Source organism: Synechococcus sp. UW179A (assembly GCF_900473965.1).
GTDB lineage: Bacteria > Cyanobacteriota > Cyanobacteriia > PCC-6307 > Cyanobiaceae > Synechococcus_C.
The window spans coordinates 230,687-283,750 of the sequence record NZ_UCNJ01000018.1 but is presented as its reverse complement, the minus strand read 5'-3'; the positions used below and the strand labels follow the sequence as shown (position 1 = coordinate 283,750).

General features: G+C 55.5%; 48 protein-coding genes and 1 riboswitch (1 of these 49 running past the window's edge). Of the genes, 29 read left to right on the top strand and 19 right to left on the bottom strand.

All coding sequences use genetic code 11. The features are described 5' to 3' along the window. Window positions 1-176: sigma factor-like helix-turn-helix DNA-binding protein (locus DXY31_RS10240; protein WP_305791090.1), on the top strand; the 176-nt coding region annotated here is incomplete at its 5' end. Between the two features lie 66 nt (window positions 177-242). Here DXY31_RS10240 and DXY31_RS10235 read toward each other — a convergent pair. From DXY31_RS10235 to DXY31_RS10225, 3 genes are read right to left on the bottom strand one after another with little or no spacing between them, the layout of a single operon-like run. Next, complete coding sequence (locus tag DXY31_RS10235) at window positions 243-1,208, bottom strand: alpha/beta fold hydrolase (protein ID WP_114993685.1); 966 nt, start codon at window positions 1,206-1,208, stop codon at window positions 243-245. Then, window positions 1,183-4,476: an efflux RND transporter permease subunit gene (locus DXY31_RS10230; protein ID WP_114993643.1), complete on the bottom strand. Its 3,294-nt coding sequence runs from the start codon at window positions 4,474-4,476 to the stop codon at window positions 1,183-1,185. Before DXY31_RS10230 ends, DXY31_RS10235 begins: the two co-directional genes overlap by 26 nt. Window positions 4,477-4,482: 6 nt before the next feature. Continuing rightward, window positions 4,483-5,622 carry an efflux RND transporter periplasmic adaptor subunit gene (locus tag DXY31_RS10225; protein ID WP_371639327.1) on the bottom strand — a complete coding sequence of 380 codons (1,140 nt, stop codon included), beginning with the start codon at window positions 5,620-5,622 and terminating at the stop codon, window positions 4,483-4,485. Window positions 5,623-6,353: 731 nt separating this feature from the next. Here DXY31_RS10225 and DXY31_RS10215 point away from each other — a divergent pair. The 3 genes from DXY31_RS10215 to DXY31_RS10205 all read left to right on the top strand — a co-directional run bounded on the left by DXY31_RS10215 (window position 6,354) and on the right by DXY31_RS10205 (window position 9,493). Beyond that, window positions 6,354-7,112 carry a phosphatase PAP2 family protein gene (locus tag DXY31_RS10215; RefSeq protein ID WP_114993641.1) on the top strand — a complete coding sequence of 253 codons (759 nt, stop codon included), beginning with the start codon at window positions 6,354-6,356 and terminating at the stop codon, window positions 7,110-7,112. Further along, complete coding sequence (gene mutT / locus DXY31_RS10210; RefSeq protein ID WP_371639319.1) at window positions 7,099-8,307, top strand: 8-oxo-dGTP diphosphatase MutT; 1,209 nt, start codon at window positions 7,099-7,101, stop codon at window positions 8,305-8,307. The genes DXY31_RS10215 and mutT overlap by 14 nt, the downstream gene beginning before the upstream one ends. 151 nt (window positions 8,308-8,458) lie before the next feature. Further along, window positions 8,459-9,493: a carbohydrate kinase gene (locus DXY31_RS10205; protein WP_114993682.1), complete on the top strand. Its 1,035-nt coding sequence runs from the start codon at window positions 8,459-8,461 to the stop codon at window positions 9,491-9,493. 41 nt (window positions 9,494-9,534) lie between these two features. On the opposite strand, the gene tsaE is transcribed toward DXY31_RS10205, so the two are convergent. Continuing rightward, complete coding sequence (gene tsaE, locus DXY31_RS10200) at window positions 9,535-10,032, bottom strand: tRNA (adenosine(37)-N6)-threonylcarbamoyltransferase complex ATPase subunit type 1 TsaE (protein WP_170953654.1); 498 nt, start codon at window positions 10,030-10,032, stop codon at window positions 9,535-9,537. A gap of 30 nt (window positions 10,033-10,062) precedes the next feature. Between tsaE and ahcY the strand changes: the two genes are divergently transcribed. From ahcY to DXY31_RS10185, 4 genes are all read left to right on the top strand, one after another. Next, window positions 10,063-11,493, top strand: a complete 1,431-nt coding sequence (ahcY, locus tag DXY31_RS10195; RefSeq protein WP_114993640.1) for an adenosylhomocysteinase — start codon at window positions 10,063-10,065, stop codon at window positions 11,491-11,493. A gap of 86 nt (window positions 11,494-11,579) precedes the next feature. Next, window positions 11,580-13,133 carry a glucosyltransferase domain-containing protein gene (locus tag DXY31_RS10190; RefSeq protein WP_114993639.1) on the top strand — a complete coding sequence of 518 codons (1,554 nt, stop codon included), beginning with the start codon at window positions 11,580-11,582 and terminating at the stop codon, window positions 13,131-13,133. Window positions 13,134-13,391: 258 nt separating this feature from the next. Then, the gene (locus DXY31_RS17700; RefSeq protein ID WP_256359624.1) at window positions 13,392-13,526 is read left to right on the top strand and encodes a hypothetical protein; all 135 of its coding nucleotides are present in this window, start codon (window positions 13,392-13,394) and stop codon (window positions 13,524-13,526) included. 73 nt (window positions 13,527-13,599) lie between these two features. After that, window positions 13,600-14,259, top strand: a complete 660-nt coding sequence (locus DXY31_RS10185) for a DedA family protein (RefSeq protein ID WP_114993638.1) — start codon at window positions 13,600-13,602, stop codon at window positions 14,257-14,259. 27 nt (window positions 14,260-14,286) lie between these two features. Here DXY31_RS10185 and DXY31_RS10180 read toward each other — a convergent pair whose 3' ends face one another. After that, on the bottom strand, window positions 14,287-14,667 hold the full coding sequence (locus tag DXY31_RS10180; protein ID WP_114993637.1) for a single-stranded DNA-binding protein: 381 nt from the start codon (window positions 14,665-14,667) through the stop codon (window positions 14,287-14,289). A 152-nt stretch (window positions 14,668-14,819) separates the two neighbouring features. On the opposite strand from DXY31_RS10180, the gene DXY31_RS10175 reads away from it, so the two are divergent. From DXY31_RS10175 to DXY31_RS10145, 7 genes are all read left to right on the top strand, one after another. After that, window positions 14,820-15,872 carry a rod shape-determining protein gene (locus DXY31_RS10175; RefSeq protein ID WP_114993680.1) on the top strand — a complete coding sequence of 351 codons (1,053 nt, stop codon included), beginning with the start codon at window positions 14,820-14,822 and terminating at the stop codon, window positions 15,870-15,872. A 5-nt stretch (window positions 15,873-15,877) separates the two neighbouring features. Then, window positions 15,878-16,621: a rod shape-determining protein MreC gene (gene mreC / locus DXY31_RS10170; protein ID WP_114993636.1), complete on the top strand. Its 744-nt coding sequence runs from the start codon at window positions 15,878-15,880 to the stop codon at window positions 16,619-16,621. 3 nt (window positions 16,622-16,624) lie between these two features. Then, window positions 16,625-17,128, top strand: a complete 504-nt coding sequence (locus DXY31_RS10165; protein WP_114993635.1) for a rod shape-determining protein MreD — start codon at window positions 16,625-16,627, stop codon at window positions 17,126-17,128. Continuing rightward, window positions 17,125-18,432, top strand: a complete 1,308-nt coding sequence (locus DXY31_RS10160; RefSeq protein WP_114993679.1) for a sugar ABC transporter substrate-binding protein — start codon at window positions 17,125-17,127, stop codon at window positions 18,430-18,432. Before DXY31_RS10165 ends, DXY31_RS10160 begins: the two co-directional genes overlap by 4 nt. 122 nt (window positions 18,433-18,554) lie before the next feature. Beyond that, window positions 18,555-19,364, top strand: a complete 810-nt coding sequence (rpaB, locus tag DXY31_RS10155) for a response regulator transcription factor RpaB (RefSeq protein WP_114993634.1) — start codon at window positions 18,555-18,557, stop codon at window positions 19,362-19,364. Between the two features lie 85 nt (window positions 19,365-19,449). Continuing rightward, window positions 19,450-20,919, top strand: a complete 1,470-nt coding sequence (lysS, locus tag DXY31_RS10150) for a lysine--tRNA ligase (protein ID WP_114993633.1) — start codon at window positions 19,450-19,452, stop codon at window positions 20,917-20,919. 68 nt (window positions 20,920-20,987) lie between these two features. Beyond that, window positions 20,988-21,251 carry a hypothetical protein gene (locus tag DXY31_RS10145; protein WP_006042532.1) on the top strand — a complete coding sequence of 88 codons (264 nt, stop codon included), beginning with the start codon at window positions 20,988-20,990 and terminating at the stop codon, window positions 21,249-21,251. Window positions 21,252-21,263: 12 nt separating this feature from the next. Here the strand turns inward: DXY31_RS10145 and DXY31_RS10140 are convergent, their stop codons facing one another. From DXY31_RS10140 to egtB, 3 genes are all read right to left on the bottom strand, one after another. Continuing rightward, complete coding sequence (locus tag DXY31_RS10140; RefSeq protein ID WP_114993632.1) at window positions 21,264-21,749, bottom strand: hercynine metabolism protein; 486 nt, start codon at window positions 21,747-21,749, stop codon at window positions 21,264-21,266. Between the two features lie 98 nt (window positions 21,750-21,847). After that, window positions 21,848-22,819 (bottom strand): L-histidine N(alpha)-methyltransferase, encoded by a 972-nt coding sequence (gene egtD, locus DXY31_RS10135; RefSeq protein WP_114993631.1) that lies wholly within the window; start codon window positions 22,817-22,819, stop codon window positions 21,848-21,850. After that, the gene (gene egtB / locus DXY31_RS10130) at window positions 22,816-24,036 is read right to left on the bottom strand and encodes an ergothioneine biosynthesis protein EgtB (RefSeq protein WP_114993678.1); all 1,221 of its coding nucleotides are present in this window, start codon (window positions 24,034-24,036) and stop codon (window positions 22,816-22,818) included. The genes egtD and egtB overlap by 4 nt, the downstream gene beginning before the upstream one ends. Before the next feature lie 93 nt (window positions 24,037-24,129). On the opposite strand from egtB, the gene DXY31_RS10125 reads away from it, so the two are divergent. Further along, entirely contained in the window at window positions 24,130-26,196 is a 2,067-nt protein-coding gene (locus tag DXY31_RS10125) for a protein kinase (protein WP_114993630.1), read from the top strand. Between the two features lie 27 nt (window positions 26,197-26,223). Here DXY31_RS10125 and smpB read toward each other — a convergent pair whose 3' ends face one another. Then, window positions 26,224-26,718, bottom strand: a complete 495-nt coding sequence (gene smpB / locus DXY31_RS10120) for an SsrA-binding protein SmpB (RefSeq protein ID WP_114993677.1) — start codon at window positions 26,716-26,718, stop codon at window positions 26,224-26,226. 64 nt (window positions 26,719-26,782) lie between these two features. On the opposite strand from smpB, the gene ruvB reads away from it, so the two are divergent. Then, window positions 26,783-27,847: a Holliday junction branch migration DNA helicase RuvB gene (gene ruvB / locus DXY31_RS10115; protein WP_114993629.1), complete on the top strand. Its 1,065-nt coding sequence runs from the start codon at window positions 26,783-26,785 to the stop codon at window positions 27,845-27,847. A 90-nt stretch (window positions 27,848-27,937) separates the two neighbouring features. Here the strand turns inward: ruvB and DXY31_RS10110 are convergent, their stop codons facing one another. The 4 genes from DXY31_RS10110 to DXY31_RS10095 are packed head-to-tail and all read right to left on the bottom strand — an operon-like array spanning window position 27,938 to window position 34,963. After that, entirely contained in the window at window positions 27,938-30,073 is a 2,136-nt protein-coding gene (locus tag DXY31_RS10110; RefSeq protein ID WP_114993628.1) for an ATP-binding cassette domain-containing protein, read from the bottom strand. Further along, on the bottom strand, window positions 30,070-32,175 hold the full coding sequence (locus tag DXY31_RS10105; RefSeq protein WP_114993627.1) for an ATP-binding cassette domain-containing protein: 2,106 nt from the start codon (window positions 32,173-32,175) through the stop codon (window positions 30,070-30,072). The genes DXY31_RS10110 and DXY31_RS10105 overlap by 4 nt, the downstream gene beginning before the upstream one ends. 11 nt (window positions 32,176-32,186) lie before the next feature. After that, window positions 32,187-33,542: a hypothetical protein gene (locus tag DXY31_RS10100; protein ID WP_114993626.1), complete on the bottom strand. Its 1,356-nt coding sequence runs from the start codon at window positions 33,540-33,542 to the stop codon at window positions 32,187-32,189. Continuing rightward, the gene (locus DXY31_RS10095) at window positions 33,539-34,963 is read right to left on the bottom strand and encodes a TolC family protein (RefSeq protein ID WP_170953650.1); all 1,425 of its coding nucleotides are present in this window, start codon (window positions 34,961-34,963) and stop codon (window positions 33,539-33,541) included. Before DXY31_RS10095 ends, DXY31_RS10100 begins: the two co-directional genes overlap by 4 nt. A 349-nt stretch (window positions 34,964-35,312) precedes the next feature. Here DXY31_RS10095 and DXY31_RS10090 point away from each other — a divergent pair, with 349 nt between their 5' ends. The 8 genes from DXY31_RS10090 to DXY31_RS10060 all read left to right on the top strand — a co-directional run bounded on the left by DXY31_RS10090 (window position 35,313) and on the right by DXY31_RS10060 (window position 43,181). Then, complete coding sequence (locus DXY31_RS10090) at window positions 35,313-36,104, top strand: tetratricopeptide repeat protein (RefSeq protein WP_114993676.1); 792 nt, start codon at window positions 35,313-35,315, stop codon at window positions 36,102-36,104. Next, entirely contained in the window at window positions 36,101-37,273 is a 1,173-nt protein-coding gene (locus tag DXY31_RS10085; RefSeq protein ID WP_114993624.1) for an amidohydrolase, read from the top strand. Before DXY31_RS10090 ends, DXY31_RS10085 begins: the two co-directional genes overlap by 4 nt. After that, the gene (locus tag DXY31_RS10080) at window positions 37,270-37,500 is read left to right on the top strand and encodes a DUF3188 domain-containing protein (RefSeq protein ID WP_114993623.1); all 231 of its coding nucleotides are present in this window, start codon (window positions 37,270-37,272) and stop codon (window positions 37,498-37,500) included. The genes DXY31_RS10085 and DXY31_RS10080 overlap by 4 nt, the downstream gene beginning before the upstream one ends. Window positions 37,501-37,504: 4 nt before the next feature. Continuing rightward, window positions 37,505-38,131, top strand: a complete 627-nt coding sequence (locus DXY31_RS10075) for a HEAT repeat domain-containing protein (protein WP_114993622.1) — start codon at window positions 37,505-37,507, stop codon at window positions 38,129-38,131. Between the two features lie 31 nt (window positions 38,132-38,162). After that, window positions 38,163-38,271: riboswitch (TPP riboswitch) on the top strand. A 45-nt stretch (window positions 38,272-38,316) separates the two neighbouring features. After that, window positions 38,317-39,717, top strand: coding sequence for a phosphomethylpyrimidine synthase ThiC (thiC, locus tag DXY31_RS10070; RefSeq protein ID WP_114993621.1), 1,401 nt, complete (start codon window positions 38,317-38,319; stop codon window positions 39,715-39,717). 294 nt (window positions 39,718-40,011) lie between these two features. Beyond that, the gene (locus DXY31_RS16465; protein ID WP_137024956.1) at window positions 40,012-41,634 is read left to right on the top strand and encodes a hypothetical protein; all 1,623 of its coding nucleotides are present in this window, start codon (window positions 40,012-40,014) and stop codon (window positions 41,632-41,634) included. A 3-nt stretch (window positions 41,635-41,637) separates the two neighbouring features. After that, window positions 41,638-42,789 carry a glycosyltransferase family 2 protein gene (locus DXY31_RS10065; RefSeq protein ID WP_114993620.1) on the top strand — a complete coding sequence of 384 codons (1,152 nt, stop codon included), beginning with the start codon at window positions 41,638-41,640 and terminating at the stop codon, window positions 42,787-42,789. A gap of 2 nt (window positions 42,790-42,791) precedes the next feature. Beyond that, window positions 42,792-43,181: a GtrA family protein gene (locus DXY31_RS10060; protein ID WP_170953649.1), complete on the top strand. Its 390-nt coding sequence runs from the start codon at window positions 42,792-42,794 to the stop codon at window positions 43,179-43,181. A gap of 36 nt (window positions 43,182-43,217) precedes the next feature. On the opposite strand, the gene DXY31_RS10055 is transcribed toward DXY31_RS10060, so the two are convergent. The 4 genes from DXY31_RS10055 to acpP all read right to left on the bottom strand — a co-directional run bounded on the left by DXY31_RS10055 (window position 43,218) and on the right by acpP (window position 47,839). Continuing rightward, window positions 43,218-44,162, bottom strand: coding sequence for a UDP-glucuronic acid decarboxylase family protein (locus tag DXY31_RS10055; RefSeq protein ID WP_114993618.1), 945 nt, complete (start codon window positions 44,160-44,162; stop codon window positions 43,218-43,220). Window positions 44,163-44,242: 80 nt separating this feature from the next. Continuing rightward, entirely contained in the window at window positions 44,243-46,252 is a 2,010-nt protein-coding gene (tkt, locus tag DXY31_RS10050) for a transketolase (RefSeq protein WP_114993617.1), read from the bottom strand. A gap of 85 nt (window positions 46,253-46,337) precedes the next feature. Continuing rightward, window positions 46,338-47,585, bottom strand: a complete 1,248-nt coding sequence (gene fabF / locus DXY31_RS10045; RefSeq protein ID WP_114993616.1) for a beta-ketoacyl-ACP synthase II — start codon at window positions 47,583-47,585, stop codon at window positions 46,338-46,340. 11 nt (window positions 47,586-47,596) lie between these two features. Beyond that, a complete protein-coding gene (gene acpP / locus DXY31_RS10040) occupies window positions 47,597-47,839 on the bottom strand; it encodes an acyl carrier protein (RefSeq protein WP_066910276.1) in 243 nt (80 codons plus the stop codon). A 169-nt stretch (window positions 47,840-48,008) separates the two neighbouring features. Here acpP and psaC point away from each other — a divergent pair, with 169 nt between their 5' ends. After that, a complete protein-coding gene (gene psaC / locus DXY31_RS10035) occupies window positions 48,009-48,254 on the top strand; it encodes a photosystem I iron-sulfur center protein PsaC (protein ID WP_006850103.1) in 246 nt (81 codons plus the stop codon). Between the two features lie 65 nt (window positions 48,255-48,319). Continuing rightward, window positions 48,320-50,224, top strand: a complete 1,905-nt coding sequence (gene glmS, locus DXY31_RS10030; protein WP_114993615.1) for a glutamine--fructose-6-phosphate transaminase (isomerizing) — start codon at window positions 48,320-48,322, stop codon at window positions 50,222-50,224. Here the strand turns inward: glmS and DXY31_RS10025 are convergent. Next, the gene (locus DXY31_RS10025; RefSeq protein ID WP_114993675.1) at window positions 50,211-51,683 is read right to left on the bottom strand and encodes a mannose-1-phosphate guanylyltransferase/mannose-6-phosphate isomerase; all 1,473 of its coding nucleotides are present in this window, start codon (window positions 51,681-51,683) and stop codon (window positions 50,211-50,213) included. The genes glmS and DXY31_RS10025 overlap by 14 nt on opposite strands. A 64-nt stretch (window positions 51,684-51,747) precedes the next feature. After that, window positions 51,748-52,329 carry a ribosome maturation factor RimM gene (rimM, locus tag DXY31_RS10020; RefSeq protein ID WP_114993614.1) on the bottom strand — a complete coding sequence of 194 codons (582 nt, stop codon included), beginning with the start codon at window positions 52,327-52,329 and terminating at the stop codon, window positions 51,748-51,750. 36 nt (window positions 52,330-52,365) lie between these two features. Here rimM and DXY31_RS10015 point away from each other — a divergent pair, with 36 nt between their 5' ends. Both DXY31_RS10015 and DXY31_RS10010 read left to right on the top strand, forming a co-directional pair. Further along, window positions 52,366-52,548 carry an NAD(P)H dehydrogenase subunit NdhS gene (locus tag DXY31_RS10015; protein ID WP_114993674.1) on the top strand — a complete coding sequence of 61 codons (183 nt, stop codon included), beginning with the start codon at window positions 52,366-52,368 and terminating at the stop codon, window positions 52,546-52,548. A gap of 5 nt (window positions 52,549-52,553) precedes the next feature. After that, window positions 52,554-53,064: the 5' portion of an ion transporter gene (locus tag DXY31_RS10010; protein ID WP_114993613.1), read on the top strand. 317 nt of this gene lie beyond the right edge of the window; 511 of the gene's 828 nt are visible here — the first part of the coding sequence; its start codon is at window positions 52,554-52,556; its stop codon lies off the right edge, out of view.

Below are 53,064 nucleotides of genomic sequence, written 5' to 3'. Positions count from 1 at the left end.
TGCAGGAGCGTGTGTTGCGGATGCGCTACGGGATGGACGGCGAGGATCCGATGAGTCTCACTGGCATCGGTCGGGTAATTGGCATCAGCAGAGATCGTGTTCGCAACCTCGAGCGTGACGGCCTCGCTGGATTGCGACGTCTCAGTGATCAGGTTGAAGCTTATGTCGCTTGCTGAATTCTTTTAGCAGCTGACAAGTTTCAACGTTCTTTACGATAAGCCGGTTATTCTTTTGGTATTAAATTAATACTTTTCAAGTATGTTTATCAACTGTTTGTTGACTTCGTTTGGACTTTCGTCGTGCGGACAATGACCTGCCTTTTCTAATATTGTCAATGAATCAATGCAGCCGAAGCATTTGACCCACTCTTGTGCTTCAGAGATAGGTTCCCAAGGATCTTTCTGTCCCCAAATCAGATCAACGGGTTGCTGCAGATTCTCCAGCAGATCGGGTGCGAGGTGATCGTCAAACAGATTGATGAAGCCTCGGAAAGCTTCTGCGGCCCCTGAGCGTTGCGTTGGCTTGTAGAGAAGCTCAATGAGCTGGTCGTCGACGTTGTCACCGCTTGGGTAGGCCTGTTTCAGAACACTGCGGATCACACTGGGTCGCGCGGCATTTCGAAACAGAGCTGTGCTTAGCCAGCGCTGCCTCACCAGTGTCTTCAAGAGCGGCCTGATCCAGGCCATCCAGGCCGGTTGGGTTGCCAGCTGCTTGTCATCCATCAGTCGTTGAGCGCAGTCGATCAGCACCACTCCTTTGCATTGGTCTTCAAGCAGCTGCGCGGCGCGTAACGCCACGACTCCGCCAATCGAGTTGCCGACCAAAAGCACTGGACCTTGAACCACTGCCTTGCAGAAGTCGGCAACCTGTTTGCCCCAAAGATCGAAGCTATAGACAAGGGCTTGACTCTGATCTGCTTGGTCAAAAGCAGGTTGTTCGCCTGGAAGCAGCGCCTGAGGTTGGCTGCTGCCGCCAAAGCCGATCAGGTCGAGAGCATACGTAGGGGCTTGTTGCCCCAGTACAGGCAAATTGTGACGCCAGTGCTTGCTGCTGGCGCCGAAGCCATGCACCAGGACGACAGCGGGAACAGTGCTGTTCTGCTTGTGGTCTGAAGTGTCTGCATAGCACTGCCAGGCGACTTCAAGGGTGCTGCCGTCGGATTGTTTCCAGGTCCAGATTGAGTCAGCTGGCACCAGCGATTGATGCATCATCGCTGCCATCCTGCTGCTTTTGGTTGAACAAGCGTGACTCCAGACCTTTGATCACCACATAAAAAGGCGGTACCACCCCTAGAGACAGCACTGTGGCAACCAAAAGCCCACCGAAGATCACAGTTCCCAGCGACTGCTGACTGTGAGAGCCGGCTCCATTGGCCACCACTAGTGGAAGAAAACCGGCGAGGGCCGCGATCGCTGTCATCAGAATCGGACGAAGTCGCGATTCAGCAGATTCGATGACCGCTTCAACAGCAGACTTGCCCTGTTCAAGTCGTTGTTCGGCGACCTCAACGATCAAAATCCCGTTTTTGGCGGCCAGACCAATCAGGGTCACAAGCCCAACCTGAGCGTAAATATTGAGATCAATCGAGCGCAGACTCAGGAATGCCAGCGCGCCAAGCATGGCTAAAGGAACCGTCGCCAGGATGATCACCGGGGTCACGTAGCTTTCGTACTGGGCTGACAACACGAGGTAAACGATCAGCAGTCCGAGTCCAAATACCACCAAGCTGGCGTTTCCGGAGGAGAGCTGAAGCGCTGCGAGACCTGTAAAAGCAGAGCCGATGTTGGTGAAATTCTCCATCTTGAAGATCTGCTGCATGCTCTCCAGTGCCTGACCGCTGCTTTTGCCGGCGGCCTCAGAACCCTGGATCAGAATCGATCGGTACAGGTTGAAGTGATTGATCACCGGTGGGGCGCTGCTGAGATCCATGCTGGCGAACTGGGATACCTGAACCAGGCCTCCATCTCTGTCGTGAACGTAGATATCGAGAATGTCATCGAAGTTCTTGCGCTGATCAGGAGTTCCTTGCACATAGATGTTGCGGACCTGTCCGCTTTCGTAGGTGAGCCCCGAGTAGTTGCCACCAGTCACGATTGCGATGGTGTTCATTGCATCTTGGTAGTCGACGTTGAGTGCACCCATCACATCGCGGTCAATGGACAGACCAACAGCGGGAGAGCTGGGATTGAACTGTGTGAACACACTGGAGAAATCACCGCTGGCATTGGCTGTCTTGATCAGCTTTCCTGCCATCTCGGAGAGCTCGTTGAAGCCAAAGGTGCCATTGCTGAGATCGTTGAACTGGAAATAGAAACCACCCGATGGAGAAAATCCGGGAACCGCCGGTGGAGCAATGGCAATGGCAAGACCGCTGCTTAGTTCGATCAACTGCGCATTCAAACGTTCAATAATCGCGTCGGCACTGTCTTTGGCGTTTCTTCGCTCTGATAGAGGTTTGAAACCATAGAAAAACAGACCTTGGTCGGGGCTTGAACCGTTGAAGCCAGCCCCGTTGATCACGGATGCGTTGTCGATGTCCTCCTCCTTCCGGAGAATTTCAGCAATCTGAATGCCGACCTTTTGGGTCTCGATAATAGATGCACCATTCTGCAACTGGAAAATACCCATCCCATAGCCCTGATCTTCCTCAGGAATGAACGCACCCGGGATGGCTGTGAAGGCCAGCAGAGTCAGCACCATGCCTGCTACGAGCCCCGTCATTACGAGCTTTCGCGCTTTGATCAATTGTTGAAGAAGATTGGCGTAGGCCTTCTGAAGCCGACCAAAGCCAGCATTGAAACTTTCGAAAATCCTGGTGAGATTGGCACCGGCGAAGCCACCAACCAGCACCCCGGCCACGTAGGTCCAGCTCCCGAAGGAATTGGCACTGAATCTGCCGAAGGCAAGCCCGACGATCACTCCGGCAACGATCCACCCCCATCCTTTGGGTTGTCTCGGCTGCTCCTTTGGAAGGATCAGACCCGAAAGCATGGGTGAAAATGTGAGGGCATTGAACGCAGAGATTCCGATCGAGAAAGCGATTGTTAAGGCGAATTGTTTGTAAATGATGCCGATACTGCCTGGATAGAAGGCCACTGGAACGAATACGGCCATCAGTACTAAGGCTGTTGCCACTAGGGCGCCAAACAGCTCCCCCATGCATTCCATCGCGGCCTGTCGGGGCCGCATTCCTTTTTCGATGTTGCTTGAGACCGCTTCGATCACAACGATGGCGTCGTCCACGACCAAACCGGTGGCAAGCACCAGGCCAAGCAGAGTTAACTGATTGATGGAAAAACCGAAGACCTTCAGAAAGCCAAAAGCGCCCACCAGCGAGATCGGAATGGCGAGGCTGGGAACGATGGTTGCCCTCCAGTTTTGAAGAAAAAGAAACAGGATCACCAGCACCAGGATGATGGCCAGGCCAAGCGCGTCGGTAACACCTTCAACGGAGGATTCAATGAACTGGCCGACGTCGTAGATCTGATCGACCTTCACTCCCGGAGGAACAGATGCCGCGAATTGGTTCATCTGTTCAACGACTGCCTTGGAGACGTCCAGAGCATTGCTGGTAGGCGTCTGAAAAACGGCCACGGTGAGAGCTGGTTGGCTTCTTTTGTCGGTGGCCTGGATGGTGTATGTGTTGGTCCCGTAGCGCACTTCTCCGACGTCACGGAGCTTGAGAAGATTTCCAGTTTCTGTACGGCTAAGGATCAGATTCTCGAACTGTTCGATCGTGATCAGATTGCCGTTGTCCTCAACAACGATTGGATAGGTGAATGTCTGATCTCCTGAGGCTGGTGGTCCTCCGATCAATCCGCCGATCGCCAAACTATTTTGTGCCTTGACTGCCGAAATCACGTCATCGGAAGTTAACCCATTGGCAGTCAATTTGTCCGGATCCACAAATAGCCAGAAGGCAGGAGTTGCTCCGCCGTAAACCGTCACCGTTGCAACGCCTTCGACCCTCGACAGCGGGTAGTAAAGCTGCTCGTAGATCAGGCCATTGAGATAACTGATATCGAACTGGCCCTCGCTAGAACCCACCTGGTATGCCAACAGAATGGAAGGGGTGCTCTGTTTCACTGACACGCCCGTGTCCGACACTTGGCTGGGCAGCTGAGGCAGCGCCAGGCTCACCCTGTTCTGAACATTGACTTGGTCAATATCGATGTCTGTTGTTTCATCGAAATAGACACTGATCGAGCTGTTTCCCTCCATGTCGCTGTTGGAGGTGATGTAACTGACCCCGGGAGTGCCGTTGATTTGTTGCTCCAGTGGATTGGTGACGGCCTGCTCGGTTACCTCCGCATTAGCACCGCTATATCCAGAGCTAACCTGGATCACTGGATTAGCAATGTTAGGCAGGTTGGCGATTGGCAGAGTAGGGATGCTGATCACACCCACCAGCACGATCAGAATGCTGCAGACCGTTGTTAGAACCGGTCGTTTAATAAACTTGTCTGAGAAGGACATCGCTGGTTAATCCTTCTTCGTTGAACCGGCAGGCGCCACCTTCACCGGCATCCCGCTGCGCAGTTGACTGGTATTGCTGACCGCCACACTGTCTCCTCGGTTCAGCCCCGATTGCACGGGGTAGAAATTGTTCTGAAGTTGACCCAGCTTCACCTTGGTCTGCATCACGATTGGCGTTGCGGGGGGAAGCTTTTCCAGTGTTTTCTTTGTAGCTTCTGGAACATTCGCCGAGGCTTTGATCCCTGGCAGTGCTTTGCTCAGCGGAATCAACTTGTAAACGAAAGGTTGTTCCGCCTGCATCATCACGGCCTGCACTGGCACAGCGAGAATTTGCTTGCGTCCAGTGATAATTGCGCTTTTCACGAATTGTCCGGTCTTCAACTGCCCGGTCAGATTGGGGAACTCTGCTTTCACGAGCACGGTGTTGGGGGCACTGGAATTACTGCTCGTCCCGAAGTAGGGGGAGATGAACACAACCGAACCCTCTCCTTGCACAGGGGGGTCACTCTGTGAGACCACTTTCACGGTCTGGCCGATCGCCACTTCTCCTGATTGGGTGGCTGGGATCTCCATCAAGGTCCACAGGTTTGAGTTATTCACGATGCCGGTAATGTCCTGCCCGGCTTCGATGTAATCGCCGAGTTTCACCTTGTCGAGGTTGCCGATGACGCCGTCGATCGGTGAGCGCACAAATTTGTATCCCAGGTTTGCTGCCGCGGTGCGTGCCTGATCGCGTGAGGTGATCGCCTGAGTGGCGTACTGGTCACGCAGTTCGGCTGAGGTTGCTCCGTTCTGGAAGAGGAATTCGTACCGTTCGGCATTGAGCTTGTCGGTGAGGGCTTGTGCCTTGGCAGCATCCAAGGCAGCGCTTTCCTGCACGTTGTCGAGCACGAGAATCGGCTGACCAGCTTTGACTTGCTGACCCTCCTTGGCGAGCACCTGAACCACGCGGCCCTCCGTCTCTGGCATGAGAGCCACAGTGGTGGTGGACTCCAACATGCTGATGGCCTGGATGTTGGGTTCAAAGGTGGCGTCGCTGATTGTTGCCGTCTGCACCGTCAGCATCGATCGCGCAGCTTGCTTGGGCTTGCCGCAGCCTGTGACCAGTGCCACAGCGGCAAGAGTGCACAACACGGTTCGCCGCACAGAATCCCACTCGGATAGGCCGGACGTTACCTGTTTTTGCTCACTCCGCACTGCATCAGAGGGCATGCGTGCACATTTCTGGTAGCCGGTGATCGGGCAAGAAGGAATAGATGATTCGGTTTGATCCGATTGGGATTGATCAGCAAACGTGAGCAGAGATTATTTTCGAGTTGATCAGAATGTTTTGCACAGTTTTTCCACAGGACTGCAGTAGCAGATCTCAGCTTCGGGCTTGGCTTTTGGCTGAGCCAGGGGAAAAGTCTCTGATGCCTTGAGGACAGGTGCGTGAATGGTTTCTGCTTGTGAAGTGTTGCTTTTGCATTCAGGCAAAAGCCAATGCAGCACAGGCTTCTCGCGATCCTTACTCTTTTGCTCGCAAACAAGCGCTGTTTTTACAGCTTGTTTGTTGGCATGGCCTCATAGGTGGGTTGACAGTCAATGGCCTGAGTTGCGCGAGACCCTGGATGCGATTCCTATTTACATCAATGTGGAAAATCAGTTGAGGCATGATGCCATCGCAGAATTCTGCTTCTTTCAGCAGAGTTGCAACGACCCGTCGGAGGTATGTCAGACCTCGGCAGCCTGTTCTTTTGCGAGTCTTGCAGGCTTTGAAGGGTCAAGCCCCAGCGATGCTTGTGCGTTGCGGCGGACCATGGTTTTCTCCACCACGTTCTGAATCTGCTCAGAGCTCCCGCAACAGAATCAACCCTTGGAGTGAATAGGTTTGAGTGATGGGACAAACCGCTCGGCAACCATCAGTGAAGATTCCGGTTTCTGTCTTCGCTTGGGCGTTGGTCGCTGGTGTGTGCGCAGGCACAATGGCTCCAGCAAGAGCGAATCCCGCGGATGGACTTGCGCTGAATTTGGCTTCTTTGGCTGATGTGGTCGGGAAGCCACCTCTTCAGGGCAGTGATCGATTGAAACGGGATCTAGCGGTGTTGCGCTGGCAGCAGTTTGCGCGTAATTCCGAGTTGGTGGGCCATGCATGGACCTATCTCGGTCGGGAGATCGGTCGGTTCCAAGCGGCTATTGGTTCGGATTTTGAGAAAACAGCGCCACGCATCGCAGCAGGTGTGCCTCAGTTTGTGCACTTGGTTGATGAGGCCAAAAACCAGCTCAAGGTTGCACATGCCCGGTCACGACCATTCCTGACCCATCCGGATCTCAAACCTTGTCTCCCGCTTGAGTCTTCGCAGAGCTATCCCAGTGGCCATGCTGCTTGGTATGTGAGCACTAGCTTGCTCCTGGCAGATCTGCTGCCGGAACGTCGAGAGCGCTTGCTGGCGGTTGGGCATCAGGGGATGGCGGCTCGCGTGACGTGCGGCATGCATTACCCGAGTGACGTGGAAGCGGGTCAGCGGCTTGGTGAAGCTGCTGTCACACAGATTCTGCTGAGCCCTCAGTGGCAGCGGTTCAAGCGGTCGGTACAGCCAGAGGTCAAAGCATTGATGAAGCCACCTGCAGCGGGCATGCCAGTTGTGTACGACTAATGCCCAGGCTTCGGGTTTGGGTGGTGTAGGAGACCCAGCTGATTGGACCTCCGGCTTGGCTAGTGAGCTGTTGGCCTGGTGGGAGGTTCACGGCCGCAAGGACCCTGCGCTGAAGCCGTGGATGTTCACCAAGGACGGCAAATGGCCTGAACCCCATGAACCTCTCAATGTCCTGGAGTGCTGGATCGCCGAGGTGATGTTGCAGCAAACCCAGCTGCAGGTGGTGCTTCCTTACTGGCTGCGTTGGATGCAGGCTTTCCCCAGGCTTGAGGTGCTTGCCGAGGCGTCGGAACAGCAGGTGTTGTTGCTCTGGCAGGGCCTTGGCTACTACTCAAGAGCACGTCGTTTGCACGCTGCTTCCCGGTTGCTGCTCGCTGAACTGCGCCGTGATCCAGGGGATGTGAACGATTCCACGCCGTTCAGCCATTGGCCTCTCGACCCCGAGACCTGGCTGGCATTGCCCGGCATCGGCCGCAGCACAGCCGCTGGAATCCTGTCTTCGGCTTTCAACAGCCCTCTGGCCATCCTTGATGGCAATGTTCGTCGGGTGCTGGCCAGGTTGTATGCCCATTCCGAGCCTCCCCGGCGGGCGCAGGGTCAGTTCTGGGCCTGGAGTGAAGGGTTGATTGATGCCGTTCCAGGCCTGAGCCGCAATCTCAATCAGGCACTGATGGATCTTGGTGCCACGGTCTGTACTCCCCGTCGTCCTGCCTGTGAGGTTTGTCCCTGGTATGCACAGTGCGCTGCTTACGCTTCCGGTTCCCCTCAGCAGTACCCCGTGAAAGAGGCACCACGTGACATCCCCTTCCAGGTGATTGGTGTGGGTGTGGTCCTGAATGACGATGGTGAGGTTCTGATCGATCAGCGCCTGAACGAGGGACTGCTTGGCGGTCTATGGGAATTTCCAGGCGGTAAGCAGGAGCCTGATGAAGCCATCAAAGACACCATCCGCCGCGAGTTGCGCGAAGAGCTGGCTATTGAAGTCAGTGTTGATGACAGGCTGATAACGGTGGATCACGCCTACAGCCACAAAAAGCTGCGCTTTGAAGTTCATCTCTGTCGTTTGGTTTCAGGAGATCCCCAACCCCTGGCCAGTCAGCAGGTGCGCTGGGTGAAGCCCTCCGACCTGGCTGATTACCCCTTCCCTGCTGCCAATGTGCGCATCATCGCCGCACTGCGTGAGCGTCTTGCTTAATCACCTTGCCTGAGGAGTACTGCTGAAGGTTCTTGATTGCATGTTCTGCTCGTTGCTGGATCACTGAACGGGCCTTAACGCTGAACAGCGATTGCGCTGCCTGACGTTGGTGGAATTGTTGGCCACGCTGCTGTTAGCCGCTGCAGATCTGATGTCTGATTCCGCTCCGCAGGTGCTGTGTCTTGGTGAGGCCCTCGTGGATCGGCTCGGACCACTGGGGTGTGATCCTGCCTTGGCTGCGCCACTGGATTGCCACGACCGTCTGGGTGGCGCTCCTGCCAACGTGGCTTGCGCGTTGGCCCGTCTTGGCACACCGGTCGCCTTCATCGGTCGACTGGGTGCCGATGTCATCGGCAATAACTTTCAGGAGATGTTGGCCAACCGCGGTGTTGATCTGCGCGGCCTGCAGATTGATCCTCAACGGCCCAGTCGGGTGGTGTTGGTGCGCCGCGATTCCACTGGTGAACGGGTCTTTCAGGGATTTGCTGGCGACCGCGGCGAAGGCTTTGCCGATCAGGCCTTGAATCAGAGCGGTCTTGATCCGATCTGGTGTGCTCTGGCAGAGGAATCTCGCTGGCTTTTGATCGGCACCATCCCTCTGGCCACAGAGGCCTCTGCGGCAACCCTGCGCTCTGCGGTCAGTCAGGCCGAACGGGACGGAGTGCGGATTGCCCTCGATGTGAACTGGCGCCCCACTTTCTGGGATCCGTCTGCAGACCCGGTTGCAGGTCCTTCCCCGCATGCGCTGGCTCTGATCCAACCCTTTCTTGAGAAAGCCGCATTGATCAAACTGGCCAGGGAAGAAGCCGAGTGGCTGTTCAAGAGCAGTGACCCCGCGGAGATCAGTGCTTCGTTGCCGCAGCAGCCCGATGTTCTGGTGACCGATGGCGGTCAGCCGGTCCGTTGGTGTATGGCCGGCCATCGCGGTTCGATGCCGGTTCTGGCACCGTCTCAGATTGTTGACACCACTGGTGCTGGAGACGCTTTCACGGCAGGACTGCTGCATCAACTGGTGACACTGACCCCTTCAACTGGCCAGCCACTTCAGCTCAGTTCTGCGGTTGTGGAACAGGTTGTGCGCTATGCGGCCGCCTGTGGTGCACTCGTCTGTTCCGGTGCAGGGGCGATTGATCCGCAGCCTCTGCCAAGCATGGTGATGGAGTTTCTCGATCAACTCCATTCTTGAATGTTCTGGTCTTTGATCTGATTCTTTGTTCAAAAGGCTTCTCAGCCAGCAGCAAACTGATCGCTTTTGTTCAGGGTTGCCAGCCTGCCTCCTTCGCTCCGGTAAGACAATTTCAGTCGCCAGGCATCCGGAAGGTCCAAGCTCAGTCGTTCCGACCATTCCACAACCAGGATGGCGCCCATCCCCACAGCTTCTTCCTCTTCCTGAAGGAACAGGTCATTGGCAACTGCTGGCAACTCCAGCCGGTAGAGATCCAGGTGAACTAGTGGTGGTTTGCCCTGGGGGTAGTGCTGAGCAAGGGCAAAGGTTGGGCTGGTGATCGGTTCATCGATTCCTATAGCAGAGGCAATGCCTTGCACCAGAGAGGTTTTGCCTGCACCGAGGGTGCCTTCGAGCAGCAGTAATGATGGACGTTCAGCTTGTTGCACGAGATACCTGCCCAGAGCACGGGTGGCCTCCAGGTCCTTCAGGATCCAGCTCCAATCGGTAGATTGCTTAATCAGCGAGCCCGAAGCCTCGGCGTCTCCGCAGATATTCAACTCCACATTCTCTTAGGGAGCACACAAACCATGGTGGCAGCGCCCACGTCCGCGGCTGAGCTGAAGCTTGGCGTCGATTGCGTTATTGCTGATATCAATCAGGCTGATTTCGGCCGAAAGGAACTCGATATCGCCGAGACCGAGATGCCTGGCTTGATGGCATTGCGCAAGAAATACGGCAGCGAAAAGCCTTTGAAGGGAGCCCGCATCGCCGGTTCACTGCACATGACCATTCAGACTGCGGTTCTGATTGAAACCTTGGTCGAGCTTGGCGCCGATGTGCGTTGGGCTTCCTGCAACATTTTCTCGACGCAGGACCATGCGGCGGCGGCGATTGCGGCCAAGGGAATCCCCGTGTTCGCGGTGAAGGGCGAAACCCTTGAGGAGTATTGGGCATACACCCACCGCATCCTCGAGTGGGGTGATGGCGGCTCCCCCAACATGATTCTGGACGACGGTGGCGACGCCACCGGCTTAGTGATGCTGGGAAGCAAGGCCGAGCAGGACATCACAGTTCTCGACAACCCCTCCAATGAGGAAGAGACCTACCTCTTCGCCTCGATCAAAAAGAAGCTGGCACAGGATTCCAGTTTTTACAGCCGTACCAAAGCCCAGATTCAGGGCGTCACTGAGGAGACCACCACAGGTGTGGCTCGTCTTTACAAGATGCAGAAGAGTGGCGAGTTGCCTTTCCCTGCGATCAATGTCAATGATTCGGTGACCAAGAGCAAATTCGACAACCTCTACGGTTGCCGCGAATCATTGGTTGACAGCATTAAGCGCGCCACTGACGTAATGGTGGCTGGCAAGCAAGCGCTGGTGATTGGCTACGGCGACGTGGGCAAGGGCTCGGCCCAGTCCCTGCGTGGACTGGGTGCCACGGTGTGCATTGCAGAGGTGGATCCCATTTGTGCTCTGCAGGCTGCCATGGAGGGTTATCGCGTCGTCCGTCTGGAAGATGTCGTCGGAGAGATGGACATCTTTGTAACTGCCACCGGCAACTATCAGGTGATCCGCAATGAGCACCTGGTGAAGATGAAGGATGAGGCGATTGTCTGCAACATCGGTCATTTTGATAATGAAATCGATGTGGCTTCACTCAAGAATTATGAGTGGGAAAACATCAAGCCCCAGGTCGATCACATCACCCTGCCCAGCGGCAACAAGATCATCCTTCTGGCAGAAGGGCGTCTAGTGAACCTGGGTTGTGCCACCGGCCACCCCAGCTTCGTGATGAGTAACTCCTTCACCAATCAGGTGTTGGCTCAGATTGAGATCTTCACCAAGGGCAAAGAGTACGGAAAGGAGGTTTACGTTCTTCCGAAACATCTCGACGAGATGGTGGCTCGTCTGCACCTGGGTCGCATCGGTGCCCAGCTCACCGAGCTGAGCAAGGATCAAGCCGATTACATCAATGTGCCGGTTCAAGGCCCTTACAAGCCAGATCACTATCGTTACTGATCAGCTCTTGATCAGCACTGCTGTGTCTTTCCTTTCAGCCAGGGTGCTTGCGCGTCCTGGCTTTTTACATGTTCATTGTCTGAGCAATGGCACAACAAAGATTTTTTGATCATTGGTCTGGACTTCTCCAGGAGCCTGCACTGCAGCGTCAGTGGTCGGCTGCTTTTGTGGCGGGATTGATAATGCTATTGCCGTTGATTCTTGGGGTCGATCTTTATGTCGATGACCTCGAGCGGGCCATGGATGGACGTCTTTCATGGGTGCGTGTAGGCCGCCCCGGCGCTGATGTCTTGGTGGAGTGGCTGAATTTCGGTCGTCCTGCCACGGCAGTTTCTCCGCTTTACACACTGCTGGCCATCGCTGTGTTATCCGCTGTTGGAGTTGTTTGCGCCCGCGCTTATGGCGTTCGCTCTCCGCTCTGGACGGCTCTTGCCAGCCTGCCGTTGATGGCGCAGCCCTATGCGTTGCAAGCCATGTCGTATGGCTTCGATTCCTTGTTCATGGCGGTGTCTCTGGCCTGTGCAGTAACAGCTGCATTGCTTGTGAATCTGAACAGCCATTGGCGCGTCGTGGCCGGAGCTTGGATCTTGCAGCTGTTGTCGTTCAATCTTTATCAACCAGGAGCCAATGGATTTCTGGTGATGACCGGTTGTCTCTGTGTTGCTTCTGCGCTGGATCTCTTGAATCGGCCCTGGCAGGTGCTTTCGCTGCCTCGACGTCTTTGGATGAGTGCACTGGTTTATGCCGGTGGGTATGGCACTTATCGCTTACTGATTGCCCTGTTTTTTGAGCACAGGCTCAATGGTTATGCCATCAGTTCGGCTGAATTGAAGCCGTTGGATGCTTCCTTGCCGCTGGAAGTATTCAAGTCCGCCATTGAGCCATTGCAGCAGTTGCTGAGAGATTTTGGCCATTGGCCCCTCGTGCTGCCTTTTCTGCTGCTTGGCTTTGTCTACGTGGCTTTAGTGATCCAGTGGAGATCTTGGAAGGTGGCTCTAAGCGCTGTGACCGCGTTGTTGTTGGTGGCTCTTGTTGCGCCTGGAGGGATGCTGCTGTTAAGCGAATCGTTTGTGCGACATCCGCGTGTTTTGCTCTATTTCGGTCCGCTGCTCACCAGCGTGATTCTCCAGTTGCTGGCGCTGTCGCGACTGGTGGAACGTCCTCTTTGGAGACTTGGAGTGATCCCGATGATCTGGCTGATGGTGGTTGTGTCATATGCCTACGGCCATGCTTTTGCTGCTCAGGGTCGTTTTGAGCAGAGTCGTCTATCGCGGATCGTGGGCGCAGCCTCCGTGCTTCAAGCTCGCGCACCTGAGAAACACCTGCGCGCCCTGGCGGTGGAAGGCACAATGCCCCGCTCCCCAGTTTTGCAAAATACGGCGAAGAAATTCCCACTGATTGATCGATTGATTCCGCCTTTGTTGGATGGCAATACCACATTTTCGATGACTCAGCTGCGGCTACATGGTTTGCAGTTTGAGCAACGCAGGCCAAGTCAATTGAAAACCTCAGGATCAGATCAATGTGAACCATCTATCGATGCGATCTGCACAAGTGAATTTTCACTGCAACGCATTGGAGATCGCGATTTGCTGCTGCAGCTCAACCCGAAACTCGCTTCGAAACGTCCTCGCACCTGACCAGGCACTGATTGGTTTGATGAGATCAGGATTATCCCGATGACTACATAAACAATGAATTTCCCAGATTTTTCTAACTTCTGAGAGTCTTTTCAGTGTACAAAGTATCTCCATCAACTTTTCTCAGTTGCTTTTGCTGGCTTGATCGCTTGAAGTGATGAAGCTTTTGTCTGTCCAGTTTGCTGAAGCAGAGCTTCTATTTGGGCTTTTGGACGATCGGAGTGTCAGCTCTTTCGTCTGAATCGCGCCAGCGTGTTGATGACTGCGATTGCCCAACTCAAAAATGATGACGTTAAAAAGAATCTGTTCAGCAGTCTCAGTGAAGTTGTTTCATTTGTCGGCCTGAGTTTTGAGCCAAGAGTTGGCGACAAAAGCCACTCTGCTCATTGTTGAGCTCCGTTTTTGTGCTCAAGCGAGATCGGATGCACCACTTCATGGAAGACTTGCCTCGACTTCAGCACGGTCCATGGGGCTCACCGAATTTGTTTCACAGCTGCCTGAGTGGATTGGCCAGGCAGTTGAGTCCAATCCCTGGGCGGGATATGCCGCAATTTTTGCGGCTATGTTCCTAGAGAACCTGTTCCCCCCGATTCCCTCCGAGCTAATCATGCCTCTTGGAGGTTTTTATGTTCAGCAAGGGCAGCTGCAGTTGGTTCCTGTTGTGATTGCAGGTTTGTTGGGCACCGTCCTCGGAGCTCTGCCCTGGTATGGCGTTGGCCGTCTGATCAATGAAGAACGCATCGAGCAGTGGCTGAGTCGTCATGGTCGCTGGATCGGTATAAGCCCTGAGGAGTTGTCTCGTAGTCGCCGTTGGTTCAGCCGATATGGAACTGCTCTGGTGTTCTGGGGGCGTCTCGTGCCAGGCATTCGCACTCTGATCTCAGTGCCTGCTGGCATTGAATTAATGCCGATTACGCCGTTCCTGATCTGGACGACTGCCGGCAGTCTGATCTGGACCTTGTTGCTGACTGTTGCCGGCATTGTCCTTGGTGAGGGTTACAGCAATGTGGAGGCCTGGATCGATCCGGTCAGCAAGGTGATCAAGGTGCTGCTGGTGGTCGCTGTGCTGGCAGGGGCTATCTGGGTGGCACTTCGGATTTGGAGGCGTCGTCAGTCCGCCGATTGATGGCGGACTCACCTGATTAGACCAACATCAGAAGGGAACTTCCTCTTCGCTGGGGCTGCCGCCACCAAAACTGCCGCCAGCATCCTGGTTGTCTCGCTTCGAGCCCAGAAGTTCAAGCCGATCAACCCGAACCACTGGTTTGCTGCGCTCTTCTCCACTGTTGCGGTCGTTCCAGCGATCCAGTTTGAAGCTGCCGATGATGCCTAGCAGGGATCCCTTCTTCACGTAGTCCGCTGCCACCTGAGCCTGTTTTCCCCAGATTTCAAGATTGAACCAGTCGGGCTCGTCGTCGCGGCTGCGGCGGTTCACGGCGATGGTGAGATTGGCCACCATGCTTCCCGATTCGAAATACCTTACTTCTGGATCTCGGCCGGCACGGCCAACCAAAGTCACGGAGTTGACACCCATTGAATCTCTCCTGTTTGTGGGTCAATGATGCGCCACGGCTGTCAAAACTGACGGTTGTCGTGGCTGCCTTCTAGAAGTTCCACCGTCAAACGAATCTGTAACAGATGGGGCCTGAAACTGCCCCTATGATTCGCCGAAATGTGTTCTCGCCAGTGCTGTTCCGCCGTTTCCAGCTGTCCCGCGATATCGGCATCGACCTGGGTACTGCCAACACCCTGATTTACGTCTCGGGCAAGGGGATCGTTCTGCAGGAACCCTCCGTGGTGGCGCTTGATCTCGAACGCGGCGTGACCATGGCCGTCGGGGACGAGGCCAAGCTGATGCTGGGCCGCACGCCTGGAAATATCCGTGCTGTTCGCCCCCTTCGCGATGGTGTGATCGCCGATTTCGATGCGGCTGAGCAGATGCTGAAAACCTTCATCCAGAAAGGTAATGAAGGCCGCGGGATTGTGGCCCCTCGTCTTGTTGTGGGTATTCCCAGTGGGGTCACCGGTGTGGAGCGTCGTGCCGTGCGTGAGGCAGGTCTTGCAGGAGCACGTGAAGTTCACCTGATTGATGAGCCTGTCGCTGCTGCGATCGGTGCCGGTTTACCGGTCACAGAGCCTGTCGGCACAATGATTGTGGATATCGGCGGCGGCACCACCGAGGTGGCGGTGCTCAGTCTCGGTGGAACAGTACTCAGTGAATCTGTTCGGGTTGCTGGAGACGAAATCAGTGACTCCATCGGCGTCTACCTCAAGAAAGTGCACAACCTTGTGGTTGGCGAGCGCACCGCTGAGGAAATCAAAATTCGCATCGGTTCCGCATTCCCCGACGATGAGTTTGATCAAACAGTGATGGACGTGCGCGGCCTTCATCTCTTATCAGGGCTTCCGCGCACCATTCAGTTGCAGGCAGGGGATCTGCGTGAGGCCATCGCTGAGCCACTGAACGTGATTGTGGAGGCTGTGAAGCGCACCCTCGAGCGCACTCCGCCCGAACTTGCCGCAGATATCGTCGACCGTGGAATCATGCTTGCCGGTGGCGGAGCATTGGTTCGTGGCATCAGTGATTTGATCAGCCATGAGACGGGGATCTTCACCCACATCGCCGAGGAGCCACTCTTGTGTGTAGTGAAGGGTTGTGGTCAGGTTCTTGAGGACTACAAGCGTTTGCAGAGGGTGCTCGACACTCCTGAGTTTGTTCGATCCGCTGCCGCTCTCTGATCGCCATGGGCTCCTCCCAGAGGCCTCAGGGGGCAAGGCTGCGTTCCATCCAGCGGCTGTGGCCGTGGTTGGCGTTGTTGCTGGCTCTTGGCTTGGTGCGACTGAGCAAAGGGGCTGGATTTGCTGATGCCTTCGCCTTGTTGAGCCGGCCCTTTTGGCCAGGCTCTGCGCAGCGCGAGTGGATTGAGACTGCCAAACAGCAGGAGCAGCTCTCCCGTCTGGAGCTTTTGGAACAGGACAATGCACGCCTGAGAGGGCTTTTGGCGCTGGATCAACAGTCATCCGGAGACTGGCTTCAGGCTGCAGTGATCTCACGCACAGCATCGGGCTGGTGGCAGCAGTTGCTGCTGGGCAAAGGCTCTGTTGAAGGCGTGTCGAAGGATGATGCCGTGATCGGCCCTGGAGGTCTGGTCGGCAGGGTCCAGAGCGTGACACCCACCACCAGCAACGTCCGACTGCTTACGGCTCCGGGCAGTCGCATCGGTGTCTGGCTGCCGCGCACCCAGCAGCATGGGCTGCTGGTGGGCCTTGGAACAGCCCGGCCACAGTTGCAGTTTCTCGACAAAGACATCCAGGTCCGTCCAGGTGATCTGGTCAGTACTTCTCCAGCCAGCACTTTGTTGCCCCCGAATCTGCCTGTGGCAGTGGTGCAGTCGCTCAATGCCAGATCGGTACCCGCACCAACCGCTCTCGTGCAGCTGATCGCCCCGCCGGATGCCATCGATTGGGTTCAGGTGAAGGTGCGCTGACGGATGATGCGCCTGCACCGACAACCCATCTGTGTGGCATCTGCCCTTCTGGTGCCGAGTTTGCAGATGGCAGCACCCTCCTGGATCAACCTGGATGGTGTTCCGCCTAGCTGGGCGATTCTCTGGTTGCTTCCCTGGTCTTTGGTGGATGGTCCGCTTGCCGGTGCGGTTGCAGGAGCTGCGATTGGGCTTGTGCTGGATGGTCTGAGCCTCGGGGATGTCAGTCAGGTCCCTGCTCTTGTCTTGATGGGTTGGTGGTGGGGGCGCCTAGGACGCCGTGGCCCGCCGATTCAGCGCAGCCTCAATCTGGGATTGCTTGCCTGGATCGGCTCATTTGTGCTGGGTCTGTCTTTATGGCTCCAATGGCTTGTGCTGGGACCATCCGATGGACTGATCCAGTCGTGGGCGCTGCATACCACTATCGCCCAAGCTTTGATCACGGGACTGCTGGCACCGTTAGTCGGATCCTGGCAGTTGCTTTTGTGGCGACGGCGAGCACCAGCATGATTACCTCTTTGCGAAGGCGACGGTTTCTCGCCGGCCTGGCTCTCTCCGGTCTGTCGGTATTCATCTGGGGTTGTCGTCCTGGTTCGGCTCCTGAGGGGACTCTCCAGCTCTGGACGCTGCAGCTGGCGCCAAAGTTCAATCCCTACATGAATGGCGTGCTCGGGTCCTGGGACACGCTCCATCCCGAGGCACCGGTGCGATGGACAGACCTTCCCTGGGGATCGGTGGAGCGCAAGCTGCTGGCGGCTGTGTTTGCACGCACTGCTCCTGATGTGGTGAACCTCAATCCCCCTTTTGCGGCCAATCTGGCCAGCAAGGGTGGCCTGACTGATCTCACACCTCTTTTGCCGCCTGGTGCAAAGCAGAGCTATTTGCCATCGGTCTGGGAGGCGGCAAGGGATCCTGAAGCGGGTCAGATCGCCATCCCCTGGTATTTGACCGTTCGTTTAAGCCTGGTCAACGCTGACCTGCTGCGTCAAGCCGGTCTCACCAGGGCCCCGCGTCGATGGGCGGAGGTGCCTTCGTATGCCCGCAGAATCCGAGAGCGCACTGGTCGTTACGGTCTCTTTGTCACCGTTGTTCCCGACGATTCCGCAGAGCTTTTGGAGTCGCTCGTGCAGATGGGCGTGAGTCTTCTTGATGCTCGTCAGAGAGCCGCTTTCAATACGCCAGCCGGCCGCAAAGCCTTTGCTTTTTGGACTGATCTATATCGCGACGGCTTGTTGCCTCGGGAAGTGGTGAGTCAGGGCCAACGGCGGGCCATTGAGCTGTACCAGAGCGGTGAACTTGCCCTGCTCGCCAGCGGTGCTGAGTTTCTACGCAGCATTCAGACCAATGCCCCAGGTGTGGCTGCTGTGACTTCGCCTCAGCCCCCTCTGACTGGCTCGGACGGTACGGCGAATGTGGCCTTGATGACGCTGGCCGTGCCTCGTCAGAGTCAGCAGGCTGGGGATGCTGTTGCCCTGGCTTTGTTTCTGACCAACGGAACCAATCAGGCTCGTTTCGCCCGCGAGGCGAGGGTGCTGCCGTCTTCTCTTGAAGCGCTTTCTGTGATTCGTGCCGAGCTTGAGGCTGAGCAGCCATCGGATGCGGCCGAAGCACAAATCCGTGACGCGCGTTTGTTGTCGGCCGAGACCTTGAACAGCGCCCGGGTGCTTGTGCCTGCGACTCCGGGGGTGAAGCGCCTGCAGAGCATCATCTACACCCAGTTGCAGCGAGCCATGTTGGGTCAGATCAGCAGTGATCAGGCCGTACTTGAAGCCGAGCAGCAATGGAACCGTTACGCCAGTGCCCGTTGGCCTTGAAATCACTGGCTGGCTACTGCTTCAATTCTTAAAAGAAGCCAAAACCTGTTCCCGGTTTGGATCCCAGAGCTCGATCGGTTCCCGTCGAACTGTAGGGTTGCAATTCTTACCCGATGGAGTGTATGCCCGAAGTCCCATCCCACCAATTTGATGGCGATGGGTCTCTCCAGGGAGCTCCAGAGTCCGTTAAAGCCACTTTGCTTGTTGTGGATGACGAGCCAGCGGTACGTCGCGTCTTGGTGATGCGGCTTCAGCTAGCCGGTTATCGCGTTGTTTGTGCAGAAGATGGCGAGGAAGCTCTTGAAGTTTTCCATCGTGAATCGCCTGACCTGGTGGTCCTCGACGTGATGCTGCCGAAACTCGATGGTTTCGCAGTTTGTCGACGTCTGAGGGCTGAATCCTGCGTACCGATTATTTTCTTGTCAGCCCTTGAAGCCATCTCCGAGCGTGTTGCTGGCCTTGACCTCGGTGCAGACGACTATCTGCCCAAACCTTTCAGTCCCAAGGAATTGGAAGCCAGAATTGCCACGATTCTCCGTCGCGTGGGTCGAGGTTCAGCGGCAGCTGAACCTCGGGAGTTGCCCACAGGCCAAGGAGTTGTTCGCGTAGGCGATCTTGTGGTGGACACCAACCGTCGCCAGGTCACTCGCGGCAGTGAGCGCATTTCACTCACCTATACCGAATTCAGCCTTCTAGAGCTTCTGTTCAGGGATCCAGGGCATGTTGTTCCCCGTGCAGAAATTCTTGAACAGCTCTGGGGCTATCCGCCACGCCGTGCTGCGGACTTGAGAGTGGTCGACGTTTACGTGGCTCGTCTGCGCGGCAAGCTTGAACCTGATCCGCGCAACCCTGAACTAATTCTTACGGTGCGTGGCATCGGTTATTCCTCTCAGAGGATGGGCGATAACGCTCCTGCTGCAATCGCTAGTTGAGATCGTCCTGCTGACGTTTTGACGCCCATTCCTCGCTTGCCGGCACCATCGAACGGCAGGATGGCGCCCATGTGAGTTCTATTCCGTGTCTGAACTGCGCGAGACCCGCTTGGACAAGGCGAAGGCCCTCAGGCATCAGGGTATAGAGCCCTATGCCCTGAATTTCGATCCAACCGATCGGATGGCTCAGTTGCAGGCAGCCCACGCTGATCTGCCTAATGGGGAAGAGCGGGAGCTCAACGTGTCCGTCGCTGGTCGGGTAATGACGCGACGGGTGATGGGAAAACTGGCTTTCTTTACCCTGTCCGATGAGACCGGCACGATCCAGCTGTTTCTAGAGAAGTCGACTCTTGGCGAGTCGTTTGCACAGATCACGGCGCTTGTGGATGCAGGTGATCTGATCGGTGTGCGGGGCATCCTTCGCCGCACTGATCGCGGTGAGCTTTCGGTGAAAGTGGCCGAGTGGAGCATGCTCACCAAATCGCTGCAGCCTTTGCCTGATAAGTGGCATGGACTTGCCGATGTCGAAAAGCGCTACCGACAGCGCTATCTCGACCTGATCGTGACCCCTCAGGCGCGGGAAACGTTCCGGCGGCGTGCGCTAACAGTGAGTGCCATCAGGCGCTGGTTGGATGATCGCGACTTCCTGGAGATTGAGACGCCCGTTCTCCAGAGCCAGCCGGGTGGGGCAGATGCGCGGCCCTTTGAAACCCATCACAACGCTCTGGACCTGCCGCTGACGTTGCGAATCGCCACGGAATTACACCTCAAGAGGCTTGTTGTGGGGGGGTTTGAGCGGGTGTACGAGCTCGGCAGGATCTTCCGCAACGAGGGCATCAGCACTCGACATAACCCTGAATTCACCACAGTTGAGGTCTATCAGGCCTACTCCGATTATCTGGGGATGATGGAGCTCACTGAGCAGATGACCAGTGCAGTCTGCAAGGAAGTTTGCGGTTGCCAGACCATCACCTATCAAGGCACCGAGATAGAACTGACCCCTCCCTGGAGGCGGGCCACCATGCATGAGTTGGTGCAGGAGGCCACCGGCCTTGATTTTCATGCCTACAGCAGTCGGGAGCAAGCCGCAGCGGCTATGGAGACCAAGGGTTTGCAGGTACCTGCCCTAGCAGATTCGCTGGGACGCCTTTTGAATGAGGCGTTTGAACAGGCGGTGGAGTCCACATTGATCCAGCCCACGTTCGTGATGGACTACCCCCTGGAGATTTCGCCTCTAGCTCGTCCGCATCGCAGCAAGCCTGGGTTGGTTGAACGTTTTGAACTATTCATCGTCGGCAGAGAGCATGCCAATGCTTTCAGTGAGCTCACGGATCCTGTTGATCAGCGTCAGCGTCTGGAAATCCAGCAGCAGCGTAAAGCCGCTGGCGATCTGGAAGCACAGGGTTTGGATGAGGATTTTGTCAATGCCCTGGAGGTGGGTATGCCTCCGACGGGTGGCCTCGGCATCGGCATCGATCGATTGGTGATGCTGCTTACGGACAGCCCCTCTATTCGCGACGTGATTGCCTTTCCACTGCTTCGTCCCGAGGTCTGAATGTGAGGGGGAGGTTGCCTTGTGCCCTCAGGGTGGATAATGGGACACAGTGGCATGGTCCCTTTCCAATGAGTGGTGAGCGCGTAGGTTTCCGCTTCAAGCACGCCGATGCGGTGGTCAAGCGCAATCCCCAGGGGCGATCCCGCCGCGGCTGGGTGATGGAGCCCGTTGAGCAGACCACCAGCCGAGGCACAAAGATGCCCGCTTATCGCATTCGCTGGCGTGACAGCGAGCGTCCTGAGATTGTGCTTCAGCACATGCTAATTGCCGATCCTGATCCAACTCCACCGCCCGAGAACGTCAGTCTCGAACCTCCTGCTCCCAAGGCCTGAGTCCAGGCTGAATCAGCTAATTCCCTGGCGACGCCTCAGCTCCTCCAACTCTTCGTGAGCTTCAAACAAGGCCCAGTCTTCATCCAGGCTGCGATGTCCTCGTTGTTGTGAAGCCTTCTGATTGAGATGGGAAATCTGTTGATCGAGATCTCGGAAATTTCGACCTAGCTCATCCAGCTCGTTCCAAAGATCCCTGCCCTGATCCATCAGGCTGTTCACATGTTTTTCAGCGCGCAATGCCAGGTCATTGGCTCCGGCATTGCGGGCCTTTTTGGTGCGTTCTCCCCAGGCCTGAACCTGTTCTGCCAGTGACAACAGCTGGCGTCGTAGGTCTTTGGCCTGGATCTGCATCTGATCGCGTCGGCTGTTCAGATCGCGCTGTCGATCTTGCAGATGCTGTTCCTGCACGAGTCGATCTTGGTCGGGATTGGAGCGCAGAAACGCATCCAACCGCTCTTCCAGGTTCCGTTCAAGCTGATCCAGCCATGTTGGCGACATCAGTGATCCCTGCCTGATTTGGAGACGCCACGCGTGCCCGGGGAAGGCGAGTAGTTGCTTACGTTCATGGTGCCGATCAGGGTTTGACGTATGTCTGCTCAGTCTGCAGCTTCCAGCCAGTGCAGGGAGAGGTCATCGGCTGGATCGTGCCAGCGGTGGCACCAGCGCCAGCCTGCGTCATTGGCCAGCTCACGAGCCATTTCTGCTGAGTACTTGACGCTGTATTCGGTCACAAGGGGCTGTCCTGGGCTGAAAGTCCATGGCTCACCACCCACCGACACCGTTTGATGGCCTTCGCTGAGCAGCGCCATGCGCACACGGCTCTCTGTTTCCTGCCAAACAGCCTCATAATGGAACTTGTCTGGATTGAAGTCGGCCTCCAGATCCTTGTTCAGTCTCTGCAGCAGGTTGTGGGCGAAGGCGGCGGAGATCCCTGCGGCATCGTTGTAGGCGGCCTCCAGCCTGGATCTTGATTTGGGTTGATCAAGTCCCAACAAAAGCGGTCCTCCATCGAGCAGTCGCCTGAATCTGCGCAGCAGCGCAATGGCCTCGTCGCGAGTGAAGTTGCCGAGGGAACTACCAGGAAAGAACCCCACTCGCCTTTCCCCACCGATCAATGGATGGTCTGGAAGAGCATCGAGCTGACTGTGATCGCAGCAGATTCCCAGCATTGGCATGCTGGGATGTTGGGCTTGAAGTAATGCCATTGACTGGTGCAGGTGGTCCGCACTGATGTCGAGAGCCACATAGGCGGAAGGGTGCATCGCCGCCAGTAGCGGGCCCACCTTGCGGGCGCTGCCTGCGCCGAATTCAACGATCACCCCTGATCCAATGGCACGGGCGATGTCCGCTGCTGATGACTCCAGCAGGGTGATTTCTGTTCGGGTGAGGCTGTACTCCGGTTGCTTGCAGATCTGGTCAAACAGTCGCGATCCCTCGTTGTCGTACAGAAACCATGCTGGTAGCTGGCGGGGTTCGCGTTGCAGACCGTTATGCACAAGTCGCTGCATGTCTGCATTGGGTGGATGCAGATCGATCAGTTGAGGACGCGCAGGCGTTTGGGTTGTCATTGGGCCAGGCGTAGACCTGCCGCCATCCAGCGGCTGGCCGGGGTAAAGAAGTTCCGGTAAGTGTCGCGGGAATGCCCTCTGGGTGTGAGCTGGCTGCTGCCCCGCAGCACGAACTGGGAGGTCATGAATTTGCCGTTGTACTCACCAACCGCACCTGCCGCAGGTTGAAAGCCCGGGTAGGGGCGATAGGGGCTCGAGGTCCACTGCCAGAGATGGCCATGGCTCTGTTGAAGTGATTCGCCGTGCTCAGAGCTGGCCAGCTCCCATTCCGCTTCGCTGGGCAGGCGCCCACCGGCCCAGCGTGCATAGGCATCCGCTTCGAACCAACTGAGGTGACGAACCGGCAGGTGATCCTCAAGTGGGCATCGGCCAGCCAGGGTGAACTCCCAGCGCCAGGGACCTTGGCCATCGTGATCGCGTCGCCAGTAGCGGGGTGCTTCCCAGTTGCGCTGAATGCGCTCTGCCCAGCCTTCGCTCATCCAGAGCTCAGGACGCTGGTAACCGTCATCGTCGATGAAGCCTTGGTAAGCAGCATTGCTCACCAGTCGAGCCGCAATGCTGAAGGGTTCCAGCCAGGTTCGATGTCGCGGTCCTTCGTTGTCGAAGTGGAAGGACTCACCGTTGTGGCCCACCTCCACCAGGCCTCCGCGGCACTTGAGCCAGGATCCCTGCATCGGTGAGTCTGTTGGTCTGCAACTGGTGATGGGCTGGTCATCACACTGTTCACGCCAGTCGCTGCGATAGGCCGGTTCGAGTGGCTGACGGCTGAATCCATCCAGCAGGTCCATCAGCATCAGTTCCTGATGCTGTTGCTCATGGTGAAGGCCCAGTTCCACCAGGTCCAGCCACGGTGCTTCGCTGTGGTGCTCCAAAAGCTCTTCCAGAGCAAGGTTCACCCGCTTGCGCCAGGCTGAGACTTCCTCCATTGGTGGTCGGCTGAGCAGTCCTCGCTGTGGCCGTGGCTGTCGCGGGCCAACAGCTTCGTAATAGGAGTTGAACAGATAACTCCAGCGAGGGTCAGCAGGCACATAGCGCGGATGGTTGGGCTTTAGCACGAAGGTTTCGAAAAACCAGGTGGTGTGAGCCAGGTGCCATTTGGGTGGGCTGGCATCGGCCATGCCCTGCAGGTTGAGATCTTCGGTATTGAGGGGGTCAATCAACGCCTCACTGGTACGACGCACCTCCATCAATCGGTTCAGAAGTGAGCCGGAGGCCATGAGGGGAAATCTGCTGGCGGTGACGTTAGTGGGATCCCGCTCGGGTGTCAGCGCTGGACTGCCCCTACCATCGGCCCACATCGCAACTCCTTTGTGATCGGCACGTTGCTGGCCGACAGGTATCGCCTCGACTGTTGTCTGTCCTCTGATCCGGACCATCCCCAGGGGACTCTTTGGCGTGCCGCTGATCAGATGGCGGCCAATGCACCTGTTGCAGTGCGCCAACTCAATGATCAGGCGACTCAGGATCGTTTTCGCAGTCTGTGGCCGGTGATGCAGTCCTTGTTGCATCCCCAGATTCCACGCTTTGGAGGGCTGCTTGAGGAGCAGGGCAGTCTCTGGCTGGTGCGTGAGTGGCAGGAGGGCTCAAGTCTGAGTCAGATCCAGAATCAACGGCTGCAGCGTCAGTTGGTGTTTGGCTCTGGAGAGGTCCTGCTTCTGATGAGGCAGCTGCTTCCACCCCTCGCGGTGCTGCATGGCCAGGAGTTGGTTCATGGCGATATCAATCCCCGCAATCTGCTGCGGCGTGATCAGGATTGTCTGCCTGTGCTATTGGATTTTGGCTTGCTGCAGCGCTGCGGTCAGCAGCCTTTGACGGCAGCGTCACCGGTCTTTGCACCTCGCTCCCAGGTGCGGCAGGACCCTGCAGCGGCCTGGATGGATCTGCATGGCCTCGGGGTGTCGGCTTTGACCCTGCTCACTGGCCGCCCTCCTGCGCAGTTGTTGCAGGCTGATGCACAGGGTTGGCTGCTGCCCAATGATCTTGATCTGGATCCCTCTTATCGGGAGGTCTTGGAACGGTTGCTGTCTGAGCAGTCTGAATGCCGTTTTGAGTTCGCTGCGGATGCCCTCCAGGCTTTGCAGGCTGTGTCGATGCCTGAAACAACAGGGCCCCAGGCTCGGGCTGACCGCACCCTGGTGCTGGCTCCAGCGGTGTCGGATGACTCTCCGCCCTCAGCGAGTGGGTCTCCAGATCTGCCAAGGATCGCTACCCCGTCTCGGCAGGAAGCCCGGCGCCGGCCTTCAGCGGAGCAGCGCCAGCTTGCGGCGGAAGGCCGTTTGTGGCCCGTGGTCGGTGCCCTTTTGGTCTCGGCTCTGGTGGGCACAGCCATTGGTTGGTTTCTGCTGACTCGCGGTAATCCCCCCGCTGGCGCTCCTTCCACGGATCGGGATGTGATCGGGCGTTCCCCTTCCGCGAGCCTTCCACCTGCGGAGGTTGATCAACGTCAGCAGCTGCTCAGTCGTTTAAGAGCTTTGCAGGTCGATCGCAGTTGGTTTCTGCAGTTGGTGGATGCAAGCTTGATGGCCCGTTTCCCGGAGCGTGGCGGTCGCCTGCCCAGTGATTCACTTGAAGACTCGCCTCTGAGAATTGTCTGGAATGAACTCGCCGAGGAGTGGCTGGCCAGGGTGGAGCAACTGCCGCCAGCGCTGCGCAGTCGCCTGGGACAGCTCAAGCCTGGCGACTGGCAGAAGCAACGCCAGGCCCTGGTAACGCAGGGTGTGAACAACAAGGTGGTGGAGCAGTTGGTCAGCGCTTCGGCACAGGCGTTGCTCCCCGGAGTGCCAGCAGGGGTGAAGCCGCCTGAGCCATTCCGTCAGCTGTGGATCGCAGCCGCATTGCGCAGCCTTGAAGACGTGCGGATTGAACAGGTCAAAGCGCGTGTGCAGGCGCCCACGGTTCTGTCCAGTCGTGTTGCTGCTGGCGGTGCTCGCTTGATCTCGATCTCGGTTCCGGCTGGTCGCCGCCTGGTGTTGGGTATCAACGGCACGCCATTGATGCAGATGACTGTCTATGGCTCTGATGGGGAGGTGGCTGCCGATCGCGGACCGCTGCGCGTCGTAACCCTGCCTGTGGAGGCTGGCTCACCTGTGCAGGTGCTGGTCACCAACGATGGCGTGTCCTCCGGTTTGTTAACGCTCTCTTGCCGTGCTGATGCGCCGGTACCGAAGCCGTTGCCAGAGGTTGATCTCAACCCGATACCAGATCCGGCCACTGGGGCTGAGGGCCCTGTCGAGGCGCTTCCAGAACCCCCCGGTCCCCGTCCCGCAGGTGCTGAGAATCCTCCTGTTAAAGAGGCCGACTCAGCCAATGCACCGACCGGTGAATCAACCCTTGAATTCACCGCACCGTCGCGGCAAGACAGTAATCAGGACCCTTAGAAAGGTCATGCTTGAGGCGGGGCTGATTTAGTAGCGGGCAATGGCAGCCCGTGTCTCTTTCTTGATCTGCTTGTCCTTTTCGGCAGCTCGCTTGTCATGCAACTTGCGGCCTTTGCCGAGACCGATGGTGAGCTTGATCCAGGACCCCTGCAGATGCATGTTGAGCGGGATCAGCGTCAGTCCTTTCTGGTCAAGTTGCCCACGCAGTTTGTCGATCTCGCGCCTGTGAGCCAGCAACCTCCGCACTCGCAGCGGATCGTGGTTGAAGTAGCCGCTTGCATGGGTATGCGGTGAGATATGCACGTTGTGCAGCTGCATTTCACCGTTGCGGATCAGGCAGAAACCATCTCGGAGATTGGCTTGGCCGGCTCGGATGGATTTCACCTCGGTGCCCACCAGTTCAATGCCGGTTTCCAGCGTTTCCAAGATGTCGTACTGATGCCTGGCCAGCCTGTTGTCGGCCAGTAAGCGGTTCGCCGCCGCGCGAGCTGCCGCGTTTTTCTTGCCTCCACCTTTGGCCATTGCCTGTTTGGCCTTTCGGCCGCTTGATGCTCCGACCCTATCCAGGGCTCGGTACTCTTCCCATATGGCCATTGTTTCCTCAAGCGCAGGATCCCCACGTCCACGCAAGGAGCGTGAGCCCAATCGGGTGGTTGACGCAGCTCGGCAGCCTGGAGATGATCTTGATCCTGCGGCGCTGGCCTCTCGCGACGACGGCTTAAGGCCCAAGTGTCTGCAGGACTACATCGGTCAACGTGAGCTCAAGCAGGTGCTTGGTATTGCGGTGAAAGCGGCCCTGGGCCGCGGTGATGCTCTCGATCATGTGCTGCTCTACGGCCCGCCGGGTCTGGGCAAAACAACCATGGCCATGGTGCTGGCTGAGGAGCTGGGGGTGAAATGCCGCATCACCAGTGCCCCGGCTCTAGAGCGCCCTCGCGACATTGTTGGTCTGTTGGTGAATCTGCAGCCACGGGAGTTGCTGTTCATCGATGAAATCCATCGACTCAGTCGCGTGGCCGAGGAGCTGCTCTATCCCGCCATGGAGGATCGGCGACTCGACCTCACCGTGGGTAAAGGAAGTACTGCCCGAACTCGCGCACTGGATTTACCGCCGTTCACACTGGTTGGTGCCACAACTCGCGCAGGTGCGCTGAGCTCTCCGTTGCGTGATCGCTTCGGCTTGATTCAGCGGCTTGAGTTCTACGGCTTGGATGACTTGCAGTCGATTGTGGAGCGGGCGGCAGGTTTGCTCGCCCTTGATCTAACGGCTGATGCTTGCGCTGAGATTGCACTCCGCTGCAGGGGGACACCTCGCATTGCCAACCGACTGTTGCGCCGGGTGCGAGATGTGGCTTGCGTCCGTGAGTGCTCCGGATCGATCGACCGGATGTTGGTCGATGAAGCCCTCACCTTGCATCGGGTTGACGGCCGCGGTCTTGACGCCAGTGATCGCAGGCTGCTGGAACTGCTGCTCCAATCCCATGGAGGCGGTCCCGCCGGACTGGATACCCTTGCGGCGGCTCTAGGAGAAGACCCCACCACCTTGGAGTCAGTGGTTGAACCGTATCTGCTTCAGCTTGGCTTCCTGCAGCGCACACCGCGTGGTCGGGTGGTGACGGCTGCGGGCCGTGACCATCTCGCTGCTGCTTGATCGCTTCTTTCTATTCCCGCAGACCGATCTGATCGATCAGTGATGACGTGTGGATTGCATCACCCACGGCTGAACAAAACAATCCGTCTCTTAATCAAGGTCAAAAACGTTGCGCTCCAGCCCAGGAGATCCAAGCTTGCCCTGGCATGCGATCCTCCCGTCTTCAAGCAACACAATCGTGTTGGCGATCTCTAATTCACTCTCATGGCTTGCCACCAGCACAGTTGTGCATCCTTGCTTTTGGATCAGTGCGAGCAGATCAGCATGCGCCTCCTTGGGAATTCCGACCAGAAATTCATCCAGCAGCAGAGCTGATGGCTGCCTCAGAAGAGCTCTAGCAAGTGCCAGCAGCTTGCATTCGGCGCTGTTGAGGGGTTCTTTCTCGCCATCGAGCTGAGTATTCAGTTGTTGAGGTAGAGCTCGGATCCGCTCATGGAGTCCCACGTCCTGAAGCATCGCCCAGAGCATGTCATCGCTGTCATCGCGATGTTCACGCAGTAAATCTCTGAGGCAGAGGGTCTCAAGCACGATCTCCTGAGGCAAATAGCCCACCTGCCGCCGCAATCCGCGGATCGATATTTTGGTGATGGGTGTGGAGTCGATCAGCACCTCTCCCAGGTCGGGAGTTGTCATACCGATCATGGTTTTCAGCAATAACGATTTTCCGGAGGCTCTCTGCCCAGCGATTACAAGAATCTTTCCGATATCGACTGTCAGGCTGATTTTGTTGAGCAGTGGTGATCGCAGTCCTGAAGGTTGGATTCGAACATCTCTGAGACTGATTTCGCCTTCAAAGACATGGTTGATGGCGTCAACTCGCCAGCCCTGCTCAATCGGCTCATCCAGAATCATTCTGGCTTTTTTCCAGAGAACCGAAACCGTGGCAAAGACCGTGGTGAGGTTAGAAGCGGCTCCTGCGACTGATCCTGTGAAGGCGGTGAAGGCCGAGTAAAAGGCGATGAAACTGCCGACAAGTTTTGGGTCGCCGATGGACTGCGGCGAATTGAGCACCTGCGCGACCGCCACCGCGAACAGAACAACGGAACCCAGTGGAGACAAAAAGAGCAGGATGACATCGATGGCCTGCTCCAAGCCATCCAGCTTGAGCGAGATGTTGGCCATCGTGGTGTAGCGCTGCATCCAGCGCTGCAGCATCGGAATCTCCGCTGACATTGACCGGATGGCAAAGGCGTTAGAGCTGATCTCATTGCTCATGGTGTTGAGTTCCGCCTTGAGTTCAAATACCTCCTCATTGAGCTCAATCGACTGTCTGGCGATTTGGAACACCACCAGCAGTGCCACCATGACGACAAGAACCATCCAGACGGCAAGGCCTGGGCTGTACTTGATCATCAGAGCCAAGAAGGCGAAGGAAAACAGCGCAGACAGTGCCGAGGTCAGCGCACCAGCTCCGATGTAGCTGCGGATTTTGGAGATGGCGCTGAGCCCGACGTAGATCTCACCTTTGCTGTGATCAGCTGTAAAACCTGTTGGAAGCTTGAGGAAATGCTCCCAGACCCCGATCTGTAGGCGTTGGTTGCCAATGGTTTCCAGCCGCAGGATCATCAGCCCCTGCAAGTACTGGCTGGTAATGGAAGCCACCACGACCATGGCGACGACCAGAAGACTTTCAGCCAGCCACCAGAGATCGCTTTGTGGGAGCACCGAGGAGACCAGTGTGTTGGTAAGAATTGGAATGGAAAGGCTGAATCCCAGCACGATTACGGAGATCAGCAGAAGCAGCCCTATGGCACCCAATTCCGGCTGGTAAGCGAGACGGGCAATCTCAGTGACCCCGTCAATCTGATCGCGAAAGCTGCGATGCAGCTCCTGTGCGCTATCTGCAAAGACGGGCCATGGTGTCTTCGTGATTTGAATGGTGCGACCGTCACGGATGGTCATCAGGCTGTTCTTCTGCCCATCTCTGTAAAGCAAATATGGTTTGCGATCGTCAGCTTTATGAATAACTAAAAGGGGGTATTCACCCTTTTCAAGATCCCCCGGCAGGGACACTGTTCTGTAGTAAATATTGTTGAAATTGAGGCAGGTGAGGATATCACCCTCCACTCGATCTAGTCGTTTGTTAGGCATATTGAGCAAGCGCAGCGCAGCGCTGATCAACATCACTGAATCACCTGCTGTGCGCGAAACGTCTGTCTGGCTGGGGCGCAGCGAATAAATTTGTTGGTCAAGTCGGTTGAGATAACCTCCGTCGCCTCTACTCATGTCAGGGCTTTCCTTTTAAGCGTCATCACGCGGTCGTAGCCCTTGGCCATGCCTCGTTCCGAAAGACTCACAAGAGTGATGCTTTCCTCTCGACAATGACTGTGAATACGTTGCTCATCTTGTTTGCGAAGTTTACTGGTGTCCACATCCAGTAAAAGGACCCGTGGACGCCCACATAGCGCCCTGGCAATCGCGAACTGAATTTTCTGGCTGCTGCAGAGGATCTGTTCGGCATTTTCTAGATGATGCTCGAAACCTGCTTCAAAGCGTTCGATCCAATCTGTCAAGCCAACAACATCTGCAGCACGTGTTGCATCGCTGCGATGACAATCCATTCGCCACGCGGTGATATTCTCAAGTAAATTCCCTGAAAACAAGCTTGGATTTTCGTCGACATAACTAACTTTTCTATGCCATTGTCTGCTGTCGATTGAGGTCATTGGTTTGCCGTTCACAAGCAGCTCTCCTTCAGTATGTTCAAGCAGTCCGCTGATGATTTTCATTAAGACTGTTTTGCCTGATCCACTGTCTCCACTCAGTAAGATCTGTTCACCTTGGCTGATGTGATTGCTGAAATTTTTCAGCACGGGTTCGTCGAACTGACTAAAACGGCAGCCAAGATCATTCATTGTGATCTCTAGGTTGTTCATGTTGTTGGATGATCTTTTGCTGTTGTTGTCATCGTCAGAACGATCGAGGCCGCGATGCCAGGAATCTTGTTCCCCCTGGCAAAGGTCGTCATAGAGCAACAGCAAGCCCTGAAGTGATTGCCAGCCATTGCTAATGGCTGGAATCGATTGCAGAGAGTCACTGATCTGCCCTTGGATGAAGACGAAGGCAAGCAGGCTGCCGAGAGAGACACTGCCCTGGATAATCAGCAGGCCGCCAATTCCCAGAAGTAAGACTTGTGTGGCGAAGATTGTTCCATTGATGGTTACATTGCGTTTGACCTTCTGCTTGCCAATGATCTGATTCTCGTAAACTCCTTCTGCAAAAAAACTTTGCCACTTTTGCAGCATGCTGAATTCAGTACCGTTCCCTTTGAAGGAGTAAAGATTATTGATCAGTTGAAATGCTGTCGCATAGCGTGAATTGTTGGCTTTCTGACGGACCGTCAGATTGTCAGCAGTATTGCTCGTGACCACGTAGGAAGCTCTCAGAATCACCACAAAACCCAGCAGTAGCAGCAGGAATAAAGGGAAGGAAATAAACGCTGAGAAGACCACAATCAGCAAAGCAGTCCACAAGCCAAGAATTGGGGAAAGGAACGAAAAAATCCCGGTATATGGCATGTAGTAGGGATACATCAGCCGTGATGCCAGATCGCCAGGTTTGCGCAGTGTGAGGAAGCGGTAGCTACGCGTGAAAAGAGTCTCGAAGACTTCATCGGCCATCCGTCTTTCAAGCACGAAGACCATCCTTCTCAGCAACAAGTTGGACAGCAGCGCCATGCAGACACTCAGTGAGAGCGCGATCAGTGCAAGCCAGACGATCGGGATTCCGAAGGAAAGACGGTTTTGTTGTAGAAACTGATCGATGAATTGCGAAGAGCAGGCCGCAATCATCAAGGTCGGAATCACCGATCCTGTTGACAGCAAAAACAAGGCAAGCACTGACCTTCGCAGTGGTATCACTGATTTGAAAGTGCTTTGCCAGAACGGCGTACGTTGGCTAGAGCTGAAACCTGACGTTGTTTTTAACGGCAGAAGCTGAGTTCCTCTGAACTCTTTGAGTTCTTGTTGTTGTCTGCCATTGGCAGTGTTGTAGATCTCTGCGCAATCTTGGTGGCTCGCGAGGATGACGCCATAACAGTTGCGGCTGTCAATGCTGATAGCCGGGTCTCTCAAGCTTTGGATGCGTTTGTCGGCGGTTTCGTCGTTGTTTAGGCTTTCCCACTGCCCGACCAGTCCAAAGGATTCTGCAGCCTTCAGCAGCTTCTCTGGAGTGATGCCATCGCGGGTGATGCCAGAGGCTGAGCTCAGTTCTCGAAGAGTGCAAGTTTTCCCATGGCAAGCAAGAGCAATGCCGAGCGCAACGGCTCCGGATTCAGCCTCCACATTTTGTAGAAGTTGGGGCAATTTGTAGCGCGGTTTTTCTGGCATCGTTCTCAGCGTTAAGGTCCTGCGCGCTCAGGAGTGAGCATCGGCGCACTGGTTCCGCTGAATTGCCGGAGCCACGGAATCAGCAAACTGATCGGCCGCACTGTTTGCGTGGTGATCTGCAAGCTGAGCAGATCACCTTCACGCACTGGATAGGGGATGAGTCCTGCTGAGGACCACTTCAGGCCTTCCTTATTGGTGTCGTTGCTCTTCGAGTCTTCTTCAAGTTGGATCGTGATCAGAATTGGTTCAGGGATCAGGTTGGAGATTTCGATGGCCTCTCCTTCACTACCAAGGCTCTGCTTGATTTGAGTGAGAGAGGCAGGCAACACTTCCACACTCTCCACCTTGGCCAGCATTCCTCCGTACTGCGCCTGGCTCATGCCTGTGGGAGTCGCCAGAACCTTCATGCCTGGCCGGACCTGTTGGGCTGCAGCTTGCGAGAGAAACCCTGGGATCTGTTCAGGCAGTTTGCTGAGAGCTTCCCTTGAGACCCGGAGCACCGCGTCGTTTTGCTGCACCTCACTCAGGTGGGGTGCCAGAACATCGGTAATGAATAAATCGTGCTTAGCAAAGATCAGGCTGGCGTCGGCATAAGTTCGCAGTGCCTTGACCAGTTCCGTTTCGGCCGAATCCACCGCGATCTTGGATTGCAGCAATTGCGCCTGGTTCACTGCCAGTCGCTCCTGATGTGACAACACCTCGCTGCGGATAGCATCCACGCGACTTTGCTGGCTGAGATACTTCGCCCGGCTTGCATAGCCGCGGGAATTCAGCTCACGAATGGTTTCTAAGAATTCGTTCTGCGTTTTGACTTCGTTCTTCAGCAGATTGATTTTTCTCTCTAATGCGAGGTCGATCGTCGCAAGTTCCTGTTCGGTTAAGCGCAGGGTTTTTTCACTGAGTCGATAGGCATCCAGGCTGTCTTGCAAGGCAGCCGATTGAGCTGGTGCTTCCACCCAGCTCAGTAACGATCCGCGTGCGATTTTTCCTGTGCTCAAACTACCGGTTCGATCGAGGTTGGGACTGTCCGTCAGTGCCAGCACCTGCTCTGCTAGGTCTGCTGTTTGCGCAGCGGTTTTGGGGATCCCGAGCTGGCTGATCTCAAACAGCTCTCGGTCGCGCTGACTGGCCACCACGCCATCGGTGTTGAAATTGTGGTGGAGTTCACCTTCGGCGAGGCTGAGCAGCCGGCGATTATTGCCTTTGCGGATCATCAGGCCGAATCCGTCCACGTAAATCGGAATCTTTGCAAAACAGGCCCAAAGCAGCCCTCCAGTGCTGATCAACAGCGTGATGATGATCGCCGCCCTTAAAGGCGAGGAAATCAGACGGACTGAGGTGTATTCGCTGGTGGAGGGCTTGTTCATGGATCAGTTGTCCTTGACTTCATCAGAGTGCGGATCTGTGGCTGAAATGGTTTCGGCCACTGTGCGGAATAGCGGTAGAGCTCTGCGATTGCATTGCGATAGATCAGACGCAAGGATTTGTTCTGTTCAGCAGCATCGCCAAGCAGTTCGGTGGCCTGCACCACTGTGGTGATGTCACCAACGCCAGCTGCGTAGCGCGCTGATGCGACATTCACTGCCCGCTTGGCAGTGTCCAGAGCCTCCTGCGATTGAGGCAGAGCCAATTTTGCCGTCAGATAAGCGGAATAACTGCGACGAATCTGGTTGCCCACCAAGTCGCGTTCCTGTTGGGCTTTTTGTCTCTGCGCCTTCGCCAAGCTGCGATTGGCGGCAGCCCGTGCTGTCTGTACGCCACCGTCGAAGAAGTTCCAGTTGAAGCCGAGGCCAATCGCCAGATCAGTGTCGATTGAATTGCCACGGTCTGAGGAGTTGCTGCTGCCAATGGGGCCATCGATGATTCCTTCTGAATAGGTTGTATATCCATTGGCTGTGAGAGACAGCACAGGGAGGTAAAGGTTGAGAAGTCGCCTGGCCTCCCAATCATCTGCTTCCGCTTCAGCCAGAGAAAGGCGAATCTCCTCTCGCAGGGCTAGACCCTCATCGATCGTTTGCGGCAAGGAGAGCTCCCAGTTCGCAAAAACGTTGCTGCTGAGCTCTGCTGGAATCACAGAACTCCCTGGAGGCCGCCCCATGATGCGTGCAAGATCGGATGCGATTTGCAGTTGAGACCTATAAAATCCGTCCAATTCCGTGAGCTGACTGAGTAGAAGCGTTTTTTGCTGAGAGACATCTCCAATATGGAGTAAACCACCTCGAAATTGCTCCTCAATGATGTCAAGTTGCCGGAGGTTGCGCTCATAAATCTTTTCATAGATCTGAATTAATCGTTGATTTTCTTGTAGCTCGTAGTAGCTAATTTGGGTGTCAAGAACAATGCTTCTTGCAATCACGTCGAAGGTGAATTGTTCTGCCTCAAGTAAGGAGTTGGACCGATTGATCGCCGGCTGTCGGCTTGGTTCTAAAAAACTCCAGGTGATCTGTAGGCCAAGAGATCCTAGGCTATAATTATTGAATTCATAGGTGGAGCTTTCATCGCTATTTTGGGGGTAGGAAATGATGTCAGTCTCGAAGTATTGACCCAGCAGAGGAGTCGCGTCGCTATACGTAAAGAAGCTTGCTGTTGGAGACCAGCGGCGCTGTTCGGAGGCGAGTAGAGAGCGGCGAGCCCTGATCGTTTCCACAGCTGCTAGGAGTTGTGGGTTGCTGCGCAGTGTCGCCTCGATCGCATCAGCAAGATTGATCTGTTCTGACTGATTAAGCAGTTCCCGTGCAGGCTGCAGTTCCGAGGGGACTGGAGGTTGCGAGTGCCCAAGTCCCAGCATGGATAGACACCCTCCGAGACACAATCTGATGACAGATGTTTTCATCCGTGAAGTGAGGATCGGCTTCCGGACAGTCTCTGGAACTTAATGGTTGCTTTAGGAGCTGGCAAGACGCTCCTTGATCATTGTTTGAGCCTTGTGACTCTCCTGATGCCGAACTTCAAGATCGCCGACTCGCTTTCACCGGGTCGATCTCGATACGCTGATGAAACCTTTTGAAAGTCTTCCTGCAAAGGTTAATTCCTTTCGCTGGCAGCTTGACGTTCTAGGGCGCATTTTTTGACAGAGCGACGGTCATGGTTTGGGGACTTGATCATCAGCAGCTATGCGACGAACAGGGGCTGTTGAGATGAGGTGGAAGCAACTCCTGCTTGGCTGGTCCCTGTCTCTGCTGGTGGTTTTGATCCCCATCTCCGCAGAAGCCACTGAAGTGGATGCACTACCCCAGCTGTTCGATCGTGCTCTCGCGCTCAGCCGCGCCGGGGATCCGCAGCAGGCACTTCCGGTCTGGGATCAGGTTCTAGACATCGTTCCTAACGATGCGGCGGCCTGGAGTAACCGCGGCAATGTGCGTTTGATGCTGGGTGATCCGGAGGGAGCCATTGCCGATCAAACCCGATCGATTGAGCTTGCTCCTGAGGATGCTGACCCCCGTCTCAATCGCGGCACGGCCGAAGAGGCTTTGCAGCGCTGGTCTGAGGCGGCAGCCGATTACGACTGGATTTTAGAAAGAGACCCAAGCGATGCCTCAGCCCTCTACAACCTCGGCAATGTGCGTGGATCCGAAGGTGAATGGCAGGAAGCCCAGCGTCTCTATCGTTTGGCAGCCGATGCCAGGCCAGGATTCGCGATGGCTCGATCGAGTGATGCTCTGGCTCTCTACCAGCTCAATGATCTAAAAGAAGCAGAGCGAAACCTGCGCAATTTGATCCGGCGCTACCCACTGTTCGCCGATGCGAGAGCGGCGTTGAGTGCTTTGCTCTGGAGTGAAGGTTCGCGCGGTGAAGCGGAAAGCCATTGGGCCGCTGCCTCTGGTCTTGACCCCAGTTATCGCGATGCTGCTTGGCTGGCGGAGGTGCGACGTTGGCCGCCACGGCCGATTGCTGATCTCGAGCGCTTTCTTGCTCTGGAGGTGTCTTGAACCTCACTGCCACCTGGTCAGAGCGTCTGGAGGCCCTGTTGCCGGAGTTGATCGAGTTTCGCCGCCATCTGCATGCCCATCCTGAGCTCAGTGGGGAAGAGCACCAAACCGCTGCATTGATCGCGGGCGATCTGCGTCAAGCCGGTTGGCGCGTTCGCGAAGGCGTTGGGCGCACTGGTGTGGTGGCTGATCTTGGTCCTGAAAAGGGTCCCAAACTCGGCTTGCGCGTGGATATGGATGCACTTCCCATTGAGGAGCTAACAGCCTTGCCTTATGCCTCGATGCGGCAGGGAGTGATGCATGCCTGCGGGCATGACCTGCACAGCACGGTTGGTCTGGGGGTGGCCCGATTGCTGGCGGCTGAGCCGCAACTACCTGTTGGAATGCGCTTGTTGTTTCAGCCGGCTGAGGAAATCGCTCAGGGCGCTCGCTGGATGCGCGAAGCGGGAGCAACCGATGGTCTTCAAGCGTTGTTCGGTTTGCATGTGTTCCCCTCCTTGCCGGTGGGCAGCGTGGGTTTGCGCAGCGGCAGCTTGACGGCCGCGGCGGGTGAGTTGGAGATCGAGATCAACGGTCAAGCGGGCCACGGCGCCCGGCCTCATCAGTCGGTGGATGCGATCTGGATCGCTGCGAGGGTGGTCACCGGCCTCCAGGAAGCCATCAGTCGCAGGCTTGATGCTTTGCAGCCAGTGGTGGTGAGCTTCGGTCGTATTGAAGGAGGCAAGGCGTTCAACGTGATTGCCGATCGGGTCACTTTGCTGGGAACGGTGCGCTGTCTGTCCAACGAGCTGCACGACCATCTGCCCGATTGGATTGAGCAGACCGTGCGCGCTCTTTGCGAGAGTTTCGGTGCCACGGCAACGGTTCGCTATCGCTGCATTGCTCCACCGGTTGATAACGACACCAAGCTCACGGCCCTGCTTGAGCGTTGTGCCATTGACCAACTGGGCCCGGATCAGGTCCTGCGCTTGGAACAACCCTCTTTAGGAGCTGAGGATTTCGCAGAATTGATCCGGGATGTGCCGGGCATGATGTTTCGCCTCGGTGTTGCGGGGCCTGATGGATGTGCACCGCTGCACAACGGCCATTTCCTTCCGGATGAAGGCTGCCTGGGGGTCGGGATTCGAGTGCTCACTGCAGCGATGCTGGCTTGGAAACCGTTGAGATGAATCGTCTTCCCCGCACCCGCTTGCATGTGTTGTTGTCCTTGGCAGCGCCTCTGCTGGTTTGCCTTGGGGTTCTGGCGCTTGTCCAGAGAGAGGGCACGGAGCGTTGGCAGTCTGTTCCTGCCATCCTGGTCGGCTCCGGCTTAGTGATCCACGCCGTAGTGGGTCGCCGTCGCCGTCGCTACAAGCTGCTGGTGGCTTTGCGGAACAGTCGTTTTCAGGAGAATTGAGTTCATGGCGTCCACACCACAGCCGCCGCAGGGAGGTGAACCTGATCTCATCGCTCTCAGGGAGGCGATCGGTTCTGGTGATCCATTGCGGGCCATGCCGGCACTCACCCAGTTGCGATTCTGCAGCGATGAGCAAGCCGTTCCCCTGTTGATACTGGGCAGTGAGCAGGAGGCCTTTCTGATACGTTCCTTGAGTTGCAGTGGTTTGGGCTACAAGCGCACTGAGCAAGGTTGGATTGTTCTCGAACGGCTTCTGCGCAGCGATGGTGATGCGAATGTGCGCGCCGAAGCGGCCAATGCTCTTGCCAGCTATGGCGTTGCCCGAGCCTGGCCCTTGCTGAAGGCAGCTTTCGACGCCGACAGCGCGTGGCTGGTGCGATGCAGCATTCTTTCGGCTCTGGCGGAACAGCCTGAGATCGATTTTGAATGGCTGCTGGATCTGGCCAATGCTGCGATCACTGATGCAGATGGAACGGTTCGCGTCAGCGGAGCCGAGATTCTGGGACGGATTGTTCGTGAAAGCGCTGATCAGCCGATTGGTGAGCAAGCCAGAGCTCTGTTGTTACCACTCCAGCAAGACGGAGACCACAGGGTTGTGGCTGCGGCACTGAACGGATTGCAGCTGCGTTGACGGTGTGTTCTCAACGGCGTTGCTAGTAATTGGACACCACTAGGGGTGCCTTGGATCGTTCTCGATCCTTTTGGCTGAGATCACACCCTCTGAACCTGATCCGGGTCATTCCGGCGATAGGGAAGTGACCAATGTGATCCGCGGTTACCTGGCCGACTCCTGGCAGTTCCTTCGCTGAATGGATCATGCGTGCTTCCTGGGTTCAGTCCCGCCGCGGACAGTCCAACGTGTCCCAGATGCATTTCGCCCGTCAGGGCGTGGTGACCGAGGAGATGGTCTATGTGGCCAGGAGAGAGAACCTGCCTGAGACCTTGGTGATGGAGGAGGTTGCACGGGGCCGCATGGTGATCCCTGCCAACATCAACCATGAAAATCTTGAGCCCATGGCGATTGGGATCGCCAGTAAGTGCAAGGTGAATGCCAACATCGGCGCATCTCCCAATGCCTCGGACGCCGAGGAAGAGGTCAAAAAGCTGAATCTGGCGGTGAAATACGGGGCCGATACCGTGATGGACCTGTCCACAGGCGGCGTCAACCTGGATGACGTTCGCACCGCGATTATCAAGGCTTCACCCGTGCCAATTGGCACTGTTCCTGTTTACCAGGCGCTGGAAAGTGTGCATGGATCGATTGAACGCCTCTCTGAGGATGACTTCCTCCACATCATCGAGAAGCACTGTCAGCAAGGTGTCGACTATCAGACCATCCACGCTGGCCTGCTGATCGAACATCTTGTGAAGGTGAAGGGACGCATCACCGGGATCGTCAGCCGTGGCGGCGGCATCCTTGCCCAGTGGATGCTTTACCACCATCGTCAGAACCCGCTTTACACGCGTTTCGACGACATCTGTGAGATTTTCAAGCGCTACGACTGCACGTTTTCACTGGGTGATTCGTTGCGACCGGGCTGTCAGCACGATGCTTCGGACGCCGCTCAGCTGGCCGAGCTGCACACCCTTGGTGAACTGACACGTCGTGCCTGGGAGAAAGACATTCAGGTGATGGTGGAGGGTCCAGGTCATGTGCCGATGGATCAGATCGAGTTCAACGTGAAGAAGCAGATGGAGGAGTGCAACGAGGCACCCTTCTATGTGCTCGGCCCCTTGGTGACTGACATTGCGCCTGGTTATGACCACATCACTTCTGCAATCGGCGCGGCCATGGCCGGCTGGCATGGCACGGCGATGCTCTGTTACGTGACTCCGAAAGAGCATCTAGGTCTTCCCAATGCTGATGATGTGCGTGAAGGCTTGATCGCCTACAAGATCGCAGCACATGCCGCCGATATCGCCCGTCACCGCCCAGGTGCCAGGGATCGGGATGATGAGCTCAGCCGAGCTCGTTATGCATTCGATTGGAACAGGCAGTTTGAATTGTCACTGGATCCCGAGCGGGCCAAGCAGTATCACGATGAAACTCTGCCTGCCGATATCTATAAGCAGGCTGAATTCTGCTCGATGTGTGGTCCCAAACACTGTCCGATGCAGACCAAGATCACCGATGAGGATCTAGACGGTTTGGAAAAAGTGCTCGAAGTCAAAGGGGGTGCAGAACTATCTGGGGTGAAGATGGATAAGGCAGAGTAAGCATGATTTAAGTTAAAAAAGAGGTTTTTCAATCCTCATTTCTATGAAAATCAATCCTTGTTTTTACAAGCATCCTGACTTGAAATAGCTTCAGCACAGACCTCCCGGCCCTGATTATTATTTTTTTGCGTGCAGTTATCATGCAGAGGCGGAATGCAATCATTGCGCCTATGCTAAAATTAATTCATTAATTGAGCAAGAATGTTTTATAGGTATTTTTCGAGGTCTCATCGCCGAGATTGGCTTGTTAGTATTGTATTTTTATTCACAATATATTTTTCTTTGATTTATGGATTGCCTACGGATAATCCCTTTATGCCGCACGATGATGATTTATTTATAGGCCAAGCTTTGTCGATCTCATTAGGTGATTGGTTGGGAGAAGACTATGGAAAATTTACACTTATAAAAGGGCCATATCACTCCATTCAAGTATGGCTGTCTTCAGTCGTGGGTGTGCCTCCTTTGTTAGGATTACGTCTTTTTTATGCAGCTACTTGTGCACTTTTTTGTTCAGTTGCGCTTTACAGGCTTCCTACATTTTTAAAATCCTTAGCTTTTGTATGTCTGTTATTTGATCCTGTTCTTATTGGAACGAGCTCTAGCTGGAGATTGTTAAGAGAAGCATCTTTTGTTCCAGTCGAAGTTCTTGCACTCGCATGTGGAATCTATACACTCGATACTATTGTCTTGATCGGTTCAAATCATCGTCCGTCATTAAGTATTAAAAGTCATAAAACACTTTGGATTTCATTGTTATCCTCTTATTTTTGCCTTGGCCTTTTGCTTATTACAAGAGAAGCTCGTATAGTTATTATTTTTACATCTCTAGTTTACACCTTTATTCTCATTTTGTATGCGTATAAGTATAGGTTTTTAACCCCAAAAGCATTTCTAAAATTGGTTCCACTTGTCTTGGCATTGCTTTTAGCTTTTAACCTGCCCGTTGTTTCAGTCAAAGCATTGAATTATATGAATTACGGACTTGCTATTTCAAATGAGTTTGAAGAAGGAGGTTTTAAATCCTTTTATCAAAATCTATCTTCGGTCAAGTTAGCTAAGACTGTTCATCAGCCTTCTATTCCCATAAAGAAGGATGCGATCGAGGCTATCGTAGCTTTAGACCCTGATAGCCAACTTGCTATCACTCTTTCGAACTTAAACCCAGGATGGACAATTCATGGTTGTAAAATAAATAAAGATTGGTGTGATGAGTATTCAAGTGGTTGGTTTATGTGGGCTTTGCGTGATGCAATATTTAAGACATCGTCTGTCGATAGTCCTGGTGACTTTCAGGATCAAGTTTTAATTTTAAGCCAAGAGTTAGTTCAAGTTTGTGCATCTAATCCCAAAGTCTTGAGTTGTCAAACTTCTTCTTTTGGATATCTTCCCTACCCATCGCGATGGGTGCCAAAAGGTCAATCTCCATTCAAGCTTTTTTCAGACATAGCTTTGGCTCATTTGACTTGGCTGACTTCCCCCAGTCCTTTGGCTAACTATTCAGCTGTTACGCATAACTATGAGCAATCTAGAAGTGTCGGAGTTTGGTTAACCTCAGGATACACACCCGCTGAACTCAAGACATTTAGGCAAAGAATCGCGAATCTCAATCAATTCAGTTCGTTGATTCGCATGGGCTTGTTTATAAGTTTTGCGTCTATTGTTTTGGTTATAATCTTTTGGAAGCCAAGGCTCATTGTTTGCTTGTTCGATCCAGGGCTCGTTTTAATCGGCACACTTCTTTTGATTAATTTTTTGGTGATTGTTCTTGTAGAGGTCACTAGTTTTCCGTCTGGAGGTTATCTATCCATGGTTTCTCCTTTGACAACTTTATTTATATGGAGATACTATGATAGATTATCAATTAATTTCAATTCCAAGTCGTCGACCAATTTCAACGATCTTACGAGCGTCTAGGCCATGAATCCAGATACAAAACCCTTGTTTTCTTTTGTGATTCCTTGCCTTAATGAATCCTTGTGTTTGCAGGGGGTCTTAGATGATTGTCATGCCGGCGGACAGCTTCTTGAAATACCCTATGAAGTAATTGTTGCTGATAATGGCAGCTCTGATGGATCACAGTCGATAGCGTTAGCCAACGAAGCCAAGCTGATCAATGTGCCCACAAAGGGTTACGGTGCTGCTTTAAAAGCAGGCATTGATGCAGCTCAAGGTGAATTTGTGATTATGGGAGATGCTGATCGAACTTACAATTTCAAAGACGCCCCTTTGTTTTTAGAGCAGCTCTATTTGGGCGCTGATCTTGTTATGGGTAACCGTTTTAAGGGATCTATTCAGCCTGGCGCAATGCCTTTCTTGCACCGTTGGCTGGGAAATCCGGTTTTGAGTGGCATCGGAGGCTTATTTTTCGGTATTCCTGTAGGTGATTTTCATTGTGGATTAAGGGCTTTTAAAAGTAGTTCTATAAAATTATTGGAGCTCAGGTCTAACGGTATGGAATTCGCCTCTGAAATGGTCATCAAAGCTTCTCTGCGTGACCTGAGGCTTGTCGAAGTGCCCACGTCACTGAGTCTTGATCATCCTGACAGAACTCCCCATCTACGGACATGGAGAGATGGGTGGAGGCATTTGAAATTCATGCTCTCCTTCAGTCCAAAGTATTCATTCTTGTTTTTCGCATTTTTTCTGTTTTTGATCTCAGTAATATCGCTTTTAAGTTTTGCTTTTAATGTGAATCCTGTAAGTGGTCCCAATACACTAATTGTGTCTATCTTTACGCTGTTTAGCGGCCTTTTTGTTTTTTCTGATTATCTCACGACGCGAACTATGTTTTCTGAAACTTATGGAAGGCCAAGTGTTTTTGCCTCTTGGTTGCGAAAATATATTTTCCGAGGTTCAAAAGGGGTTGACACGATTTACCAGGTTTCAGCTGTCAGCTTTTTGATCGGTTTGATCATCTTTGCTTCTTCGCTCTCTTCGTTTGTGGATTCAACTCCATCGACTCGGTTGGAAAATATCATCACATACCTAGGCTGCTTATTCTGGTCTGTGTCACTCACTTGTTATTTGACTGCTGCAAAGATCTCCACGATTCGATCAGTGCGCGGTTAACGGTGACTCTGCGGACAATTGCCAATTTTTACTTTATCGGGGCAGTTGCCTTTTTTGTTGATGCTTTGATTTATTTCTTGTCCGGATGGTTTTTGCATCAATGTGGTGTGGATGTTGAGCCTAGCTTTAGAAAAGTTTTTGGGTTGATTGGCGGTCTGCTGACCACATATGCTTACAATGCAAAAGTTACATTCTCTTCAGGCTATTCTTGGATTTCGTTCATTCGTTATAGCTCGACGCAATTATTCGGTCTAATTGTGAACCTGTCTGTTTTCTCTGTTTTGATTCTATTTTTAAATGATCTCCTTGCGCTGATTGTCGCGACTTTCATTGCATCAGTTGCTAATTACTTGGGTGCAAGGTTTGCGCTTAAAAGAAGAAATGGTTATTAAATTAAGTGATTTGAATCTGTTTCAGGAGCAATATCTTTAATCATTGGCTGAGGTATGACGAAGTTGTTCGCGGAAATATTCAATCGTTATGTCTAGTCCTTGCGATAAAGCGATTTTGGGCTCCCAGTGCAAATGTTGTTTGGCAAGGTTGATTAGCGGTTGGCGTTGAAGAGGATCGTCCTTCGGTAAGGATTTCGTGATGATTTTCAAGTCCGGGTTGATCCGATCACGAACTAATTCAGCCAGTTGACGGATGGTGAATTCCCCAGGATTGCCAATGTTGATCGGGCCTGTCTCATTGCTGTTCATCAATCTGATCATGCCTTCAATCAGATCATCGACATAGCAAAATGAACGGGTTTGTGATCCGTCTCCATACACTGTGATGGATTCTCCTCTTAAGGCTTGAACAATGAAATTGCTAACGACCCTGCCATCGTCGGGCAGCATGCGCGGTCCATAGGTATTGAAGATGCGCATGACCCGGATTTCCGTGTCATGCATGCGCTGGTAGTCGAAACAGAGGGTTTCGGCAATGCGTTTGCCCTCGTCGTAACAGCTGCGAATCCCGATGGTATTCACGCAGCCTCGATAACTTTCCGGTTGGGGATGAATCTCTGGATCTCCGTAAATTTCGCTTGTGCTGGCCAACAGGAAGCGCGCTCCAACGCGTCTTGCCAGGCCCAACATGTTGTAGGTGCCAAGGAAACTTGTTTTAGCTGTTTTGATCGGGTTGAATTGATAGTGAATTGGAGAGGCAGGGCAGGCCAGATGCCAGATTCGATCAACTTCTAATTTGATCGGTTCTGTGACGTCGTGGCGAATCAATTCAAAGTTTGAATGGCCAATCCAATTGCTGACATTTGCTTTTCTACCTGTGAAGTAATTGTCCAAGCAGATCACTTCTTCACCAGCTTGCATTAAGCGATCAACTAAGTGAGAACCTAGGAATCCGGCGCCGCCTGTGATGAGATTTCGCATTGGATCAAAACTTCAATGGTTCTGAGCACAAAAAAGCGGAGGCATTACTCCTCCGCTTTTTAAATTCAATGTGAGCGTGTTTAGCTGAGTAGCGCTCTGGATTTGGCGACAACATTGTCGACCGTGAAGCCGAACTTCTCCATGCAGGTGCCGCCTGGAGCGGATGCACCGAAACGGTTCATCGTGACGCTGTCACCGTCAAGACCGATGAATCTGTGCCAGCCAAAGGATTCGGCGGCTTCCACAACGATGCGCTTGCGAACAGCACTTGGAAGCACCTCTTGCTTGTAAGCGTCACTTTGCTCGTCAAACAGTTCGACGCAAGGCATGGAGACGACGCGTACTTTCTTGCCATCAGAGCTGAGCTGTTTGGCGGCTTGCACGCAGAGGTCAAGTTCGGTGCCGGTACCGATCAGGATTAGATCAGGAGTTCCGTCACAGTCTTCGAGGATGTAGCCGCCCAATGCGACTTTATCTATTGAGGAATTGGCTTGGTTGGCCATGGCTTGCCGGCTGAGGCACAGTGCGCTGGGACGGTGACGATTGCTGATTGCCAGTTTGTAGGCTCCACTTGTTTCGTTGCCGTCGCCTGGTCGGAACACCAGCAGTCCAGGCATGGCTCGTAGAGAAGGGATGGTCTCGACCGGTTGGTGTGTGGGTCCGTCTTCGCCAACACCGATCGAGTCGTGGGTGAGAACGTAGATCACTCCCAGCTCACTTAGTGCCGATAGGCGCATGGAGCCGCGCATGTAGTCGGCGAAGACGAGGAAGGTACCGCCGTAGGGGATCAACCCGCTGTTGTGGTAAGCGATGCCGTTTAGCACGGCTGCCATGGCATGCTCTCGCACTCCAAAGTGCAGATAGCGCTTCTCTGGTGTTTCCGGTTGGTAGGAACCTGTTTCGCCTTTGATGTCGGTGTAATTGGAGTGAGTGAGGTCAGCAGAACCACCAATCAGCTCAGGCAAATTGGGACCAAGAGCACCCAAACAGATCTGGGAATGCTTGCGGGTGGCGAGCCCTTTGTCTTCTGGTGTGTAGGTGGGCAGATCCTTGTCCCAGCCTTGGGGGAGTTCGCCGCGCAGCATGCGCTCAAACTCTGCTGCTTCTGTGGGGTACTTCGAGCGATAAGTCGCGAGAGTTTGGTTCCATTCGGCCTCAAGGCTTGCACCGCGATCGATGGCTTGACGGAATTGGTCGTAAGCGTCCTGGGGAACTTCAAAGGGACCGTAGTTCCAGCCCAGTTGCTTACGGGTCAGTTCAGTTTCTTCATCGCCAAGGGGGGCGCCGTGCACACCGGCGGTGTCGCTCTTGTTCGGTGAGCCGAAACCGATCGTGGTTGTGATCTTGATGATCGATGGCTTGTCGGTGACAGCTTTGGCAGCTTCGATAGCCTTGGCGATGGCATCAACATCGGTGTTGCCGTCGGGCACATGCTGCACGTGCCAGCCGTAGGCCTCGTAACGCTTGAGCACGTCCTCGGTGAAGGACACATTGGTGCGTCCGTCAATCGTGATGTGGTTGTCGTCGTAGAGGGCGATCAGCTTGCCCAGTTTCAGGTGTCCGGCCAGCGAACAGGCCTCAGAGGACACACCTTCCTGATTGCAGCCGTCACCCATGATCACGTAGGTGTAGTGATCAACAACAGCAGCATCGGGCTTATTGAACTTCGCTGCCAGGTGAGACTCGGCTATGGCCAGACCCACAGCATTAGAAATGCCGGCACCCAGGGGGCCTGTGGTCACTTCAATGCCAGGTGTTTCGAAGGTTTCGGGGTGGCCAGGCGTCCTGGATCCCCATTGCCGGAATTGTTTGATGTCATCGATTGATACTGAGTCGTAGCCGGTGAGATGCAGCAGTGCGTACAGCAGCATGCAGCCGTGTCCGGCGGACAACACGAATCGGTCCCGGTTGAACCACTTGGGGTTCTTGGGATTGTGGTGCAGGAACTTGTCCCACAGCGTGTAGCCCATCGGAGCGGCCCCCATGGGCAGCCCTGGGTGGCCGCTTTTGGACTTGTTGACCGCATCAACGGCCAACATGCGAATGCTGTTGATGCAGAGGGTGTCGAGAGAAGCGGGCGCGGCAACCATGGCGTGAGATTGGAGAAGCAGTTAGGAGTTGAGTCAGTCTGAAACAGCGTGGTCAGCCTCACCGAGGTGAACCGGACCTCAGGATTCAATTCATGCGCTGGAAGGCAAGGCAGACGTTGTGGCCGCCAAAACCGAACGAGTTGGATAACACTGTTCCCAGTGTGTGCTCGCGAGCGGAGTTAGGCACCACATCCAGATCACAGTCGGGATCGGGATTGGAGTAGTTGATGGTGGGAGGAACAATATTGTGCTGCAACGCAAGCACACAGGCCACGGCTTCGATGCCGCCGGAGCCACCCAGCAGATGTCCTGTCATCGACTTGGTTGAACTCACAGGAATCTTGAAGGCGTGCTGGCCGAGAGCACTCTTGATCGCTGCGGTTTCATTGCTGTCGTTCGCCGGTGTGCTGGTGCCATGGGCATTCACGTAATCGATGCTGTCAGCACTGAGCCCACCGTCTTCCAGGGCCAGGCGCATCGCGGCCGCTCCGCCGACACCTCCGGGTGTTGGCGAGGTGATGTGGTGTGCATCACAGGTGGTTCCATAACCAACGATTTCGGCCAGGATCGTCGCGCCGCGGGCCTCGGCATGGTTGAGGGTTTCAAGCACTAAAACGCCTGATCCCTCGCCGATCACAAAGCCGTCGCGTTCCCTGTCGAACGGTCGGCTGGCGCTGCCTGGATCGTCGTTTCGGAACGACAGAGCCTTGGCACTAGCGAAGCCGGCTACTCCCAGCGGGGTGATGGCCGACTCTGCTCCGCCGCAGATCATGGCGTCAGCCTTGCCCAGCTGCAGCAGACGAAAGGCATCGCCGATGGCATTCGACCCTGCTGCACAGGCTGTGGCGACAGCAGAGCTTGGCCCTTTGGCGCCGAGGGCGATTGCCGCCAGGCCTGTGGCCATGTTGGGAATCATCATCGGCACAGTGAAAGGGCTCACTCGACCCGGTCCCTTGCCCTCAAGCACGTGGGCTTGGGTCTCCATCGTGAGCAGCCCACCAACGCCGGAGCCGATGCTGACGCCGATCCGATCGGCGTTGGCTTCGGTGATCTCCAGCCCTGCATCAGCGAGAGCCTGTTTGGCGGCGACAACACCGAATTTGCAGTACCGATCCCAGCGCTTCGCTTCTTTTGGCTCCAAGAATCCAGTCGGATCGAAGTCCTTCACTTCCGCTGCAAATCGACAGGCATGCCTGGATGCATCAAATAGCGAGATCAATGCCACCCCGTTCCTGCCGGAGGTGAGACCGGACCAATAGTCGGAAACGCTGTTGCCGATCGGCGTCACCGCGCCGAGGCCCGTAACCACGACGCGTTGGAGACCCTCCACCATGCTGCCGATCCTCAGGCCTGCTTGTCTTCGATGTACTTGACGGCGTCGCCGACGGTGGCGATGCCTTCAGCGGCTTCGTCTGGAATTTCGATGTCAAAGGCTTCTTCCAATGCCATCACCAGCTCGACGGTGTCGAGGGAGTCAGCACCGAGATCATTCTGGAAATTCGATTCGGGCTTGACTTCGCCGGCGTCGACGCTGAGCTGCTCCGCCACGATCGAACGGACTTTTTCGAGGATCGCTTCCTGGGACATGGCCGTGAAGACGGGACGCCGCATCTTACGGGCTGGCCTCGGTCTTTCCAATCTCTGCTCCTTTACATCCGCCTGGAGTTAACAACGGTGACGGCGTGGCGCCTGCTTGGCCTCAGTGTCGCCTAGCCCCGGTAGGTTGTTTCGAAGTCACCTGTTCCCAGAGGGATTCATGTCCCACGCCGTCAAGATCTACGACACCTGCATCGGCTGCACTCAGTGCGTGCGTGCCTGCCCTCTGGATGTGCTCGAAATGGTGCCCTGGGATGGCTGTAAGGCCGGCCAGATCGCGTCCTCGCCACGCACGGAAGATTGCGTTGGTTGCAAGCGCTGTGAAACCGCTTGCCCAACAGATTTCCTCAGCATCCGTGTTTATCTCGGTGATGAGACCACTCGAAGCATGGGCCTGGCGTATTGATCGACAACGTTTGTTTTTCATTCAATAACCCATAAGCTCAGCCCGGCAGCGCCGGGCTTTTTTGTATGTGCGGAATCGTTGCGGTGATCGGCTCCAGAGAGGCAGCACCGCTCCTGTTGGAAGGGCTGCGGCAACTGGAATATCGCGGTTACGACTCCGCCGGCATCGCCACTATCGAAGAATCGGTGAACGATGCGACGGCCAAGCTGCATTGCCTTCGAGCCAAGGGCAAGCTTGTCAATCTCAGCGCAAGGGTCGAGCAGGAGGGCGCACCCGGTTTTTGTGGCATCGGCCATACCCGCTGGGCCACGCACGGCAAGCCGGAGGTGCATAACGCCCATCCCCATTGCGATGGTGCTGGCCAAGTGGCCGTGGTGCAGAACGGCATCATCGAAAACCATCGGGCCCTGCGGGAAGAGCTCAGCGCCGCAGGGGTCAGCTTCCGCTCAGACACCGACACCGAGGTGATTCCCCATTTGGTTTCTGCGGAGTTGCGCCAACAGTGTGCGGCTGGCAATCCTGCGGATGGCAATACGCTGTTGCGGGCTGTGCAGGCTGTTTTGCCAAAGCTTCAAGGCGCCTATGCCTTGGCGGTGTTGTGGGCAAAGGCACCTGGTGCTCTTGTGGTGGCTCGCAAGGCAGCACCATTGCTGATCGGTTTGGGCGAAGGCGAATTCATTTGTGCCAGCGATACGCCTGCACTGGCTGGCTTCACTCGCACCGTCCTGCCCATGGAGGACGGAGAGGTGGCGTTGCTCAGTCCGCTTGGCATTGAGCTCTACAACGATGTTGGTGAGCGTCAGCAACGCAGCCCGTCGCTGCTCAGCGGCCATGAACATGTGGCCGACAAGCGCCAGTTCCGCCACTTCATGCTCAAGGAGATCCATGAGCAGCCGGAGACAGCACGCCTTTGGATGGAGAGGCACCTGCCGTTGAATTTGCAGGCTGCCAATCCGGTGGCATTGCCCTTCGACGATGCGTTCTATGCCGATATCGAGCGCATCCAGATCCTGGCTTGTGGGACGAGCCGACATGCGGCGCTTGTGGGAGCCCATCTGCTGGAACAGTTTGCCGGGGTGCCAGCCAGTGTTCATTACGCCAGTGAGTTCCGCTACGCGCCCCCGCCGCTGGCCGCTAACACGCTCACGATTGGTGTCACCCAATCCGGCGAAACGGCCGACACGCTGGCTGCCCTGGCTATGGATGCTGAGAGGCGGCGGATCCAGGACAATCCTGCCTACGCCCCGCGTCAGTTGGGGGTGACCAATCGGGTGGAAAGTTCTCTGGCTCGTCAGGTGCCCTACATCCTCGACATCGGTGCCGGCATCGAAGTGGGGGTTGCAGCCACCAAGACGTTTCTGGGCCAGCTTTTAGCGTTCTATGCCCTGGCTTTGGCTTTTGCAGCACGGCGCGGTAGCCGCAACGAAGTCGAGATTGCTGCATTGGTGAACGAGCTGCGCGGTCTTCCCCAGCAGCTCGATGACTTGATCCAGCAACACGACCAGCGTTCGGAAGCGATGGCCCATCGTTTTGCTGAAACCCAGGATGTGATCTTCCTCGGGCGGGGTATCAACTATCCGATCGCATTGGAAGGGGCTCTGAAGCTCAAAGAAATCAGCTACATCCATGCGGAGGGTTATCCCGCAGGGGAGATGAAACACGGCCCGATCGCCCTGCTCGACACGCATGTGCCGGTGATCTCCATTGCCGTGCCGGGCGTGGTGTTCGAAAAAGTGCTCAGTAATGCCCAGGAGGCCAAGGCCCGCGATGCCCATTTGATCGGTGTTGCCCCCGTCTGCGCAGACACGGAATTGTTCGATGAACTGCTGCCAGTGCCTGAGGTGAGCGAATGGATTAGCCCTTTGCTCACGGTGGTGCCAATGCAATTGCTCAGTTATCACATTGCGGCCCATCGAGGCCTGGATGTCGATCAGCCACGCAACCTGGCCAAGAGCGTCACTGTGGAGTGAGTGCGGCCCGAGCCGCTGCTTCCACATCACTGCGACCGTAGACATCGTCGAAGCGCACGATGTCGTCTTCACCCAGATAAGCCCCGCTTTGGACCTCGATCAGCTCCACCGGAATCCGGCCAGGGTTGCTGAGTCGGTGTTTGCAGCCCATGGGGATGTAAGTGCTCTGGTTTTCGCCGATCAGCTGAGAATCACCGTCGCGCTCCACGACTGCAGTGCCTTTCACCACGATCCAGTGTTCGGCTCGGTGATGGTGCATCTGCAGGGAAAGGCTGGCGCCTGGCTTTACTGAAATTCGCTTCACCTGCCAGCGGCTGTCTTCCACCACGCCTGTGTAGTGGCCCCAGGGGCGATAAATCTTGCGATGGGCCTTGCCTTCCCGGCTGCCAGCAGCCTCCAGTTGCTTCACGATCGTCTTCACATTCTGTGCCTGGTCGCGTTCGGCGATCAACACGGCGTCGTCGGTTTCGACCACTACAAGATTCTCAACACCGAGGCCCACCACCAGACGGTGTTCGCTGCGCAGGTAGCAGTTGCGGCTGCCCTCGCTGATCACCCTGCCGCGCAGCACGTTGCCGTCGTCATCGCGGTCTGCAGTTTCCCAGAGGGCGCTCCAGCTGCCGACATCACTCCAGCCTGCAGCCAAGGGAATCACTGATCCGAGCTGGGTCTGCTCCATCACAGCTACATCAATGGCCACGTTTGGACATTTGGCGAAGGCTTCACGCTCCAGTCGCAAGAAGTCGAGGTCTGCCACGTCCTGCTCGAGTGCGGCCCTGCAACAGCTCACCACCTCCGGTGCCAGGCGTTCAAGCTCCGAGAGCATGGCGCTCGCCCTAAATAGAAACATGCCACTGTTCCAGGTGAAGCGTCCGCTGGCTAGGAACTGTTCGGCGGTGGCCTGGTCTGGCTTTTCGACAAAGCGGGCGATTGGCACCGGTGTGAGGGTGTCTGTCTGCAGGGATTCGGCGGCCTCGATGTAGCCGTAGCCGGTTTCAGGAGCCGTTGGCACGATGCCGAAGGTCACCAGACGGCCTGCCTCTGCTGTATTGCGACCGGCCTCGATGGCGCTGCGGAAGTGAGCGGCGTCGCGAATCACATGGTCAGCCGATAGCACCAGCAGCAGAGGATCCTCGCCGTCGGCTGTGGCTTGTAGTGCGGCAACCGCCACCGCTGGAGCCGTGTTGCGCCCCATCGGTTCCAGGAGAATGGCACCCGGTTGGATGCCGATTTGGCGCATTTGTTCGGCCACGATGAATCGGTGGTCGTCGTTGCAGATCAGCAGAGGATCACCCAGCGCATCGATGCCTTCCAGGCGTTGCTGGGTCTGCTGCAGCAGGGTTTCATCGCCGTTGCCGCCGAGTGCCCAGTACTGCTTCGGGTAACTGGCTCGGGAGAGGGGCCAGAGGCGCGTTCCTGTGCCGCCACAGAGGATCACCGGAATCAGAGGGGTGTTCACGGCACACACGCGGTGTTCGGAGTCATTGTTGCGCAGCTTTTTCGTTGCTGTAACCCGGCGGGTATCACAGGTCCAGCAGTCCCGGCGGAGGAGTGATCAGCAACCACCCTTCTTGTTGATGCACTTCAGGAACGATCTGCTCCACAAAAGGAATCAATAACTTGCGCCCATCTGGCCGCGTGATTTCCAGCAGGTCGTTGCCTCCGCTGATCAGATCGCTCACATTGCCGACCACAGCGTTGTCGTTCGCATCCAGACGGGCTTCCAGGCCCACCAGGTCGAGTAGGTGGAATTCTCCTTCCTCAAGCTCGGGTCTGTCGTTGGAGCTCACCAGAAGCGTCTGACCCACCAGAGCTTCTGCTGCGCTGCGGTTGTCGATTCCCTTGAAACGCATGATGAACAGACTGCGGCCGGGCAGTTGCCGCCCACTGGTCAGCATCATTTCCTGTGGTGCTGCGCCTTTGCGCTGAAGCCAACGAGACCCTGGCTTGGTGAAACGTTCGGGGAAATCACTGGCTGGGTTCACGCGCAGCTCACCGCGCAGACCTTGTGCTCCCACAACCTTGCCCACGGCCAGCCACTCTTCGTCAGCTGATGCTGTCTTGAAATCGGAGTCTGGGTCCACGGATGACAGCTGTTGAGGCATTTGTCGATAATGACCCCACGACTGCCCTGCGATTTCATGGCTTCCGCCGCTCCGATCCTGCCCGGTGCCACGGTGACGGTGGTGGATCGGCGCTCCATCTACAACGGCTACACCGGTTTCGTGCAGCGCATCAGTGGCGATCGGGCCGCTGTGTTGTTTGAAGGTGGCAACTGGGACAAGCTTGTCACCCTGCGGCTTAAAGATCTCAGCGCAGACTGACGCCCATGGAGGTCGCTCTACGCCAGCGGCTCCGGCGAGTCGTTCTCGATTCCGATACCCGTCCAGGCAGGCTCTACAACCTGGTGATTTTCGGGACGATCCTGCTCAGCGTGGCAGGACTGCTGGTTGAACCGCACCCGATGCGCGTGGCAACACCCGGGGAAATTCCTGCCTGGGTGGACACGCTTGAAAACTTCTGCCTGCTGGTGTTCATGGCGGATTACCTGCTGCATCTGTGGGTGTCGCCGAAGCCATTGGCCTATGCGCGCAGCTTTTACGGGCTGATTGATCTTTCAGCCGTCCTGTTTTTTTTCGTGCCCCAGATCCGCAGTGGCCTGGTTTTGTGGGTCTTCAAGTTCGCCCGCGTGTTGCGTGTGTTCAAGCTGCTGCGCTTTATGGATGAGGCGCAGATGCTGGGCCGTGCCCTGCGCGCCAGTGCACGCCGCATCGGCGTATTCCTGTTTTTTGTCGTGATGGCCCAGGTGGTGTTGGGTTATCTGATGGTGGTGATTGAGA

What these genes read in the sequence shown, in the direction of transcription:
- rimM (WP_114993614.1), bottom strand. Translation starts at nt 52,329, where the DNA reads ATGCCTCAACAGCTGTCATCCGTGGACCCAGACTCCGATTTCAAGACA.
- DXY31_RS10105 (WP_114993627.1), bottom strand. Translation starts at nt 32,175, where the DNA reads ATGCCAGAAAAACCGCGCTACAAATTGCCCCAACTTCTACAAAATGTG.
- tkt (WP_114993617.1), bottom strand. Translation starts at nt 46,252, where the DNA reads ATGGTTGCCGCGCCCGCTTCTCTCGACACCCTCTGCATCAACAGCATT.
- egtB (WP_114993678.1), bottom strand. Translation starts at nt 24,036, where the DNA reads ATGGCCTCCGGCTCACTTCTGAACCGATTGATGGAGGTGCGTCGTACC.
- DXY31_RS10145 (WP_006042532.1), top strand. Translation starts at nt 20,988, where the DNA reads ATGAGTGGTGAGCGCGTAGGTTTCCGCTTCAAGCACGCCGATGCGGTG.
- DXY31_RS10185 (WP_114993638.1), top strand. Translation starts at nt 13,600, where the DNA reads ATGGGGCTCACCGAATTTGTTTCACAGCTGCCTGAGTGGATTGGCCAG.
- DXY31_RS10095 (WP_170953650.1), bottom strand. Translation starts at nt 34,963, where the DNA reads ATGCTGGGACTTGGGCACTCGCAACCTCCAGTCCCCTCGGAACTGCAG.
- egtD (WP_114993631.1), bottom strand. Translation starts at nt 22,819, where the DNA reads ATGACAACCCAAACGCCTGCGCGTCCTCAACTGATCGATCTGCATCCA.
- DXY31_RS10100 (WP_114993626.1), bottom strand. Translation starts at nt 33,542, where the DNA reads ATGAACAAGCCCTCCACCAGCGAATACACCTCAGTCCGTCTGATTTCC.
- DXY31_RS10110 (WP_114993628.1), bottom strand. Translation starts at nt 30,073, where the DNA reads ATGAGTAGAGGCGACGGAGGTTATCTCAACCGACTTGACCAACAAATT.
- DXY31_RS10165 (WP_114993635.1), top strand. Translation starts at nt 16,625, where the DNA reads ATGATGCGCCTGCACCGACAACCCATCTGTGTGGCATCTGCCCTTCTG.
- DXY31_RS10075 (WP_114993622.1), top strand. Translation starts at nt 37,505, where the DNA reads ATGGCGTCCACACCACAGCCGCCGCAGGGAGGTGAACCTGATCTCATC.
- DXY31_RS10065 (WP_114993620.1), top strand. Translation starts at nt 41,638, where the DNA reads ATGAATCCAGATACAAAACCCTTGTTTTCTTTTGTGATTCCTTGCCTT.
- fabF (WP_114993616.1), bottom strand. Translation starts at nt 47,585, where the DNA reads ATGGTGGAGGGTCTCCAACGCGTCGTGGTTACGGGCCTCGGCGCGGTG.
- rpaB (WP_114993634.1), top strand. Translation starts at nt 18,555, where the DNA reads ATGCCCGAAGTCCCATCCCACCAATTTGATGGCGATGGGTCTCTCCAG.
- thiC (WP_114993621.1), top strand. Translation starts at nt 38,317, where the DNA reads ATGCGTGCTTCCTGGGTTCAGTCCCGCCGCGGACAGTCCAACGTGTCC.
- DXY31_RS10205 (WP_114993682.1), top strand. Translation starts at nt 8,459, where the DNA reads ATGTCTGATTCCGCTCCGCAGGTGCTGTGTCTTGGTGAGGCCCTCGTG.
- DXY31_RS10215 (WP_114993641.1), top strand. Translation starts at nt 6,354, where the DNA reads ATGGGACAAACCGCTCGGCAACCATCAGTGAAGATTCCGGTTTCTGTC.
- DXY31_RS10055 (WP_114993618.1), bottom strand. Translation starts at nt 44,162, where the DNA reads ATGCGAAATCTCATCACAGGCGGCGCCGGATTCCTAGGTTCTCACTTA.
- smpB (WP_114993677.1), bottom strand. Translation starts at nt 26,718, where the DNA reads ATGGCCAAAGGTGGAGGCAAGAAAAACGCGGCAGCTCGCGCGGCGGCG.
- glmS (WP_114993615.1), top strand. Translation starts at nt 48,320, where the DNA reads ATGTGCGGAATCGTTGCGGTGATCGGCTCCAGAGAGGCAGCACCGCTC.
- DXY31_RS10190 (WP_114993639.1), top strand. Translation starts at nt 11,580, where the DNA reads ATGGCACAACAAAGATTTTTTGATCATTGGTCTGGACTTCTCCAGGAG.
- ahcY (WP_114993640.1), top strand. Translation starts at nt 10,063, where the DNA reads ATGGTGGCAGCGCCCACGTCCGCGGCTGAGCTGAAGCTTGGCGTCGAT.
- DXY31_RS10180 (WP_114993637.1), bottom strand. Translation starts at nt 14,667, where the DNA reads ATGGGTGTCAACTCCGTGACTTTGGTTGGCCGTGCCGGCCGAGATCCA.
- acpP (WP_066910276.1), bottom strand. Translation starts at nt 47,839, where the DNA reads ATGTCCCAGGAAGCGATCCTCGAAAAAGTCCGTTCGATCGTGGCGGAG.
- DXY31_RS10090 (WP_114993676.1), top strand. Translation starts at nt 35,313, where the DNA reads ATGAGGTGGAAGCAACTCCTGCTTGGCTGGTCCCTGTCTCTGCTGGTG.
- ruvB (WP_114993629.1), top strand. Translation starts at nt 26,783, where the DNA reads ATGGCCATTGTTTCCTCAAGCGCAGGATCCCCACGTCCACGCAAGGAG.
- DXY31_RS10015 (WP_114993674.1), top strand. Translation starts at nt 52,366, where the DNA reads ATGGCTTCCGCCGCTCCGATCCTGCCCGGTGCCACGGTGACGGTGGTG.
- DXY31_RS10140 (WP_114993632.1), bottom strand. Translation starts at nt 21,749, where the DNA reads ATGTCGCCAACATGGCTGGATCAGCTTGAACGGAACCTGGAAGAGCGG.
- DXY31_RS17700 (WP_256359624.1), top strand. Translation starts at nt 13,392, where the DNA reads ATGACTGCGATTGCCCAACTCAAAAATGATGACGTTAAAAAGAATCTG.
- DXY31_RS10235 (WP_114993685.1), bottom strand. Translation starts at nt 1,208, where the DNA reads ATGCATCAATCGCTGGTGCCAGCTGACTCAATCTGGACCTGGAAACAA.
- DXY31_RS10160 (WP_114993679.1), top strand. Translation starts at nt 17,125, where the DNA reads ATGATTACCTCTTTGCGAAGGCGACGGTTTCTCGCCGGCCTGGCTCTC.
- psaC (WP_006850103.1), top strand. Translation starts at nt 48,009, where the DNA reads ATGTCCCACGCCGTCAAGATCTACGACACCTGCATCGGCTGCACTCAG.
- DXY31_RS10230 (WP_114993643.1), bottom strand. Translation starts at nt 4,476, where the DNA reads ATGTCCTTCTCAGACAAGTTTATTAAACGACCGGTTCTAACAACGGTC.
- mreC (WP_114993636.1), top strand. Translation starts at nt 15,878, where the DNA reads ATGGGCTCCTCCCAGAGGCCTCAGGGGGCAAGGCTGCGTTCCATCCAG.
- DXY31_RS10080 (WP_114993623.1), top strand. Translation starts at nt 37,270, where the DNA reads ATGAATCGTCTTCCCCGCACCCGCTTGCATGTGTTGTTGTCCTTGGCA.